Raw genomic sequence first — 57,671 nt, 5'->3', positions numbered from 1 at the left:
AGTAAATATAAAGAAATTCAAGTAGGGCTTCGTAATCAACAGGAAGTACTTAAGGAATTAGGATTTAAACCGATTATTGAAACGAAGACAAATGCAGTACATATATTTATGGAAATTGATAATGAGCGAGTATTGCTTGAAGAGAATCAAGGGAAGTTTATTGGAAAAGATGGAGTGCATTCATTTTCGTATGAAGAATTGATGGAAGAGATGGAAAGAAGTCCAGAACGTTTTAGTAATAATGTTGTAACGCGCCCTCTTATGCAAGAATATGTGTTTCCTACGTTAGCGTTTATTGGCGGTCCAGGGGAGTTAGCTTATTGGAGTGAATTGCAACAAGTGTTTCATACGGCAGGTTTCCAAATGCCACCTGTTGTTCCGCGCCTTACAATTACTTATATGGAGCGAGATATAGCGACAGATTTATATGATTTAGATTTGCAAGAAATTGATCCATTTCTAAATAATATAGATAATCTGCGTGACAATTGGCTTTCTAATCAAATAGAGGAACCGATAGACGAGCGATTTATAGAAGCGAAAAGAGAAATAATGGATATTCATACATCATTACAACAATTCGTGAAAAAAATAGATCCAGGGTTAAATGAGTTTGCTGGGAAAAATGAACTGAAAATTAATGAGCAAATTGAACTGTTAGAAAAAATGTTGAAAAGAAATGTTGAGAAGAAACATGAGGTTCAACTGAATAAATTCCGCCGTTTACAATTTGCGCTTCGTCCATTAGGAGCACCGCAAGAACGTGTGTGGAATGTTTGTTATTATTTAAATCAGTTCGGCCTTGATTTTGTTGACCGGGTAATGGAACAATCTTTTTCGTGGGATGGAAAACATCATGTAATAAAACTATAGAATCTTGCTCTTTTGAGCAGGATTTTATTTTTATTCTGTTGAATTAACTGTGAAGTGAAATATTTCTGAATTATCCATCTTATGTTAATGTAATGAATCGCTATGTATCAGGTATATATATATGACAAAATAGCACAAAATGTAAACGGATTATTATCTTTTTCGACAGGTTTTTGTTTAAATTCCCGCAAAAAATGATAAAATTTAGTATATAATAAAATAAAATAGCGATTTGTATAGCGTACTACCTTGTTGGAAGTTAAATGAGTCGTTCTTTAGTAGCATTTCATCCTCTAGTAGTAAATTGTGTTTGTAGAGTGAGAAATGTATTTAACATAATTAATTGGAAAAAGAGTAGGTGCAGCAATGTTCAAACACGTAACAGTACTTTTGAAAGAAACAGTAGATGGCTTAGATATAAAACCGAGTGGTACATATGTAGATTGTACACTGGGTGGAGGAGGACATAGTTCTTATTTACTATCTCAGCTAACAGATGGTGGAAAGTTAATAGCATTTGATCAAGATGAAATAGCGATTCAAAATGCGAAGGAAAAATTTTCTTCTTATGGTGAACAATTTGTAACAGTGAAGAGCAACTTCCGTTATTTATCTGAAAAACTACATGAATTAGGTATTACAGAAGTAGACGGGATTTTATTCGATTTAGGTGTTTCATCCCCACAATTAGATACACCAGAGCGTGGCTTTAGTTATCATCATGATGCACCGTTAGATATGCGGATGGATCAAGATGCCCCATTAACAGCATATGATGTTGTGAACAGCTGGTCATATGAACAACTCGTAAGAATTTTCTTCCAATACGGAGAAGAAAAATTTTCAAAGCAAATAACAAGGAAAATTGAAGCTTATCGCGAGAATAAGGCTATTGAAACGACAGGAGAATTAGTGGAATTAATTAAAGAAGGTATTCCAGCTCCGGCACGTAGAACAGGTGGACATCCTGCGAAGCGAGTATTTCAAGCGATTCGTATTGCTGTAAATGATGAATTAAAAGTATTTGAAGAAGCGTTGGAATCTGCAATTGATATGGTCAAGCCTGGTGGAAGAGTTAGTGTTATAACATTCCATTCTTTAGAAGATCGTATTTGTAAAACGACGTTTAAGCGAAATAGCACAACGCCGCAATTACCACAGGGACTACCGATTATTCCGGATGAATTTAAGCCGAAATTAAAGCTTATTACAAGGAAACCGATTTTACCTTCTGACATTGAATTAGAAGAAAATAATCGAGCGCGTTCTGCGAAGTTGAGAATCGCTGAAAAACGATAAAAAGGAGAGAGAGGTATGACTAATTTAGCTGTAAAGTATAAACAACAGGCGCAAGAAGAGGTACAAATTCAAGCGCCGCCACAGCAGATGGTTAAGCCAAAAGTTAAAACGAAAATTACAAGAATTGAAAAGCTATTGTACGTAACGTTTATTGGATTTTTATTATATGCCTGTGTAGCTTTTATTGGGAATAAAGCGGGCCTATATCAAGTTAATGTAGAAGCAGCGACGATAGAAGAACAAATTGTAAAAAAACAAAAGGAAAATCAAGAATTGCAGGCTGAAGTAGAGAAGTTAAGTCGTTATGAACGTATCGCTGAAGTTGCAAAAAAACACGGGCTAGAAATTAATGCGAATAACGTGAAAGGCCTAAAGTAAGGCAAATAGGTGTGAAGAAAAGATGAAGAGAAATATGACCAAATTTCATACCAATAAGGGAGCAGGTTATTTTATGATATTTTTCCTCCTGCTCTTTTTGCTGTTATTAGCCCGATTTTTTTACATACAAGTAACAGGAACAGTGGACAATCATGATTTGAAAAAACTTGCTGAGCAGAAACATAGTAAAAAAGGAGTTCTCGAAGCGAATCGAGGAACAATTTATGATCAAAATGGTCATGTACTAGCGCAAGACGCAAATTCTTATAAACTTGTAGCCGAGTTAAAAGGAGCTAACGCCGTTAAGGATAAAGAGGATACTGCAAAGAAAATCGCAGGAGTACTCGGAAAAGATGAAGATAAAATTTTAGCTACTTTAAATAAAGAAGGCAAAAGTCAAGTGGAATTTGGAACATTGGGTAAAGACTTGACGAAAGAAAAGAAAGACCAAATAGAAGCATTGAAATTGCCGGGAATATCTTTTATTACCGAAAATGCGAGAGTTTATCCAAACGGTGATTTTGCATCTTACGTCATAGGTCATGCGAAACCTGATGAAAATGGAATCTCAGTCGGTCAATTTGGCTTAGAAAAGAGTTTGGATAAATATTTAGGTGCTTCTAATGGTGAGGTAGCTTATACAGGTGACCGTAAAGGAGTATCTCTTGACGGTGGGAAAGTGAATGTAAAGGCACCTAAAAATGGAGATAATGTGTATTTAACGCTTGACCAACGTATTCAAAGTTATTTAGAAGACGCAATGAAAGAAGCGAGTAAACATTATGAACCAGAAAATTTAATAGGGATTGTTGCGGATCCGAAGACAGGGAAAATATTAGCGATGTCTAGTAAACCTAGTTATGACCCTAATGATCGTCAAATTAAATATTTCTTCAACGACGCCATTGCAAATGCGTTTGAACCGGGATCAACAATGAAGATTTTCACATTAGCGGCGGCCATTAATGAAGGTGTATACAATGGGCAAGACTTTTATCAGTCTGGTACATATCAAGTTGGTAATCGCAAAATAAAAGATCATAACGGCGGCGCCGGATGGGGTTCTATTACTTTTGATGAAGGGGTAGAGCGATCTTCAAACGTAGCGTTCGCAATTTTAGGGGATCAAAAACTTGGTCCAGAGCGTTTTCGAAAATATATTCACGGTTTTGGATTAGATGAAAAAACAAACATTGATTTATCTGGTGAAGGGTCAAATACAATTTTATTTGATCAACAAATACAACAAGTAACAACGGCATTTGGACAAGGTTCTACAGTTACACCAATTCAACTTGTACAAGCTGCAACAGCAATTGCAAATGATGGTAAAATGATGAAACCTTATACAATTGATAAAATTGTGGATCCAATAACAGGTAAAGTACAGCTAGAGCATAAACCAGAAGAAGTAGGAAAACCTGTTACCAAAGAGACAGCCGCACAAGTAAGGCAATTACTAGAACGTGTTGTTACATCACCGAAAGGAACAGGAACTGCATATAAAGTTGATGGGTATTCAGTCGGGGGGAAAACAGGTACAGCACAAATTCCTGACGGGAAAGGTGGCTATATGACGGGAAGAGAGAATTATATATTCTCATTCTTAGGTATGGCACCGATGGACGATCCGCAACTTGTTGTGTATGTGGCCGTTAAACAACCAAAATTAAAAGATGATGAAAACGGGGCTAAACCTTTAGCTGATATCTTTAAATATGTAACGAAAAATAGCTTAGAGTACTTAAAGATTAAGCCGAATGAAGTAAAAGACCCGAAAAAATATGTGAAAGAACAACAAACTGTCGTTCCAGATGTAACCGGAAAAACGATGGAAGAAGCGAAAAAAACAATTGATAAAGCAAAACTTCGTCCAATCGTATTAGGTGAAGGTAAAGTGCAGCAGCAAGTGCCAAAAGCAACTGAACAAACATTAAAGGGTGATCGAGTCTTCTTAGTAGGAGATAAGCCTACAATGCCAAATATACAGGGATGGGCACTGCGTGATGTTATGAATTTAGCAAAAACATTAAAGCTTAACTTAAAACCTTCTGGTACAGGATATGTAACGGAACAAAGTGTGGCGGAAGGGACATTGTTGCAACCTGGTACAGAATTAGGTGTAACACTCGTACCACCACTTGAACCGCAACAAGAAGCAGAAAAGCCATAATGGTAATAGGGAAGAAGTTCTAATTAAATAAGTACAAGCATATATTGGAACAAGCTAGGCGTAAGGGAGGCTTGTTCCAATATGCGTGTATCAAATGTAACAGTTAGAAAACGACTTATTTTTATACTTATATCGGGTATACTCATTTTCACCATTATCGATATTCGTCTTGGATATGTGCAATTTTTTCTTGGAAATATGTTAACGGATCGTGCGAAGGATTCATGGAGTCGTAATATTACTTTTGAACCAGAGCGAGGGAAAATTTTAGATCGAAATGGTGTGGAGCTTGCTACGAATAAAAGTGCACCGACCGTCTTTGTTGTGCCGAGGCAAATTGAAAAACCAGCAGAGACTGCAGAGAAGTTAGCTGCAGTATTAGGTGTGGAAAAAGATGATGTTTATAAGCGGATTACAAAAAAAGAATCGATTGTAAGGCTTGATAAAGGCGGAAGGAAAATATCGCATGACAAAGCGAAAGAAGTACGTGGATTAAGTTTAAAGGGTGTGTACATCGCAGAGGACTCTATCCGGTACTATCCATTCGGTAATTTTTTATCACACGTATTAGGATTTGCGGGCAGTGATAATCAAGGGCTTATGGGACTAGAGAAATATTATGATAAAGAGCTAAATGGTGATAAAGGTCATGTGCGATTTTTTGCAGACGCGAAAGGACAGAGAATGCCTAACGTTGGAGATGATTTCAAAAAACCAGAAGCCGGCTTGAATTTAGGATTAACAATTGATTCACGCATTACGAGGATTATGGAAAGAGAAATGAATATTGCGGAATCAACGTATAATCCTGACGGTATGATAGCAATTGCAATGAATCCGAAAAATGGTGAAATTTTAGGTATGTCAAGTCGACCAAGTTTTGATCCAGCAGATTTCCAAAGTGTTTCTCCGGAAGTATATAACAGAAACTTACCTGTATGGAGTACGTATGAGCCGGGGTCAACATTTAAGATTATTACATTAGCTGCAGCCTTGAATGAAAATTTAGTAGACTTAGAGAAAGATACATTTTATGATGATGGGGCAGCTGAAGTTGGTGGAGCTAGATTGCGGTGTTGGAAAGCTGGAGGCCATGGTAGCCAAACGTTTTTAGAGGTAGTTCAAAACTCTTGTAACCCAGGATTTATTGAACTCGGTGATCGGCTTGGTAAAGATCGATTGTTTAAATACATTCGCAATTTCGGGTTTGGACAGAAGACCGGAATTGATTTACAAGGTGAAGGTAGCGGGATTTTATTTAATTTAGATAAAGTTGGTCCAGTCGAGCAAGCGACGACTTCATTTGGGCAAGGTGTTTCTGTTACACCGATTCAACAAGTAGCAGCTGTAGCAGCCGCTGTAAATGGTGGAACTTTGTATCAGCCATATATAGCGAAGGAATTTATTGATCCGAAGAATAATCAAGTTGTCAGCAAAAAGACACCTGTTGCGAAAAGGGAAGTTATTTCCAAGGAAACTTCAGAGAAAGTTCGTTACGCATTAGAGAATGTTGTAGCGAAAGGTTCGGGTAAAGGGGCTTATATTGATGGATATCGTGTAGGTGGAAAAACTGGAACTGCTCAAAAGGTGAAAGATGGAAAATATTTAGATAATAACTATATTGTATCATTTATCGGTTTTGCTCCAGCTGACGATCCGCAAATTGTTGTTTATGTAGCAGTGGATAATCCAAAAGGAGTCACTCAATTTGGTGGAGTTGTAGCAGCACCTATTGTTGGGAATATTCTTCGTGACGCACTTCCTGTAATGGGAGTGGAACCGAGAAAAGAGCAAGTTGAGAAAGAATATAAATGGGGCGATACACCAACTGTGGAAGTTCCGAATTTAATTGGTATGAAAAAGAAAGATTTACAAACGCAACTTGTAGACTTGAAGCTTGATATAAGTGGTGATGGTGGGAAAGTAATTAAACAATCACCAGAAGCAGGAGCTAAAGTAAAAGAGGGTTCAAAAGTTAGAATTTACTTCGGGAATTAAAGGTAACTGATTGTGTTTTATGGTACAATTGGTGGAAGTGAGTTCTTTATAGAAAAATTGCTTTATTTGAGACGATAAGTGTCTCATTAATAAATAAATCTATTGATTAGACTATAGTAGCACTTACCTCCTATTTTTATATAACTAGGAGGTAACGTGTTACTTGCTAAAATAAGAGATAAATAAACAATGTAGAGAGGGTTTAGTGAAATGAAGTTGCATACACTTGTATCATGTTTGCATGATTTTCCAGTTGTTCCAACAGAAAATCCAGAAATAACATCTATTGAAGCGGATTCACGTAAAGTGAAAGAGGGAAGCTTATTTATATGTATGAAAGGATATACGGTTGATAGCCATGACTTTGCTAAGCAAGCAGCCGCACAAGGAGCGGCTGCTATTGTTGCGGAAAGACCAATTGATGTTGACGTTCCAGTTGTACTTGTGAAAAATACTTTTCGTTCGCTAGCGGTTTTAGCTGATTATTTTTATGGCCAACCAACACACAAGTTACATTTAATCGGTATTACAGGTACAAATGGAAAGACAACAACATCGCATATTATGGATGAAATTATGCGCGCACATGGTCATAAAACAGGGCTAATTGGAACGATTAATATGAAAATCGGTGATGAAACATTTGAGGTGAAAAATACAACACCAGATGCACTAACACTTCAACAGACATTTTCAAAAATGGTTGAACAAGGTGTGGATAGCACAGTAATGGAAGTTTCGTCTCATGCTTTAGATCTTGGCCGTGTACACGGGTGCGATTATGATGTTGCAGTATTTACGAATTTAACACAAGATCATCTAGACTATCATAAAACGATGGAAGAATATAAACATGCGAAAGGGTTGCTTTTCGCACAGCTTGGCAATAGTTATCATCATAATCGTGAAAAATACGCTATATTAAACAGTGATGATCCAGTAGCAGAAGAGTATATGAGAAGTACAGCAGCTACTGTTGTAACATATGGTATAGATGTTGCAAGCGACATTATGGCACGAGATATCGTAATGACGAGTGGCGGTACAACATTTACACTTGTAACACCGTATGAAACTGTAAATGTTACGATGAAATTAATTGGTAAGTTTAATGTATACAACGTGTTAGCTGCTACAGCAGCAGGTCTTGTTTCAGGAGTGAGCTTACAAACAATTATTGATGTAATTAAAGAGCTTGCTGGCGTTCCTGGACGTTTTGAAGCTGTTGATGGTGGACAAAATTACACAGTTATTGTTGACTATGCGCATACACCTGATAGCTTAGAGAACGTACTAAAAACAGCAAAACAATTTGCAAAAGGCGATGTATATTGTATCGTTGGTTGCGGTGGTGATAGAGATAGAACGAAAAGGCCAATAATGGCAAGTGTCGCAACCGAATATGCAACTCACGCAATTTATACATCAGATAATCCAAGAAGTGAAGATCCGAAGGCTATTTTAGATGATATGGTAAATGATGTAAATAGGGATAATTATGAAGTAATTGTCGATCGAAAAGAAGCGATACGTTCCGCTATCTCGAAAGTAAAAGCAGAAGATATTATTATTATTGCTGGTAAAGGGCATGAAACGTATCAAATTATTGGTAAAGAAGTTCATCATTTTGACGATCGTGAAGTTGCTAAAGAAGCAATCACGGAGCGTTTAAACAACGAAGTGTAACAGCGTGAGAGGAGGACTACATGTGCTTGAACAAGGTTTATTAGTAACGGCTGGGGTAGCATTCTTAATTTCTGTTGCCCTTTCGCCATTATTTATTCCATTTTTAAGAAAGCTAAAGTTCGGACAGAGTATTCGTGACGAAGGACCGAAGTCACACCAAAAGAAATCAGGGACACCAACGATGGGTGGTATTGTCATATATGTATCTATGATGGTGACTACGCTTATTATGGCGATTAAATTTAACAATTTAGGTGCAGAAGTATCATTGTTATTATTAGTTACATTTGGGTACGGATTAATCGGATTTTTAGATGACTACATAAAAGTAGTAAAGAAAAGAAATCTTGGTTTAACATCAAAACAAAAATTGATTGGTCAGCTTGTAATTGCTATTGCGTTCTTTTTAATTGGAAAAGGGCAAGCATTTCACACTTATATCATGATTCCGGGAACTGATGTTAAATTTGAATTAGGTTGGGCGTATTTTGTTCTCGTATTATTTATGCTTATTGGTGGATCAAATGCGGTTAATTTAACAGATGGTTTAGATGGTTTATTATCAGGAACAGCTGCTATTGCATTCGGAGCATTTAGTATTATTGCTGTAGCTCAAGAACAATTTGGGGTAGCGATTTTCTGTATGGCAGTTGTAGGAGCTGTACTTGGATTTTTAGTATTCAATGCGAATCCAGCGAAAGTATTTATGGGGGATACAGGTTCTCTAGCTTTAGGTGGTGCTATCGCAGCTGTAGCGATTTTGTTAAAACAAGAATTGTTACTCGTTATTATTGGCGGTGTATTCGTAGCGGAAACTTTATCTGTTATTATCCAAGTTATTTCGTTCAAAACAACAGGAAAGCGTGTCTTTAAAATGAGTCCATTACATCATCATTATGAATTATGTGGTTGGTCAGAGTGGCGCGTTGTTGTAACGTTTTGGTCTGTAGGATTTTTATTAGCTGTGCTAGGAATTTATATCGGGGTGTGGATGTAATTGAAAACTGTAACTGAATATCAAAATAAAAATGTTCTTGTATTAGGTATTGCTAAAAGTGGTTATGCAGCAGCTACTTTATTAAAAAAATTAGGGGCAAACGTCATTGTAAATGACGGGAAACCATTAGCGGGTAATGTGCTTGCAGCTGAGTTACAAGCGGAAGGAATGGATGTTGTATGTGGTGGGCATCCATTAGAATTGCTGGAGAGAAACATTTCACTTGTCGTAAAAAATCCAGGAATTCCATATTCTAATCCACTCTTAGTGGCGGCGAAAGAAAAACAAATTCCAATTGTAACTGAGGTTGAATTAGCATATTCCATTTCAGTAGCACCGTTTGTTGGGATTACGGGATCTAACGGTAAAACAACAACGACAATGTTAACGTTTGAAATGTTAAAAGAAGGACAAAAGTACCCAGTTATTGCGGGGAATATAGGTACTGTAGCTTGTGAAGTTGCACAATTGGCGAAGGAAAATGAAGTTGTCGTTACGGAACTTTCATCGTTTCAATTGATGGGAGTGGAATCGTTCCAACCAAAAATTGCAGCCTTTTTAAATTTATTTGAAGCGCATTTAGATTATCACGGGACGAAGAAAGAGTATGGTTTGGCGAAAGCGAATATTTTCAAAAACCAAACTGAAACAGATTATAGTATAATTAACGCAGATGATGCAGATGTCATGGCGTTATCGGCATATAGTAAAGGAAAGAAAGTATTATTTTCGGCGACGAAAATAATTGAAGATGGTGCGTATATAAAAGATAACGCTCTTTATTTTAAAGGCGAAAAAGTAGTTAAAGTAAGTGATATTGTTTTACCTGGTAAGCACAATTTAGAAAATATTTTAGCAGCAATGAGTATTGCTAAATTATTAGGTGTTTCTAATGAAGCAATTACTGCTGTGTTAAAAAGTTTTACAGGTGTAAAACATCGCTTAGAATATGTAACAACGATTAATAATCGTAAATTTTATAATGATTCAAAAGCGACGAATATGCTAGCGACAGAAAAAGCATTATCTGCATTTACACAACCGATTGTATTATTGGCTGGTGGACTTGATCGTGGTAATGAATTTGATGATTTAATTCCATACTTTAAACATGTCAAAGCGATTGTGACATTTGGACAAACTGCACCAAAATTAGTAAGAGCGGCAGAAAAAGCAGGATTAGATGTAATTGAAAGTGTCGATACTTTAGATGATGCAGTAGTGAAGGCGTATGCTCATTCTACCGATGGTGATGTTATTCTTCTTTCACCAGCATGTGCAAGCTGGGATCAATTTAAAACATTTGAAGAAAGAGGAGACATTTTTATACAAGCTGTGCATAAACTTATATAAAGTAAATCAAAACATCAGTAGGCTAACACCTACTGATGTTTTGTTACATAGGGCAAAGGTTCTGCCCAAAGAGGTGGTGTTCATGGGTAATGAAGAAAACGCCTGATTTTATTCTCATCATCGTTACACTTGCATTGTTAACAATTGGAATGATTATGGTTTATAGTGCGAGTGCGGTTTGGGCCTCTTATAAAATGGGGGATTCATTCTTTTTTGCAAAAAGGCAATTGTTATTTGCAAGTCTTGGGGTAGTAGCTATGTTTTCTCTCATGAAAATTGATTATTGGGTGTGGCGTACGTATTCAAAAGTAATTTTACTAGTTTGTTTCGTTCTTCTTATTCTCGTTCTTATTCCTGGAGTAGGTCTCGTTCGTGGAGGGGCGCGAAGTTGGATTGGAATCGGAGCATTTTCTATCCAACCGTCAGAGTTTATGAAATTCGCGATGATTATTTTCTTAGCAAAATTTTTAGCGGAACGACAAAAATTAATTACATCTTTTAAACGAGGTTTACTACCGGCTCTTAGTTTTGTATTTCTTGCTTTTGGGATAATTATGTTACAGCCAGATCTTGGTACGGGAACGGTAATGGTTGGGACATGTATTATTATGATATTCATTTCGGGAGCAAGGGTCTTTCACTTTGCAATGTTTGGTTTGCTTGGTGCAGCGGGATTTGTAGGGTTAATCGCATCAGCACCATATCGAATGAAACGCATTACATCATATTTAGATCCGTGGTCGGATCCGCTCGGAAGTGGATTTCAAATTATCCAATCGTTACTCGCAATTGGACCTGGTGGTTTATTTGGGCTTGGACTTGGACAAAGTAGACAAAAATTTCTTTATTTACCTGAACCACAAACAGACTTTATATTTGCGATCTTATCCGAGGAATTAGGTTTTATTGGTGGTTCATTTGTGTTATTATTATTTAGTCTATTATTATGGCGCGGGATTCGTATAGCATTAGGAGCGCCAGATTTATATGGTACGTTTTTAGCAGTAGGTATTGTGGCGATGATTGCGATTCAAGTAATGATTAATGTTGGTGTTGTAACAGGACTGATGCCTGTTACGGGTATTACTTTGCCATTTTTAAGTTATGGTGGATCAAGTTTGACCTTAATGTTAATGGCAGTAGGTGTATTATTGAATATAAGTCGCCATTCTCGCTATTAAACCCTGTTTAAAAGACAGGGTTTTTCGTGTGTGTGTGAAAATGCAATATGTATATAGAAATAAATACGATTGAATAAGAACAGAGAAGTGGAGGAATCAGTAGTGCGAGTATTAGTAAGTGGTGGGGGTACTGGAGGACATATTTATCCAGCTCTTGCTTTAATTAGAGAAATAAAAAAACTAAATCCTGAAGCAAGATTTTTATACATTGGTACAGAGAATGGATTAGAGAGTACCATCGTACCGAAAGCGGGTATTCCGTTCCAGTCTATTGTTATAAGTGGATTTAAACGAAAAATATCTCTTGATAATGTAAAAACAGTGATGCGTTTCCTAAAAGGTGTTCAAGATAGTAAACGATATATTCGTCGTTTTAACCCTGATATTGTGATTGGTACGGGTGGATACGTATGTGGGCCAGTTGTATATGCTGCGGCTAAATTAGGTATTCCGACTATTGTCCATGAACAAAATAGTGTACCTGGTGTAACGAATAAATTTTTAAGTCGTTATGTCGATAAAGTTGCAGTTTGTTTTGAAGCAGCTGCAGAACATTTTCCACAGTCAAAAGTGGTTATGACAGGTAATCCACGTGCATCAGAAGTAATGGACCAAAATGGAATGAAAGGAAAACGTTCGGTAGGACTATCCCTTTCTAAAAAATCCGTGCTTATTTTTGGTGGGAGCCGCGGGGCTAGACCGATTAACGATGCTTTTGTAGAAGCGATTGAACAATTTGGGAATAAAAGTTACGAAGTATTATATGTAACAGGCGAAGTACATTATGATAAAGTTATGGAAGCCGTGAAACAAAAAGGGAATCCGAATAATGTTATTATTAAACCTTTTATTCATAATATGCCAGAGGTACTGACGGGTGTAGATCTTGTTGTTTCAAGGGCAGGGGCTACAACGCTTGCAGAATTAACAGCGTTAGGAAAACCGAGTGTATTAATTCCAAGTCCGTACGTAACAAATAACCATCAAGAAAAAAATGCACGATCAGTTGTTGATAAAGGAGCAGCTAAAATGCTACTTGAAAAAGATTTAACATCTGAAACGCTTATTCGTGACATTGATGAGATTTTATTGGATACACAAACATTACAAAATATGAAACTGGCTACTAAGCAACTTGGTATTCCAGATGCAGCAAATAAGCTATATGAAGTAATGAACAAGCTTATTAAAAAATAACATTAGGTGAACGCCCTGCATATTACTGTAATAAGGAGACTTGATATGGGGGAGATTGTCTATGGAACAATTAGTAAAAGAGCTTTTAGAAGCAAATGTTGGTCGCGTGTTAGTTAATGAACCGTTAGCGCGTTACACGACTATGAAAATAGGCGGACCAGCTGATATTTTAATTGTACCAAAGCATGTTGCTGGTATTGAGAAGACTCTAGAGTTAGTAAAGAAGTACAAGACAGGGTGGACTGCAATTGGTCGTGGTTCAAATCTTCTCGTATCTGATCAAGGTATAGAAGGTGTGGTTATTCGTTTAGGAGAAGGATTAGACCATTTAGAAGTCGAAAAACATAGAGTAAGAGTCGGTGCTGGATATCCCCTTATTAAATTGTCAACTTTACTTAGTCGACAGGGATTAGCGGGCCTGGAATTTGCAAGTGGTATTCCAGGAAGTGTTGGCGGTGCAGTGTATATGAATGCAGGCGCTCATAAGTCCGACATATCGAGTGTATTAACGAAAGCTCGTATTTTGTTTGACAATGGAACAATTAATTGGTTGACGAATACCGAAATGGGCTTTTCTTATCGCACATCTGTATTGCAAATGAAACGCCCTGGTATTGTTTTGGAAGCTGAATTCCAATTGGAGGTAGGCGAACGCGAGGGAATTGTAAGAAGCATGCAAAAGAATAAAGAGTATCGCCGTGAAACGCAGCCTTGGAATCACCCTTGTGCAGGAAGTATATTTCGAAATCCAGTCCCCTATTTTGCAGGAGATTTAATAGAAAAATCAGGGCTTCGTGGTTATACAATAGGTGGAGCTCAAATTTCTGAAATGCATGGGAATTTTATTGTTAATACTGGTGTGGCATCAGCGCAAGATGTATTAGACTTAATCGCATTGGTAAAGCGTACAATTAAAGATAAATTTGGTGTTGATATGCATACAGAAGTAGAAATAATTGGAAGATAACGGTTGTTCGTTCCGCTCATTATCATTTATGTTATAATAAGAAGATAAGAACGGCATGAGGAACATGCCGTTCTTTATGTTACATAGGGGGATCGTACATGAAAAATAGTAAAGTGATTAAACTACAAGATCGTGTACCAAAATTAAAGAATCAAAATAAAAAAAATAAGAAACCTGTTAATCATCGGTTAATTTTATACATATCGATTTTATTTTTATTAGTACTCTTTTTAATTTATTTTCGGTCTCCGCTTAGTAATATAAAAAAGATAAGTGTCTTTGGAAATCATTATATGACAGATGAACAAGTTATGAAGGAATCAGGTGTGACATATGATACGAGTTATTTCCGAGTAACAGCACATAAAGCAGAAGAAAACTTAACGAAACGAAAAGAAATTAAAGAGGTAAATGTAAAAAAACGTTTCCCAAACAAAATTGATGTTCATATCGAAGAATATTTAACAATTGGCTATATAAACAAAGATGGGAAATTACAACCGTTATTAGAAAATGGGAAAACACTCGATGTACTTCCGAACGGAAAGCTTCCAGTTGCAGCACCAATTTTTGAACCATTTAAAGAGGAAAAAATGAAGGAATTAATTGCAGAACTAGAAAAATTAACGCCAACTATTTTAAGGTCTATTTCTGAAATTCGTTATACACCAACGAATGCAAATGAAGATCATCTTACTTTATATATGAATGAAGGATATGAAGTGAGCACCACTATTCAAAATTTCGCAAAGCGAATGGAAGCTTATCCACTTATTTTAAAAACAATTGAACCTGGTAAGAAGGTTTTAATTGACTTAGAAGTGGGTGCATATACGAAGGAACTAGGTGCTGAAGAAAAGAAAGAAAAGAAAGAATAGAATGATAGTTTTTACTGCGTTATTACGTATGAAATGAAACAAACGTTCTTTTATATGGATGCTAATTTGCAAGAATGCTTAATTTGATGAAAAAAATGTAAATTTTCTTAGATTCATACTAGGATTGGTACAAGTTTCACTTTTCTACAAGTACATCTTAGTGTAGACTTATACTTGGCGGTAATCTTTACACTTGAAATATAATTATTTCAAGATAGAGCAGTTATTTACAGGTTACTGCGATATTCTTAAATGAATGTTAAATAAAAATAAGAAAAATATAGGGTTAAAAAAGGGAAACGTATAAAGACGTTGAATATTTTTCTTATAAATAGTAAAGTTGCGATTGTTGTTCCATATATTGAGTTGTATGGTATAAATAAAGAAGGAGGTGCCAAAGAATGAACAGCAATGAAATATATGTTAGTCTTGACATCGGTACATCCAATGTTAAAGTCATCATTGGTGAAATGGTTAATGATAGCTTAAACATTATTGGTGTTGGAAACGTAAAATCAAATGGTTTGAAAAAGGGATCGATAGTTGATATAGATGAAACTGTTCGATCAATTAAAAAAGCAATTGAACAAGCTGAGCGCATGGTGGGTATCCACATTGAGCAAGTTGTAGTAGGTGTCAATGCAAACCAGGTACAGTTGCTCCCGTGTCACGGAGTAGTCGCTGTTTCAAATGAAGATCGTGAAATCGGGAATGAAGATGTCTTACGCGTTCTAGATGCAGCGCAAGTTGTGTCAATTGCTCCTGAACGTGAATTTATTGATGTGGTACCTCGACAGTTCATTGTAGACGGTCTTGACGAGATTAACGATCCACGCGGGATGATTGGTGTAAGATTAGAAATGGAAGGTACACTTATTACAGGCTCGAGAACTTTACTACATAACCTACTTCGTTGTGTAGAAAAAGCAGGTCTTGAAATTGTTGATATTTGTCTGCAACCTTTAGCGGCAGCGACAGTTGCGTTATCTTCGGATGAAAGAAATAGAGGGGTAGCACTTGTTGATATGGGTGGAGGATCTACAACCTTATCTATTTTTAAAGATGGAGAGTTGCAAGCAACGAGCGTATTGCCATTAGGTGGAGATCATATAACGAAGGATATAGCGATTGGGCTGAAAACTTCAACAGAAAATGCAGATCAAATTAAGCTGAAATATGGACATGCTTTTTATGATACAGCATCTGAAGAAGAGATGTTTACGGTTCCTATTATGGGAAGCGATCAAACAGAACAATATTCTCAGTTGGAATTATCGGATATAATAGAGGCTCGTGTAGAGGAAATTTTAATGTTTGTTCAAGATGAAGTGCATAAGTTAGGAGTAAAGCAAGCTGCTTCTGGATATGTACTAACTGGTGGGATAGCTTCTATGCCAGGTGTTCTTGATCTTGCATACGATATTTTACATGAAAATGTTCGTATAGCAACTCCTGATTATATTGGTGTTCGTGAGCCTCAATATACAAGTGGAGTTGGATTAATTAAACATTCTTATCAAAAAGCTAAATTACGTGGGAAAAATGTGCAGGAAAAGCAAGAACATTTTGAACCAGTACCAGCACCAATGCCGGTACAACAGCAACCTGCGAAACAAAAAACTCGTAATCAAAACAATACTAATCAAAATGATGACCGCATGATGTCAAAAGTAAAACGTGCATTCCGTTATTTATGGGATTAAAATTGGACACGAAAAATGAGGTTCTAGGGGGATTTCGACATGTTAGAGTTTGATACTACTCAAGATCAATTAGCGAATATAAAAGTTATCGGTGTCGGCGGTGGCGGAAACAATGCTGTAAACCGTATGATTGAACACGGTGTACAAGGTGTAGACTTTATCGCTGTGAATACTGATGCACAAGCATTAAATCTATCAAAAGCTGAAACGAAAATGCAAATTGGTGGAAAATTAACGCGTGGACTTGGTGCAGGCGCAAACCCTGAAGTAGGGAAAAAAGCTGCAGAAGAAAGTAAAGAACAGATTCAAGAAGCGCTTCGTGGCGCGGATATGGTCTTCGTAACTGCTGGTATGGGCGGCGGAACTGGAACTGGTGCAGCTCCAGTTGTTGCTCAAGTTGCAAAAGAACTAGGCGCGTTAACAGTTGGTGTTGTAACACGTCCATTTACATTTGAAGGGCGTAAACGTGCAACTCAAGCTGCATCTGGTATTGCGTCATTTAAAGAAAATGTAGATACACTTATCGTAATTCCAAATGATCGCTTATTAGAGATTGTTGATAAAAATACGCCAATGTTAGAAGCGTTCCGTGAAGCAGATAACGTATTACGTCAAGGTGTTCAAGGTATTTCTGATTTAATTGCTACACCAGGTCTAATTAACTTAGACTTTGCAGACGTAAAAACAATTATGTCTAATAGAGGTTCTGCTTTAATGGGTATCGGTTCTGGTAATGGTGAAAATCGTGCTGCTGAAGCTGCGAAAAAAGCGATTTCTAGTCCATTACTAGAAACATCTATTGATGGAGCTCAAGGTGTTATTATGAACATTACGGGCGGCGCAAACTTAAGTTTATATGAAGTACAAGAAGCAGCAGACATTGTAGCTTCAGCTTCGGATCCAGAAGTAAATATGATCTTCGGTTCTGTTATTAATGAAGGATTAAAAGATGATATCGTTGTCACTGTAATTGCAACTGGTTTTGATGATAGTGCTTCGACACAACCACCAAAACCAATTATCCGTCCGACTGCGAATCACACGCAACAGCAACAACAGCCAGTAGCTCAACCTTCAAAACAACGTGAAGTTAAGCGTGAAATGAAACGTGAAGAGCCGGTTATGCATGATCGTCATACAGATTCAGATGACATCGATATTCCAGCATTCTTACGTAACCGTCGTAGACGATAAAAGAAAAGGAGCTTTCATGCTCCTTTTTTTTGTTGTCTAAATGGAAAAGATCTGCTAAGCAGATCTTTTTTTATTATTTTGCATATGGAGAGCCCAGTCCTATTTTTAAGCCATAAGCTGTGATAAATAAATTGAAACTTTAATTAATCGGGGGTGTTCATCCGAAAATGATTGTTAGCCCGACTCTCACTTAACTTCTGTACTTTTTTATAGTTGAATTTTGAGGCAGGGTCTTACTGTCCGCAAATAGCAAGATAAACTTTGTATATATATAATTCAATTATTATGTATACAAGTAAGAAATTTATATTATTCTATGAAAAATACATTTTTATTTTTTACCGACAGATTATGTCTAGAAATCACAAAATAACAAAAAAACCCCTCCACCAATTGACACACTTTCCTATTGGATATGCATTATACTAGTCTCAACTCAAAAAAAGAGGTGAATTGTTTGGTTGTTTACGCCGACATTGTTTGGTTGTTAAACGCCTGCATTGATTTTCTTTTACTTTTATTAACAGCCACCGTGTTAAAAAAGAGAATCAAAAGATGGAGGCTTGTGTTAGGGGCATTTATAGGTTCAACTATTGTTATTTTCGCCTTTACGCCTTTTGCTTCTATGATGACACATCCAATTATGAAACTATTGTACTCGTTACTTATTGTGTATACAGCATTTGGGTTTTCGACATTTAGAAATTATACACAAACTGTTTTTACTTTCTATTTTGTAACCTTTATGGTTGGTGGAGGATTAATTGGAACGCATTACTTTTTGCAAACGAACGAAATGGTAAATGGGTTAGTTCAATCTAAATCAGTTTCTTACGGTGATCCAATTAGTTGGTTGTTTGTTATTTTTGGTTTTCCAGTAATTTATTATTTTTCTAAAAAGCGTATAGAAAGCGTAGAGGTCACAAAGATACACTATGATCAAATCGTGAAAGTGAAAATTCAATTAGCTGGAGAGGAACTAGAACTAGCAGGTCTAATTGATAGTGGGAACCAACTTTATGACCCGTTAACGAAAACACCCGTTATGATTATGCATATTTCATCATTAGAACATTGTTTGCCAGCTTGGTTAACAGAACAAATTTATTCCAAAACAGAAATTCCTCAAATACCAGAAAATGATTCTGGGTGGGCGACGAAACTACGTTTAATTCCTTTCCGAGCAGTAGGAGTAGAGAATCAATTTTTATGGGCAATTAAGCCAGATTGTGTGCAAGTTCATCATGAAGGTTTGGTTGTTGTAAACAAAGTACTGATTGGATTAAATACACAACAATTATCTACCAATGGAGAGTATCAATGCATTGTACATCCGAAAATGTTGATTTCGCAAAAGATGGTAATTGCTTAATTATGAGAGGCGGGATAATATGGTGAAATTTAAATTTTATTTGGTATACCTTTGGTATAAAGTATTGCTGAAATTAGGAATTAAGACCGATGAAATTTATTATATTGGTGGAAGTGAAGCGTTGCCACCGCCGTTAACGAAAGAAGAAGAGGCAGTTCTTTTGAATAAATTACCAAATGGAGATCAAGCTGCGAGGTCGATGCTTATTGAACGTAACCTAAGGCTTGTTGTATATATAGCAAGAAAATTTGAAAATACAGGGATCAATATTGAGGATTTGATTAGTATAGGAACAATTGGTCTTATTAAGGCAGTGAATACATTTAATCCAGAAAAGAAAATTAAATTAGCAACATATGCATCTCGTTGTATAGAAAATGAAATTTTAATGCATTTGCGTCGAAATAATAAAAATCGTTCGGAAGTTTCTTTTGATGAACCGCTTAACATTGATTGGGACGGAAATGAACTGTTATTATCAGATGTTTTAGGTACAGATGATGACATTATTACAAAAGATTTAGAAGCTACTGTAGATCGTCATCTTTTAATGAAAGCATTGCATCAATTAAATGATCGTGAAAAACAAATTATGGAGCTTCGGTTTGGACTCGCTGGTGGCGAAGAGAAGACACAAAAAGATGTGGCTGATATGCTTGGGATTTCACAGTCTTATATTTCTCGTTTGGAAAAAAGAATTATAAAAAGATTACGAAAAGAATTTAATAAAATGGTGTGAAGAATAAGACCAGTCGGTATCTAGACTGGTCTTATTCTTTTTTTGTGCATTAGGAAATATGATATTTGTGAAAAATGATGGAAAAACCGTATGCATAAAATCCCCTTCAAAGGAAATACTTTACACTGTACAGCAACTCCCGATAGGAGGGAACACTTTGACGAGAAACAAAGTAGAAATTTGCGGTGTTGATACAGCTAAACTTCCAGTACTAAAAAATGAAGAGATGCGTAAATTATTTCGTGAAATGCAAAGTGGAGAGATAAGCGCCAGAGAGAAATTAGTGAATGGAAACTTACGTCTTGTACTGAGCGTCATCCAAAGATTTAATAACAGAGGAGAATATGTTGATGATTTATTTCAAGTTGGTTGCATTGGACTTATGAAATCCATTGATAACTTTGATTTAGGTCAAAATGTAAAGTTTTCAACGTATGCTGTGCCGATGATTATTGGAGAAATACGCAGATATTTGCGTGATAACAATCCAATTCGTGTATCTCGCTCATTACGAGATATTGCGTATAAAGCGTTGCAAGTAAGAGAAAAATTGATTGCTGAAAATTCAAAAGAACCAACAGCAATGGATATTGCGAAAGTTCTTGAAGTGACACATGAAGAAATTGTTTTTGCGTTAGATGCTATTCAAGACCCAGTTTCATTATTTGAACCGATTTATAACGATGGAGGAGATCCTATCTTTGTTATGGATCAATTAAAGGATGAAAAACAAAAGGACGAGCAGTGGGTTGAAGAACTAGCGTTGAAAGAAGGGATGAAGCGTTTAAATGATCGTGAGAAAATGATTATTCGAAAACGGTTCTTCCAAGGAAAGACACAGATGGAAGTTGCCGAAGAAATTGGGATTTCTCAAGCACAAGTATCACGTTTGGAGAAGTCTGCTATTAAGCAAATGAATAAGACGATTCAAGGATAAGGTCCTCACCAGCTATGGTGAGGCCTTTTTTATATATAATATTTTGCGCTCATAGTAGAGTGGGGAGGTTCATATAATGAAAATAAAATGGATGTTCTATTAGTAGCGGTTATATACTGTTTATCCACTTCAAAATTCGGCTGAAGTAAGAAGAGCCGGAGCTACCCGTAAAAATCCGATTAGCATGGACTAATAATCAGTAGGGATGGGGAAAATCCCACTGATTAAGGTTTCACTTTATTTGAGAGCGTACTTACGATTTATGATATAAGGGAGAGGATGGAACATGATACGAATTTCGGATTTTCAAATGAAGGATGTTGTAAATATTTCAGATGGAAAAAAGCTTGGAAATATTGGAGATATTGATTTTGATATAGACACAGGAAAGATTAGGGCAGTTATTATTTCCAAGCAGACACGTATGCTTGGGCTCTTTGGAAAGGAAGTAGAATTTGTGATTCCTTGGGAGCGAATTATGAAAATTGGGGAAGATGTCATACTTGTTAGAGTAGATAATATTAATTCTGTAACAGAATCAATACAAACACCGACAATTTCATAAAGAATATTACAAATTCCTCTTTTTTTTCAGTTGTCATTATGAAAAAATAAAAGTATGGTAAAATAGACAGGAAGTACCATGCTTTTTTCTGTTATTTTAATTAAAAGGAGTCGCTTTATGAGAGAACCATTTAAATATGCGGACGGTATACTGTATTTACAAGCGTGGAAAGAACTTGGAAACATTACTGTTGGATTTACGACAAAAGATGGTGGAGTAAGTACAGGCTCCTTTCATGCGATGAATTTAGGATTACATGTGAATGATATCGTGGAGAATGTTCATGAAAACAGACGCATTTTAGCGAATAAGTTACAAAAACCATTAGAAAAATGGATTTGCTCTGAACAAGTTCATGACCATCATGTTGAGAAAGTAGGACTGCAAGAAAAAGGGAAAGGCGTTTATTCATATGAAGACGGTATTCCGAAAACGGATGGCATTTATACGACTAACAAAGATGTTCTCTTAACATCTTGTTACGCTGATTGTGTTCCGCTCTATTTTTATGCACCATCACATGATATGATAGGACTTGCGCATGCTGGGTGGAAAGGGACTGTAACAGAGATTGCGAAAGAAATGATTCAAAAGTGGAATGCAGAAGGTGTTTCAAGTGATGAAATTCATGTCGCAATTGGTCCTGCAATCGGATCATGTTGTTATGTTGTTGATGATCGTGTATTAACAGCAGCAAAGCAAGTAGTAAACGGATCTGTTCCTTATAAATTAATTTCTGATGGTCAGTATGCAATTAATTTAAAAGAAGTTAATCGTATATTATGTGTACAAGCAGGCATAAAAGAAGAACATATTGTAATGTCATCTCTTTGTACAAGCTGTGAAGAACAATTATTTTTCTCTCATCGTCGTGATCAAGGTAAGACGGGGAGAATGTTGAGTTTCATAGGTTTTAAGGAGGAGTGAAGTAAGTGACAGTGCAAGGGAATTTAGCAGATGTAAACGAAGTAATTAAAGAATCTTGTGTACGAGCTGGACGTTCGATGAAAGATATTAAGCTCGTTGCAGTTACAAAAACTGTAGGGATTGAAAAAACAAGCGAAGTAATTGAAACAGGAATTATTGATTTAGGTGAAAATAGAAATGAAGGTTTCTTACAAAAATACGAGCATTTCGGTTCAAAAGTGAATTGGCATTTTATTGGATCATTGCAAACGAGAAAAGTAAAAGAAATCATTAATGAGATTGATTATTTACATTCATTAGATCGTCTTTCGCTTGCAAAAGAAATTCAAAAACGTGCTGATAAGAAAGTTAAATGCTTTATTCAAGTGAAAACATCATCTGAAGAATCAAAGCAAGGATTGGCGATAGAAGAAACAATTTCTTTTATTCAAAGTTTGCAAGAATTGGATAAGATTGAAGTGGTAGGATTAATGACAATGGCTCCGTTTACAGGAGAAGAGGAAGAGATTCGTCGCTGCTTTAAGGAATTGCGCATGCTACAGACAGAGGTGCAGGAGCTAGAATTATTACATGCACCATGTAAAGAATTATCAATGGGAATGTCAAATGATTACACGATTGCAATTGAGGAAGGCGCTACATATATTCGTTTGGGAACGGTTTTAGTAGGAAAAGCGTAGGAGGAAGGAGAAAGTTATTATGAGTTGGTCAAAAGTAAAATACTTCTTTTTTGACACACCGGAAGAAAAAGAAGCAGCTCAATATAGTTATGAAAAGGAGCAAACAGACATGAAAAAGCAACAAGATCCCCCAGAACAACAAGATGTTCCGTTTGCGAAAGTGCAACCGAAGCAAAATGTAGTGAGTATTGAAACAGCGAAGCAATCTTCAAAAGTTGTTTTACTAGAACCACGTACATATTCGGAAGCGCAAGGCATTTCGGATCACTTAAAAGGTAGACGAGCTGTTGTAATTAATTTGCAAAGAATGTCTACAGATCAAGCTGTACGTATCGTTGACTTTTTAAGTGGTACTGTATACGCTATAGGCGGGGATATTCAAAAAATAGGCCCGAAAACATTTATGTGTACACCTGAAAATGTTGATATCGTTGGTGCGATTTCAGAGTTATTCGGTGAAGAAGAAGAGACAAATATAAAGAGGTGGTAATACGCCATGACAACAGTTTTAACAGTGTTACTTACTGCTATCGAGATTTACTCGTGGGCACTAATTATTTACATTCTCCTATCATGGTTTCCTGGCGCAAAGGAATCAGCTTTTGGAGATTTTCTTGCGCGTATTTGCGAACCGTATTTAGAGCCGTTTAGGAGGTTTATTCCACCATTTGGTATGATTGATATTTCTCCACTTGTTGCTATTGTTGCCTTGAAACTTGCTAGAGGTGGTTTAGTGAGTTTATTCAACTATTTTTTATAGTGTGAGGTTAAATACATGAGCATCTATGAGCATTTTAGACCTGATGAAGAGGTCTTTGTGGATAAAGTATTAGAGTGGAAACAGGCTGCTGAGTACCATCAAGTCAAGTTAACAGATTTTCTTGATCCAAGACAGCAACAAATTGTTTCTATGGTAATAGGGCAAGGAGATGTAGCTGTACGGTTTGATGGTGCGATGCCTGAAGCCGAACGGAAAAGAGCACTAATTTATCCAGATTATCTAGAATTAAATGAAGAGGAATTTCAAGTAGAAGTATTAGAAATTGACTATCCTTCCAAGTTTTTTACGCTAGAACATAGGCAAATATTAGGTGCATTCATGTCGCTTGGTTTAACAAGGGAAAAATGTGGTGATATTTTGCTTCAAGAAGACCGTGCCCAAATTGCAGTTGCCAAAGAAGTTGTATCGTATATTGAAATGAACTTACAATCAATAGGGAAAATGAAAGTCACACTCTCTCCTATACAAGTAGAGAAAATTTTGCGTGTAGGTGAAAAATGGGGAGAAAAATCTGGGACTGTTTCGTCACTTCGTCTAGATGTTTTATTAGCTGAAATGCTACATATATCTAGGCAGAAGGTACAGCCTCTTATAAAAGGTGGCTTAGTAAAAGTCAATTGGAAAACAGTAGAGCAAACTTCGTATGAATGTTTTCCGGGGGATGTTTTCTCGGTTAGAGGGTATGGACGAAGTAAATTATTTTCTGTAGAAGGTAAAACGAAGCGCGACAAATGGAGAGTTTTGTATGGTATACTAAAATGATTGGTTTTTTAGAAGGAAATTCTCTTATTTTGTCGAAGAAAAGATATAATTGAAAGAGGAAATTTAGATAACTACTTGGAGGTGGCGTTGTGCCGTTAACACCATTAGATATTCATAACAAAGAATTTGGTCGCGGGTTTCGTGGCTACGATGAAGATCAAGTAAATGAGTTTCTTGATCAAATCATCAAAGATTATGAATTAGTCATTCGTGAGAAAAAAGCTTTAGAAGAAAAGGTTGCACAATTAGAAGGAAAGTTAGATCATTTTTCTAATATTGAAGATACGCTGAACAAATCTATCATTGTCGCACAAGAAGCTGCTGAAGAAGTGAAGCGTAATGCACAAAAAGAAGCAAAATTAATTGTACGTGAAGCAGAAAAAAATGCAGATCGTATCATTAATGAAGCGTTAGTGAAATCAAGAAAAGTTGCTTTTGATATTGAAGAGTTGAAGAAACAAGCGAAAGTATTCCGAACTCGTTTCCGTATGTTATTAGAAACACAACTTGAAATGTTAAACAACGATGATTGGGATAAACTAATTGAATTAGAAGACGAAGTGGACGAACTGTTGAAAAAAGAAGAAACAGTGTAAGCTTGACGTTTTTCTCATTATTACATATAATTTTAAACAACATATTTATTAAGAAAAACGAAGATAGGGATAAGTACCTTTTTCATACCTTATATAGCGAACTGAGGATGGTGTAAGCTCAGGATAAGGAGATGATGGGAATATCACCCTGGAGTTCCGCGCTGAACAAATTTAGTAAGCGTAGGCGTATATTCGCGTTAAGAATATAAAGAGGACCTTATGCATTTGTATATGGTCTACTAGGGTGGTACCGCGGGAGACTTTCTCGTCCCTTTTTGGGGATGAGAGGTCTCTTTTTTATTCCCTTTTTTAAGGTCTGTCGTTTATATATTTAAGGAGGAATTGAGCATGGAGTACAAAAATACATTACTAATGCCAAAAACAGAATTCCCGATGCGTGGGAATTTACCGAAACGTGAGCCTGCAATGCAAGAAAAATGGGCTGAAATGAATATTTATGAAAAGGTACAAGAACATACGAAAGGCCGTCCTTTATTTGTACTACATGATGGACCTCCATATGCAAATGGTGACATCCATATGGGACACGCACTAAATAAAGTGTTAAAAGACTTTATTGTTCGTTTTAAATCAATGACTGGATACTGTGCACCATATGTACCAGGTTGGGATACACACGGTTTACCAATTGAGCAAGCTTTAACAAATAAAGGTGTAAAGCGTAAAGAAATGACAGTTGCTGAGTTCCGTAAGTTATGTGCAGAGTATGCATATGAGCAAGTAGAACGTCAACGTGAACAATTTAAGCGTTTAGGTGTACGTGCAGATTGGGATAATCCATATATTACTTTAGAGCCAGCTTATGAAGCACAACAAATTAAAGTGTTTGGTGACATGGCGAAAAAAGGTTATATCTATAAAGGACAGAAACCAGTTTACTGGTCTCCAACGAGTGAATCAGCTTTAGCAGAAGCTGAAATTGAATACCAAGATAAAAAATCAGCATCTATTTACGTAGCATTCCCTGTAAAAGATGGAAAGAACGTATTAGAAGGTGATGAGAAATACATTATTTGGACAACAACGCCTTGGACGTTACCTGCAAACTTAGGTATTTCTGTTCACCCAGAACTTGAATATGCTATTGTGAAAGTAAATGATGAGAAATATATCATCGCTTCTGAACTATTTGAGACAGTTGCAAAAACGTTAGAGTGGGAAAATGCTGAAGTTGTGAAAACGGTAAAAGGTAGCGAACTTGAGTATACAGTTGCAAAACATCCATTCTACGATCGTGACTCATTAGTTATGCTAGGAGAGCACGTAACAACAGATGCAGGTACAGGTTGTGTTCATACAGCACCAGGACACGGGGAAGATGACTTCGTTGTTGGTAAAAAGTATGGCTTAGAAGTACTTTGCCCAGTTGATGATAAAGGTGTGTTAACAAATGAAGCACCTGGATTTGAAGGCTTATTCTATGATAAAGCTAACAAGCCAATTACGGAAAAATTAGAAGAAGTAGGCGCGTTACTGAAACTAACATTCATTACGCATTCATACCCACATGATTGGAGAACGAAAAAACCAATTATTTTCCGTGCGACAGCGCAGTGGTTTGCATCTATTGAAGCGTTCCGTAAAGAATTATTAGAAGCTGTTGCTGAAACAAAATGGGTACCAGCATGGGGAGAAACTCGTCTTCATAATATGGTTCGTGACCGTGGTGACTGGTGTATTTCTCGTCAGCGTGCATGGGGTGTGCCAATTCCTGTATTCTATGCAGAAAATGGTGATCCAATTATTACAGATGAAACAATTAATCATGTAGCAGATTTATTCCGTGAGCACGGTTCTAACGTATGGTTCGAGCGTGAAGCGAAAGATTTATTACCAGAAGGATTTACACATACAGGTAGCCCAAATGGTGAATTCCGTAAAGAAACAGACATCATGGATGTATGGTTCGATTCAGGTTCTTCTCACCAAGCGGTATTAGAAGAGCGCGAAGACTTACAACGTCCAGCTGATTTATATTTAGAAGGATCTGACCAGTATCGTGGTTGGTTTAACTCTTCATTATCAACAGCAGTTGCTGTAACTGGTAAAGCTCCGTATAAAGGCGTACTAAGCCATGGTTTCGTACTAGATGGTGACGGACGTAAAATGAGTAAGTCGATTGGAAACATCGTCGTACCGAAGAAAATTATGGATCAATTAGGCGGAGACATTTTACGCTTATGGGTATCTTCTGTTGACTATCAATCTGATGTACGTATTTCAGATGATATTTTAAAACAAGTAGCAGAAGTGTATCGTAAAATCCGTAACACATTCCGTTTCTTATTAGGAAACTTAGATGATTTTAATCCAAGTGAAAATACAGTAGCGGTAGCTGAACTTCGTGAAGTAGATCGTTACATGTTAGTGAAGTTAAATGACTTAATTACAAAAGTAAAAGATGCATATGAAACATATGACTTTGCTGCTGTATATCATGCAATTCACAACTTCTGTACAATTGATCTAAGTTCATTCTACTTAGACTTTGCAAAAGACATTTTATACATTGAAGGTGCAGATCACGCGGATCGTCGTGCAATTCAAACTGTATTATATGATGTTCTTGTTGCATTAACGAAACTTGTAACGCCAATCTTACCTCATACAGCTGATGAAGTATGGCCATATGTTCCTGGTGCAGAAGAAGAAAGCGTACAGTTAACTAATATGCCAGAAGCTACAGAAGTAGAGGGTTCAGAAGCGTTAAGAGCAAAATGGGATGCATTTATGACATTACGTGATGACGTTTTAAAAGCGTTAGAAGTAGCTCGTAATGAGAAAGTAATTGGTAAGTCATTAAATGCGAGCATTACGCTATATCCGACTGCAGAAATGAAGGCTATGTTAGAGTCTATTAGCGAAGACTTAAAGCAATTATTCATCGTCTCTGAGTATAAACTTGGTGGTACAATTGAAGAAGCGCCAACAGAAGCACCAAAGTATGAGCATACAGCTGTAGTTGTAGCACAGGCGACAGGTGAGACGTGTGAACGTTGTTGGGTTGTTTCAGAAACAATTGGTAAAGATGCAGAACATGAAACATTATGTGAGCGTTGTGCAACGGTTGTTAAAGAAAATTATGTAAAATAATGAAAAAAGCTGACTGCTCATAATAGCAGTCAGTTTTTTGTTGATGATATATCGAAATAACTTTCACTCTCTTTCCTATGAAGGAAAAATGTGTGTGAGGTAAGCGTGGAAATTTCGGACACACTAATTGTACATTGCAGCTGGGAGGAATGTACACGTGAATGAAATTTATATGGAAATAAAAGAAGAATTGCAATTGATGAGAAAAGAGTTGCAAGATAGACTGGCTAAAGAAGCAATGCACACATACTATATGGAATTTGGGCAAGAACTTGGATACGAAATAAAGGAAGAGACAAAGAAAAAATTGCTATTACATGATATAAAAGAGGATTTAAAAGATGTAGAACGTGCATTGTTTAAAATGGAAATAGATATGTACGGTATTTGTGAAGAAACTGGAAGAGCGATTTCTACAAAACAAATGAAAACAATGCCGACTGCTCGTACTATTCATGAATTTTTCTATGAAAAGGTAAATGTATGAATACGCACAACGATATTATGTTACCTTTTTTTAATTTATTTTATTCTTCTACAAAGGTTCATTGTGAAAAGGTAGCAGCTATGCTAAAATTTTGAGGTACACTGTCTTTGTGGGGGAAATGAAAATGATATATTATGTAATAGCGTTATTTGTCATTGCCATCGATCAAATATCGAAGTGGCTAATTGTAAAGAACATGGAATTGGGTACGAGCATTCCGATTATCGATAATGTATTATACATAACATCTCATCGAAATAGAGGAGCTGCCTGGGGTATTTTAGAAAATAAAATGTGGTTTTTCTACATTATTACAGTCATTTTCGTAGGATTTATCGTATTTTATATGAAAAAATATGCGAAAACGGACAAGCTTCTAGGTATTTCATTAGGTCTAATTTTAGGCGGAGCAATTGGCAATTTTATTGATCGTGTATTTAGACAAGAAGTAGTGGATTTTATTCACGTGTATATTTTCTCGTACAACTATCCGGTATTCAATATAGCTGACTCAGCATTATGTATTGGAGTTGTATTAATTATTATTCAAACAGTATTAGAAGGAAAGAAAGCGAAGGAGTAATTGAATGAGTGAAGTAGTACAAGTAACAGTTGCAGAAGAACAAAAAAGCGAGCGAATTGATAAATTCGTTGCAGAAATAAACAGTGAATGGTCACGTTCACAAGTGCAGCAATGGATTAAAGATGCTGTTGTGACAGTAAATGGGAAATCAGTTAAAGGGAATTATAAAGTAAAAGGAAATGATGAAATTACAGTAACAATTCCCGAGCCAGAAGAGTTAGATATTCAACCGGAAGATATGAATTTAGAAGTTTATTATGAAGATGCCGATGTACTAGTTGTAAATAAGCCGCGTGGCATGGTAGTACATCCAGCACCAGGGCATACGAAGGGTACGCTTGTAAACGGACTTATGCATCATTGTACAGACCTATCAGGTATTAACGGTGTAATGCGTCCTGGTATAGTGCACCGTATTGATAAGGATACATCTGGATTATTAATGGTTGCTAAAAATGATGTGGCGCATGAATCACTTGTAAATCAACTTGTAGCAAAAACGGTAACAAGACGCTATAAAGCGATTGTACATGGTGTAATTCCACATGATAAAGGAACAATTGACGCTCCAATTGGTCGTGATAAAAAAGAACGTCAAAGTATGACTGTTGATGAAAATGGTAAGAATGCAGTTACACATTTCCAAGTGTTAGAGCGATTTAAGGATTTCACACTTGTAGAATGCCGCTTAGAAACGGGACGTACACACCAAATTCGTGTTCATATGAAATATATTGGTTATCCACTTGCAGGGGATCCAAAGTATGGTCCGAAGAAAACATTAGATATGAATGGACAAGCACTTCATGCAGGGATTTTAGGTTTCGATCACCCTCGTACTGGTGAATATATTGAGTTTGAGGCACCGATTCCAGAAGTGTTTGAAGAAGCGCTAAATATTTTACGGAAATAGTATTGACAAATCATAAGAAAACTGAGATACTGACAACAGTTAAATAATGATCCTTTAACACAGCCCCGTGAGGTTGAGAAGGTAACGGTTTGAAATACTTAGGGTATGTTGTACCCTTTTTTCAAAAGTCCTCTCGCACACGCTGAGAGGACTTTTTTTATACCATTACTCTCACGCAAGAAAAAAAGCTTGGAGGTGTAGAGCATGCAAGAGAAAGCTGTCGTTTTAGATGACCAAATGATTCGCCGCGCTTTAACACGAATTAGTCATGAAATCGTGGAACGAAATAAAGGTGTCGATAATTGTGTTCTTGTCGGAATAAAAACACGTGGAATTTTTATTGCACAACGTTTGGCAGAACGAATTGGTCAAATTGAAGGAAAAGAGATGGAAGTAGGAGAGTTAGATATTACGTTGTATCGTGATGATTTAACACTACAATCGAAACATAAAGAACCACTTGTAAAAGGTTCTGATATTCCTGTAGATATTACGAAGAAAAAAGTTATCCTTGTGGATGATGTGTTATATACAGGAAGAACAGTTCGAGCAGCAATGGATGCTCTTATGGATTTAGGTAGACCATCACAAATCCAATTGGCTGTTCTTGTTGATAGAGGTCATCGTGAATTACCAATTCGCGCTGATTATGTAGGAAAGAACATTCCAACATCTAGTGAAGAGCGTATCGAAGTTGATTTGCAAGAGACAGATCAACAAGATCGAGTAAGCATATACGATAAGTAAAGCCCTTTTAAATGTAGTCCTGTGAGGCTGCCAAAGGGTCTTGGCTTTCATATGTCAAATTTGGCATACGAAAGTGTAGGACTCTTTGTGCACAGGCACAAAGAGTTTTTTTATTGCAAAGAATTAAACTGAAGGAGGATGTAACAATGGAACAAAAGCCAGTATTAGACGTTAATGAAGTACCGAAACCGGGAAAATGGTTATTTTTAAGTATACAACATTTGTTCGCGATGTTTGGATCAACAGTGCTTGTTCCGTTTTTAACAGGATTGAATCCGTCAGTAGCATTAATATCAAGTGGATTAGGAACGCTAGCGTTTCTTCTTATAACAAAAGGTCAAGTACCTGCCTATCTAGGATCATCATTCGCCTTTATCGCACCGATTATAACAGCGAAAACAGCAGGTGGACCTGGAGCAGCAATGCTCGGTGGTTTGTTTGCAGGACTTGTGTACATCTTAATCTCACTCGGAATTAAGAAGTCAGGATCAGGGTGGATTATGAAATTACTTCCGCCAATCGTAGTTGGTCCAGTCGTAATGGTAATCGGTCTAGCTTTAGCACATACAGCAGTTAATATGGCGATGAACGGTGCGGATGGTAAGTATAGCATTACACACTTTTCAGTAGCATTAGTAACATTAGCAATTACAATCATTTGCTCCATATTCGGGAGAGGATTTTTCAGTATCATACCAGTGCTACTTGGAATCATCGGCGGGTATATATTCGCTTACTTCCAAGGGCTAGTAGATTTAAAGCCAGTAGCTGAGGCAAAATGGTTTGTCATACCAGACTTCACAGTACCGTTTGTAACATACACTCCGGAGTTTTCATGGAAAATTGTACTCTTAATGGTACCAGTTGCACTAGTAACAATTTCAGAACATATCGGACATCAAATTGTACTTGGAAATGTTATTAAAAGAGATTTAATTGAAAAACCAGGCTTACACCGTTCAATATTCGGTGATGGGGTAGCAACATTAATCGCATCACTAATAGGTGGACCACCGAATACAACGTACGGTGAAAACATCGGTGTGCTAGCAATTACGAGAGCATACAGTGTATACTTATTCATCGGTTCAGCAGTGTTCGCAATTATGTTTGGATTTATCGGGAAAATTTCAGCACTGATTCATTCGATTCCAACACCAGTTATGGGTGGTGTATCAATCTTACTATTCGGTGTAATCGCATCAAGCGGTTTACGCATGATGGTAGATGATAAAACAGACTTAAGTGACAAACGAAACTTAATGATTGCATCAGTAATACTAGTAATCGGTATTGGCGGGGCGGTACTGCACGTAGGTGAATCGTTCCAAGTAGAAGGAATGGCGCTAGCAGCAATTGTAGGTGTACTATTAAATCTACTACTACCGGAAACGAAACAAATAAAACAATCTAAGCAGATTGCTTCATAATAATAACCTTTTAATTCAGTCCTGTGAGACCGGAAAGGGTGGCTTCTTTCATGCACCCTAGTCTCACACGACTAGGGTATTTTTATACAGGTATTGTTATAAAAATACAAAAGTGGTAACATAAAAATCAGAAAGATGAGGGATGACGATGAGCCATTTGTTAACGATGAGTGAATTATCGGAAGTAGAAATTTCAGAAATTCTAAAAGACGCAGAAGATTTCGCGAATGGAAAAGAGAGCAAAACGACAGAGCAAACATTTGTTGCGAACTTGTTCTTTGAGAATAGTACGAGGACGAGATTTAGCTTTGAAGTTGCTGAGAAGAGATTAGGACTTGAAGTATTAGACTTTTCCGCAGATGCATCTAGCGTACAAAAAGGAGAAACTTTATACGATACGATAAGAACACTAGAATCAATCGGAACAAAAGCGGTAGTCATCCGCCATGAGCAAGATCGTTACTTCGATGAATTAAAAGATCAGGTGAATATCCCAATCTTGAACGCTGGAGATGGATGTGGAAATCATCCAACGCAATGTCTACTCGATCTTCTAACAATTAAACAAGAGTTTGGAAGATTTGAAGGTTTGAAGATTGCAATAGTTGGGGATGTTCGTCATAGCCGAGTAGCACGTTCTAATGCAGAAGCATTAACGAAACTGGGCGCGACAATTTACTTTGCAAGCCCAGAAGAGTGGAAAGATGAAGAGAACACATTTGGAACGTACAAGAGTTTAGATGAACTTGTTCCAGAAGTGGATGTGATGATGTTACTTCGTGTACAACATGAGCGTCATGACCATTATGAAACAGACATTATGAAAGAGTATCACGAGCAACATGGGTTAACAATTGAAAGAGAAAAACGTATGAAAGAAGGAAGCATTATTATGCATCCAGCCCCTGTAAACCGTGATGTTGAAATTGCAAGTGAACTTGTCGAGTGTGAACGCTCACGCATATTCAAGCAAATGGAAAACGGGGTCTACGTAAGAATGGCTGTACTAAAACGCGCATTACCAAATGTATTAGGAGGAATGAAACATGAATTATTTGTTTAAAAATGGTCGTTATATGAATGAAGAAGGAACAATTGTAGCAACAGATCTTCTCGTACAAGACGGTAAAATTGCGAAGGTAGCAGAAAATATTACGGCAGATAATGCTGAAGTAATCGATGTAAATGGAAAGTTAATCGCACCTGGATTAGTAGATGTACACGTTCATCTTCGTGAACCAGGTGGTGAACATAAAGAAACAATTGAAACAGGAACACTTGCAGCAGCAAAAGGTGGATTTACTACAATTTGCGCAATGCCAAATACACGCCCAGTACCAGATTGTAAAGAACATATGGAAGACCTGCAAAAGCGTATTAAAGAAAAAGCACATGTAAATGTATTACCATATGGAGCAATTACAGTACGTCAAGCAGGTTCTGAAATGACCGATTTTGAAACGTTAAAAGAACTTGGAGCGTTTGCTTTCACTGATGACGGTGTAGGCGTACAAGATGCGAGCATGATGTTAGCGGCTATGAAGCGTGCATCAAAATTAAATATGGCAGTAGTTGCGCACTGTGAAGAGAATACTCTTATTAATAAAGGTTGTGTACATGAAGGGAAGTTTTCTGAGAAACACGGATTAAACGGTATCCCATCAGTATGTGAATCTGTACATATTGCAAGGGATATACTGCTTGCTGAAGCGGCAAATTGTCACTACCACGTATGTCACGTAAGTACGAAAGGATCTGTACGTGTAATCCGTGACGCGAAACGTGCTGGAATTAAGGTGACAGCAGAAGTAACACCTCATCACTTAGTGTTATGTGAAGATGATATCCCATCAGCTGATCCTAACTTTAAAATGAACCCACCGCTTCGTGGAAAAGAAGATCACGCAGCACTAATTGAAGGTTTATTAGATGGAACAATCGATATGATCGCAACTGATCATGCACCGCATACAGCGGAAGAGAAAGCACAAGGAATTGAAAGAGCACCATTCGGAATTACTGGTTTTGAAACAGCATTCCCGCTTCTATACACAAACCTTGTGAAAAAAGGAATTATTACATTAGAGCAGTTAATTCAATTCTTAACAGAAAAGCCAGCTGATACATTCGGCTTAGAAGCAGGTCGCCTGAAAGAAGGTAGAACAGCTGATATTACAATCATTGATTTAGAACAAGAAGAAGAGATTGATCCAACAACATTCTTATCAAAAGGAAAAAATACACCATTCGCAGGTTGGAAATGCCAAGGATGGCCGGTAATGACAATCGTTGGTGGTAAGATCGCATGGCAAAAGGAGAGTGCATTAGTATGAAAAGACAACTTATCTTAGAAGATGGAACAGTATTAATTGGAAAAGGTTTCGGAGGAGAAATTGAAAAGTCAGGTGAGGTTGTATTCACAACAGGAATGACTGGATATCAAGAAACATTATCTGATCCATCATATTGCGGTCAAATCGTAACGTTTACGTACCCATTAATCGGAAACTACGGCATCAACCGTGACGATTTTGAATCGATTCACCCATCTGTAAATGGTTTAATCGTAAATGAAATTTGTGATCACCCATCAAACTTCCGTAATGAAATTTCGTTAAATGATTACTTAAAAGAAAGAAACATCCCAGGATTAGAGGGAATTGATACGAGAAAATTAACAAGAAAAATCCGTCAATATGGAACTTTACGCGGACGTCTTTGCAATATGGATGTGGATGTAGAGGACATCGTTAGCCAATTGAAAGCAACTGTCTTTACAGATCATGTGAAACGCGTATCAACAAAAGATCCATACCCAAGTCCAGGCCGTGGACACCGAGTTGTACTTGTAGACTTCGGAATGAAACATGGTATTTTACGAGAATTAAATAAGCGTGATTGTGATGTAATTGTTGTACCTTACAATACAACAGCAGAAGAAATTTTACGCCTTAGCCCAGATGGAATTATGTTAAGTAATGGACCTGGGGACCCGAAAGATGTACCAGAAGCAATTGAAATGTTAAAAGAAATTATTGGTAAAGTTCCTTTATTCGGGATTTGCCTAGGACATCAATTGTTCGCCCTGGCATCTGGTGCGAATACAAGTAAGTTAAAATTCGGTCACCGTGGTTTAAATCATCCAGTAAAAAATCTTGCAACTGGAAAAGTGGCAATTACATCTCAAAACCATGGTTACGCAGTAGAAGAAGAATCAGTTGGAAATACAGAACTGGAAATTACACATGTTGCTTTAAATGATGGAACAGTAGAAGGTCTTCGTCATACGAAGTTCCCAGCATTTACAGTGCAATACCATCCAGAAGCTTCTGCAGGACCAGAAGATGCAAATGATTTATTCGAAGATTTCTTAGCAATGATTGAAAACTTCAAGAAAGAAGGGGAAGAGTTATGCCAAAACGCCTAGACATTAACACAATTTTAGTAATCGGATCAGGACCAATTGTAATTGGGCAAGCAGCAGAGTTTGATTATTCTGGAACACAAGCTTGTCAATCTCTTAGAGAAGAAGGTTACAAAGTAATCCTTGTTAACTCTAACCCAGCAACAATTATGACAGATACTGCAACAGCAGATAAAGTATATATAGAACCATTAACATTAGAATTCGTAAGCCGTATTATTCGTAAAGAACGCCCAGATGCACTCTTACCAACATTAGGTGGTCAAACAGGCCTAAACATGGCGGTTGAACTTGCGAAATCAGGCATACTTGAAGAGTGCGGAGTTGAAATTTTAGGAACAAAATTATCAGCAATCGAGCAAGCCGAGGATCGTGATTTATTCCGTACATTAATGCAGGAATTAAATGAACCAATTCCATCTAGTACGATTATTCATACGCTGGAAGAAGCACATGAATTTGTAAAAGAAATTGGTTATCCAGTTATTGTTCGCCCAGCATTTACAATGGGGGGAACAGGTGGCGGAATCTGTAATAATGAAGAAGAACTAATTGAAATCGTATCAGGTGGATTAAAACATAGTCCAGTAACACAATGTTTATTAGAAAAGAGTATTGCTGGTTGTAAGGAAATTGAATATGAAGTAATGCGCGATTCGAATGATAACGCGATTGTAGTATGTAACATGGAAAATATCGATCCGGTTGGGGTTCACACAGGTGATTCTATCGTTGTAGCACCGAGCCAAACATTAAGTGACCGTGAGTATCAAATGTTACGAAACACTTCATTAAGAATTATTCGTGCATTAGGAATTGAAGGTGGATGTAACGTTCAGCTTGCACTTGATCCACATAGCTTCCAATACTATGTAATCGAAGTAAACCCGCGTGTGAGTCGTTCGTCTGCACTAGCATCTAAAGCAACTGGATATCCAATTGCAAAGCTAGCGGCGAAAATTGCAGTCGGTTTAACATTAGATGAAATTATAAACCCAGTAACACAAAAAACATACGCTTGCTTCGAGCCAGCATTAGACTATGTTGTTTCAAAAATTCCACGTTGGCCATTTGATAAGTTTGAATCAGCAAACAGAACACTTGGTACACAAATGAAGGCAACTGGTGAAGTTATGTCAATTGGACGTAACTTAGAACAATCATTATTAAAAGCGATCCGTTCTTTAGAGCTTGGCGTTTATCACCTAGAGTTAGACCACTTAAAAGAGCTTGATAAAGAAACGATGAAAAAGCGTATTATAAAAGCTGATGACGAGCGTCTGTTCGTTGTAGCAGAAGCGATCCGTCAAGGTGTAACGAAAGAAGAAATCAACGAATGGTGTGAAATGGACTTCTTCTTCTTACAAAAAGTTGAAAATATCGTAAACATGGAACGCGAAGTAAAAGCGAATGTAGGAAATATGGAAGTGTTACAATCTGCAAAAGAAATGGGCTTCAGTGACCATTACATCGCCAATGCTTGGAACAAAACAGAGCGTGAAATTTACGATATGCGTAAAGAAAGCAATATGACTCCTGTTTATAAGATGGTAGATACTTGTGCGGCAGAGTTTGAATCTGCAACACCATACTACTACAGCACATATGGTGACGAGAATGAATCGATTGTAACAGATCGTAAGAGTGTAGTTGTACTAGGATCTGGTCCAATCCGTATTGGTCAAGGTGTTGAGTTTGATTATGCAACAGTTCACTCTGTATGGGCAATAAAAGAAGCTGGGTATGAGGCAATCATTGTTAATAACAACCCAGAAACAGTTTCAACAGACTTCAGTATTTCTGACAAATTATACTTTGAACCATTAACAATCGAAGATGTAATGCACATTATCGATTTAGAAAAGCCAGAAGGTGTTATCGTCCAATTTGGTGGACAAACGGCAATTAACTTAGCGGCTAAATTAGAAGCACACGGTGTGAAAATCTTAGGAACATCACTTGAAGATTTAGACCGTGCAGAAGATCGTGATAAGTTTGAAGCAGCTTTAACAAAGCTTGGTATCCCGCAACCAGTTGGTAAAACAGCAACGACTGTAGAGCAAGCAGTAGCGATCGCTGACAAAATTGGTTACCCAGTATTAGTAAGACCATCTTACGTACTAGGTGGACGTGCGATGGAAATCGTATATCGTCAAGAAGAATTACTGCACTACATGAAAAATGCGGTTAAAGTTCACGCAGATCACCCAGTATTAATCGACCGTTATATGGTTGGTAAAGAAATTGAAGTAGATGCAATTTCAGACGGTGAGAATGTATTCATTCCAGGTATTATGGAACATATCGAACGCGCTGGAGTTCACTCTGGGGATTCAATTGGAGTATATCCACCACAGAGCTTATCTGAAAAACTAAAAGAACAAATTATTGAACATACAATTGGGCTTGGAAAAGGTTTAAACATTGTTGGATTACTAAACATTCAGTTTGTAGTATTCAAAGATGAAGTGTATGTAATTGAAGTAAATCCACGTGCGAGCCGTACAGTACCATTCTTAAGTAAAATTACAGGCGTACCGATGGCAAATATCGCAACGAAAGTTATTTTAGGTCAAAACCTTGTAGAACAAGGATATGGAACTGGCTATCACCCAGAAGAGAAGGAAGTGTATGTAAAAGCACCGGTATTCTCATTTGCGAAACTACGCTCAGTTGATACAACATTAGGGCCTGAAATGAAATCAACAGGGGAAGTAATGGGTAAAGATTTAACGCTTGAAAAAGCATTATATAAAGGACTTGTTGCTTCAGGAATTAACATTCCAACGCACGGATCAGTAATCATCACTGTAGCGGATAAAGATAAAGAAGAAGCGCTGGAAATTGCAAAACGCTTCCATGAAATCGGCTATAACTTATTAGCAACAGCAGGAACAGCACAATCGCTAACAGAACAAAACATTCCGGTGCAAGTTGTAAACAAAATTGATTCTGAAGACTACAACTTACTTGATATTATTCGTCAAGGGAAAGCACAGTTTGTAATCAATACATTAACAAAAGGCAAACAACCAGCGCGTGATGGTTTCCGCATTCGCCGTGAATCAGTAGAAAATGGTGTGGCTTGCTTAACATCACTTGATACAACGAGAGCAATCTTGGGAGTATTAGAATCTATGACATTCTCAGCTCATTCAATGAAAGAAATTACGCAAACGAAGCGTCACGAGGTGGTACATGCATGATGCAAAAGCAAAATATGATCGTCGTTAACCAAAAAGAAATCGCAAAAAACATTTACGAATTAGTGCTTCAAGGGGATTTAGTGCAGCAAATGAACGATCCAGGGCAGTTTGTACACATTAAGGTAGCAGAGGGCATTACGCCCCTTCTGCGCCGCCCAATTAGTATTTGTAATGTCGATCAAGACAAGAACGAATTTACAATGCTATATCGTGCGGAAGGACAAGGGACAAAAACATTAGCGAAAAGAAAACAAGGTGAACTTGTAGATGTGTTAGGACCACTTGGTCATGGATTTCCTGTAGAAGAAGCGGAATCTGGACAAACGGCTCTATTAGTTGGTGGAGGAATTGGTGTACCACCACTATATGAATTGTCACAGCGTCTTGTAGCAAAAGGAGTACGCGTTATTCACATCTTAGGTTTCCAAACGAAAGATGTTGTCTTCTATGAAGAGAAATTCGCAGAACTTGGTGATACGTATGTTGCAACTGTTGATGGTACACATGGTACAAAAGGGTTTGTAACAGATGTAATCGATAGCTATGGAATTGACTTTGACATTCTCTACTCATGTGGACCTTTAGCGATGCTTCGTGCATTAGAAGGACGCTATAAGGAGAGAAAAGCCTACATTTCATTAGAAGAACGTATGGGCTGTGGTATCGGAGCATGTTTCGCATGTGTATGCCATTTGCAAGCAGATCCGAGTGGACATTCTTACAAGAAGGTGTGTAGCGACGGACCAGTATTTCCAATCGGGGAGGTTGTACTATGAACAGATTGCAAGTTGAATTACCAGGGTTATCATTAAAAAATCCAATCATCCCAGCATCTGGTTGTTTCGGATTTGGTCGTGAGTATGCACAGTTCTATGATTTAAGTGTACTTGGATCAATTATGATTAAAGCGACAACAGAACAACCTCGTTATGGAAACCCAACGCCTCGTGTTGCTGAAACACCAGGCGGAATGCTAAATGCAATCGGGCTTCAAAATCCTGGATTAGAAAAGGTAATGAATTCTGAATTACCTTTTCTCGAGCAATTTGATCTTCCGATTATTGCAAACGTTGCGGGTTCACAAGCTGAGGATTACGTAGCGGTTGCGAAGGCGATTTCAAAGGCACCTAATGTTCATGCGCTAGAATTAAATATTTCTTGTCCAAACGTAAAAACGGGTGGTATCGCTTTTGGTACAAATCCTGAAATTGCTGCTGATTTAACGAAGCGAGTAAAAGAGGTTTCTGAAGTACCGGTATATGTGAAATTGTCACCGAACGTGGCAAACATTGTGGAAATTGCAAAAGCAATTGAAAATGCGGGTGCGGACGGTTTAACGATGATTAATACATTGCTTGGTATGCGTCTAGATTTAAAAACTGCAAAACCAATTTTAGCAAACCGTACGGGCGGACTATCAGGGCCTGCGATTAAGCCAGTAGCAATTCGTATGGTACATGAAGTAAGTCAAGCGGTTAACATTCCGATCATCGGAATGGGTGGTATTGAAACAGCGGAAGATGTAATTGAATTCTTCTATGCTGGCGCAAGCGCGGTTGCAGTTGGAACGGCGAACTTTATCGATCCGTTCGTATGTCCAACAATTATTGAAGAGTTACCTGCATTACTAGATGAATTAGGATTTGATCACATTTCGGAATGTCAAGGAAGGAGCTGGAAGCAAACATGTCACAGTCGCTAATCGTTGCACTGGATTTTCCAGGTAAGAAAGAGGTAGAACAATTCTTACGTCACTTTGAAGGGGAAGAGTTATTTGTCAAAGTTGGTATGGAGTTGTTTTACAAAGAGGGTCCTGCAATTATTACGTACTTAAAAGAAAAAGGACATAAAATCTTTCTAGATTTAAAACTTCATGATATTCCGAATACAGTAAAAAGCGCTATGCGTAGCCTAGCTAGTCTAGATGTAGATATGGTAAATGTTCATGCTGCTGGGGGAAGCAGTATGATGAAAGCTGCGATTGAGGGATTAGAGGAAGGTAAGCAAGAAGGAAAAGAGAGACCGATTTGTATTGCCGTTACACAATTAACAAGTACTTCGGAAGCTATGATGAAAAAAGAGATTGGCATTGAGAAAACGTTAGAAGAAGCGGTTGCTCATTATGCAAAATTAACGAAAGAAAGTGGACTTGATGGCGTTGTTTGTTCAACACTTGAAGTACCAAAATTACGTGAAGTATGCGGAAATGAATTTGTAACAGTAACACCGGGGATTCGTCTTGCAAGCGATGATGTAAATGACCAAGTGCGCGTAGCAACACCGAAACGTGCGAGGGAACTTGGTTCAAGCTACATCGTAGTAGGACGTAGTATTACAAAAGCAGAAAATCCGCTTGAAGCGTATAAAACAGTAAAACAACAGTGGGAAGGTGTAACAGTATGAAAAAAGAAATCGCATCGCATTTATTAGAAATTGGAGCAGTATTTTTACAACCGAATGACCCATTTACTTGGTCTTCTGGTATAAAATCACCAATTTATTGTGATAATCGTTTAACTTTATCTTATCCAAAAGTACGCCAAGCGATTGCAGCTGGATTAGAAGAGTTAATTAAAGAGCACTTCCCAACTGTAGAAGTTATTGCAGGAACAGCAACTGCTGGTATTGCACACGCTGCATGGGTAAGCGATCGTATGGATTTACCAATGTGCTACGTGCGTAGTAAAGCAAAAGGTCACGGTAAAGGGAACCAAATCGAAGGAAAAGCTGAAAAAGGTCAAAAAGTAGTAGTAGTAGAAGACTTAATTTCAACTGGCGGTAGTGCAATTACATGTGTAGAAGCACTTCGCGAAGCTGGCTGTGAAGTATTAGGAATCGTATCAATCTTCACATACGAGCTTGAGTCAGGAAAAGAGAAACTAGAAGCAGCAAACGTAGCATCATATTCTTTAAGTGATTACAGTGCATTAACTGAAGTTGCAGCAGAAAAAGGTATGATCGGACAAGCTGAAACGAAAAAGTTACAAGAGTGGCGTAAAAATCCAGCAAACGAAGCTTGGATTACAGCGTAACACGAAAAAAGACGACCGCGGGGGAACGTGGTCGTCTTTTTTATATCATTGCTAAAATTGTATGTAAAGTTCCATCGATATCAAAGAAAATCATATTACAATCTCCTCACTAATAACTACTTATTGTTTTCTGCAACTTCATATCCTCTCACAAACAATAGAGTCATATAAGAAATAATAAATGAGAAGATACTATACATACCGACCCAAAAGAAAAACTTTGGAGGGAAGGCGATAGCACCTACTATTAAAAAACTAGCAAACGTTACAATTGGCATTACATAGTACGTTCTCGTTCTACGTGTTCCAATAACAGAAACGATAAAGATAAGTAATGGACAAATTAATAAGACAAAAATCAATTCATTCATAGTTATGTCCCCTTTTCTAATTGAAGTAATCTGTTTCTCGTAAACGTTTTGAAATAAATACTCTCTTAATATAATTTCGCTACGTAATAAATAAACCCTTTTGAAGGTTAGTATGTTTCAATATTTAACCTAAAAAGGCGTAAGCAAGTATTATCTTGCTTACGTTACAGGATAAACATCGCAACGATCGTGGTGACGATTAAGCCAATCACAACTGGTAAAAAGTTTCGGCGTGCAAGTTCAAACGGATCTACTTTGCATATGGCAGCGGCAGGAATAAGCGCCCAAGGAATTAAAGTGCCACCGCCGGTCCAGATTGCTGCAATTTGCCCGAGTGCTGTTAATGTAGCTGTTCCATGCCCAAGTGCTGTTCCGAAAAGGTTTGCAATCGAACCAGCAAGTGATATACCGGAAAATCCAGATCCATCTAAGCCTGTTATGACACCAACGATAGTTAATGTTCCCGCCGATACATATTGGTTTAAAGGAACAGTTTGAGATAAGGCGATTCCTAAGTCGTTAATGATTCCATGTGAACCTTTCGGTAAATAGTCCCCGATAATTTTCACAAAGCCGCTATCTCCTAAATAAAAGAGTGCAGCAATTGGGATAACTGGACCAAAGATTTTAAATCCAAATTGGAGCCCTTCTATAAAATAATCGGTCGTTTTATTCAGTCCATTACCTTTGTAGGCGATGAGAGAAATGATGATAATCATAATAACAGTCGTCCCGCCGATAAGTGCAGTGGCGTCGCTTCCTTGTAGTTTAAATTGAATCATGCAAAGAATATCTATGGCATATACGATCGGAATACCAATAGCGAGCCATTTTTTTGTCCGAGAAGATAATGAAGTGAGCGTTTTAGAAGACTCAGTTAATGGAATAGATTCTTGTATAGATAAGCCTGTATGAAATTCTTTTCGTAAGAAGAAAAATGCGACGGAAGTTGTCACAATACCCATAACAATAACGAGGGGAACACTGGCTGAAACAACGCTGGAAACAGGAAGACCAGCAGCGTCTGCAGTTAATTTCGGTGCACCTTGAATTACGAAGTCACCAGATAAGGCGATGCCGTGTCCGAATAAGTTCATAGCGATTGCGACTCCAATTGGCGGAAGGCCGACGCGTACAGCGACTGGTAATAAAATGGCCCCCATTAAGGCGACAGCTGGAGAAGGCCAAAAGAAAAAGGAAATTGTCATCATTAAAAGACCGATAATCCAGTAGGCATGTGCAGGTGTCCGAATCATCTTTGTAAATGGTGAAATCATCGTATCATTTATGCCGGTATGAACGAGTAGATTGCTCATTGATACGATAATGGAGATGATTAATATAGTTGGTAATAGCTCAGTAATGGCGTAAATGAAACTTTGAAAAATACCGCTAATAGCAAGAGGGATAGAACTTGTAGCGGTTAATGCTAATAAAAAGATGAAAACGATACAAATGATCGTCGTATCTTTTCTAAAAATAAAAAAGGTAATAATAGTGAGTAAACAAAGAACATAGAGAGCATGTAAAAGCGTTAATTCAACTCCCATAACATTCACATCCTTTAGGCATTCGTGTAGTTCATTGTATGGAAGCAGTGAAAGTATGTGAGTATAGGACAAAGAAAAAAGTGAAATTTCATGTACTGTAATGGTAAGAACAATAAATGGATGTTACAATACAATTAATCCTAAAAATGGAATTAAAGGAGGGCTTATGCGCAAAGAAATTGGATTTTGGGGATTCGTTATATCTTGTAGTCTATTAATCATTTTAAACCTGTTTACAAACAATGAATGGATCAGTATCATACCTGTTTACAAACAATGAATGGATCAGTATCATACCTGTTTTCGGATTTGTATTTATCCTTTTATATAACTGGGATGATATGAAACAATATAGTAAGAAAAGTATCGGAATTATGATAGGTATCATTGTTGTTTGCTCATTTTTCGTAGGATTTATTTTAATAGAAGGGCAGAAGCAAATGGAGAAAATGTCTATTTTTCAACAATGGATGTCGTCTGCAAAAGGTCTTTATATTGTAATTGTAGTAGTTATTTTTCTGAAATTTGTTATAAGCATAGCGAGTTACATATTAAAGGGGAAGTAGAATGGGGGAGTACGAATGAGAGAGAAAATAGGATATTATGGTGTGCTAGGTTGTTTACTATTATCAGTTATTTCGGGGCAATTTCTTAAAAGTGAATGGGTACCAGTAATATTATGTATAGGAGTATTGATTTTTGCTCCTATGTATCGCTGGGATGAATGGAAAGCATATAGTCGAAAAAAGAAAATTGTTTTCAGCATCGAGTTTGTCATTATAATTAGCACGATTCCGTTTTTGTTATTGAAAGGAAATGAGATAATAGATGGAATTGTAATGTTTCAAGGGTGGTTATTTATTTCGAAATTGCTATATTTAATATGCATTTTAATATCGGTAGCGGTAGTCGCTAAAAAAGTAAACGAAAAGTTATTCGTTAATGAATAAAAGAAAATGCCACCTTATTCGGTGGCATTTTCTTACTTTACTGAATGAGCTTTTTGCATCTTTTTAATTAAACGAATTTGTCCGCGATGGTTGATCTCATCTTCAAATACGTGAAACCACTTAAAGTAGTTATGAAAAAGCTCCTGTTAAAAAGTTCATGATTTTTAACAGGGAATGACAATTAGTTCCCGATTTGCCTTTGTAATAACCTCATAGCCCTCTTTTGTGATGACAATATCATCTTCAATTCTACACCCGCCCCAGTTTGGTATATAAATACCGGGTTCAACTGTAACAACCATACCTTCTTCTAAAGTAGCCTTACTTTCTTGGGATAGACGGAGAGGTTCATGAATTTCTAATCCAAGCCCATGACCAGTAGAGTGGCCGAAATATTGACCGTATCCATGTTCTGTAATGTAATCTCTCGTTATATCATCGATACTTTTCGCAGTTTCTCCAGGTTTAATGGCTGCAGTTCCACGCTTTAATGCTTCTAATACAACATTATATATTTTTTTGAATTCTTCCGATGGTTCGCCAATCGCTACAGTACGTGTTAAATCGGAACAATACCCGTTATAAAGTGCACCGAAATCTAAGGTAACGATATCGCCGTGCTCGATTATTTTATTCGATGCAACGCCATGAGGAAGTGAAGAGCGAACGCCAGAAGCTACAATAATTTGAAATGATGAGGATGTAGCCCCTTTCTTTCGCATGAAAAATTCTAATTCATCTCGGACATCAGTCTCACTTATTCCTGGCTTTAGAAACGTAAGGATGTGGTGAAATGATTCGTCAGCAATATTAGCCGCAATTTTCATTGTTTCTATTTCAGGTGTGTCTTTAATAATGCGAATATCTTCGATGATTTCGCACACTTGCACCATTTCCGCATGTATGTATTTTTGTAAGTTTTTATATTGTTGTAATGTCATGTTATTTTCTTCAATTCCAAGTTTTTGAATGTTTAATTTCGATACTTGATTTGCGATTTCTTTTTCTAGATTTCCTTTATGCATAATAATTTCAGCTTCTTTTATTTGTGATTTCGCTTGATCTACATAGCGAAAATCAGTTATAAAAACCGCTTTATCCGCAGAGATTAAGACGACGCCAGCGCTACCTGTAAAGCCTGTTGCATATTGGCGATTTTCTTTTTTAGTAATAAGTAATCCGTCAATTTCATATTTTTGTAGTTGATTTTGGATTTTAGTAATTCTTAAATTCATGTTAATTTCCCCCTTTTCACAGTATTGAATAAAGCAAATAGCGTGCCAAAAGATAACTTTAGAGAAAGGATAGTGGGGAATATATATAAGGGAAGGTAAAGTAAAGTTCTGTCCGCTATTTGTGGGAAGGACTATTTGAAAACTACGGATTGCTTCAAAATATTAGTGAGCAAATGAAAAGAACATCGAATCGTTTTTTTTACACACTGTAAAATTTTTTATACAAATACGAGAAAATAATGTCAAATTTTTTGGAATATCGAAGTCAGGAAAGAAAAGGATAAGCGATGTTTAGAGTGTATATTTGAAAATAACATTAAATTTATTGTTTATTTTAATATAAAAATTAATATATAAATAAAAAATTATTGATACAATAGGTAATTGTTGGGTTTCTCTCGAAGATAGGGATACGTAACGAATAAATAGGATTAAGGAATGTGAGTATATGAAAAAATTAAGTAAAGTAATGTCATTTTGCTTGGTAGTTAGTATGTTTGTTCTAGCAGGTTGTGAAAAAAGTGAAAACAAAGTTCAAGTAAATGAAAAGATTGAACAGCTTGATGAAGCACCAGAAGTGACAGGAAAAGAAGCGAAAAAGATTGTACGAAAGAGCGTAGATAGGATAGCAAACGCTTTTAGTGAGATGGAAAAAGAAAATGGATGGAGCCGAAATAATCCTGGAGATATGGAGACAGCGAAAAAAGGAGTTAAGGGATTAGTTACAGATAAGTTTGTAGAAAATCAGCTTCCTAAGTCGCTTGACACATTTAATAGGTCTAGAGAGACGGATATGTTGCCATTCCCAATTCATATTGAGCCAGACGTGAGAATAACTTGTTCACAGAAAAATGATGTTTTAAAGATTGAGACGCTTATCCTTGCAAATGATATGGGGAATGAAGCGGAGACGTGGGAATTTGTTTTAGTTTATACTGATGGAAAATGGTTAATGGATAAATGGTCATCAAATACGCCAGTAGATTTAAAGTTAACTAAAGAAGAAGCTAACGAAATTCTTAGAGTTCAAGGTTTCAAGAATGTCTCTTTCGTTAGAGAAGAGAATAGTGGAAATAAGAAATATATTTTTAAAGAAAGTAACGGAGTAGTTGCTGTGGATGCCCAAACATCTGTTATTACTCACAATGTAGATGATGAAGAGCAAGAAAAGGTAACGAAACAAGATTTTATTCAAGAGCAAGAAACAGCTAAGGGAAATGATTCCAGTACGTATACTAGTTCAAAAGAAGAGAAGCAGCCAAAAAAAGAATCTTCTTCAGTATTAGGTAAAACTAAGGCTCTAAATAAGTTAGTTGCTCTAGAAAACGAAGAAAAACATACAAATGTTATGTCAACAAATGACATAGTAAATGAAATAGAAGGAAATTATCAACTATGGGATAATAAACTAAATGAAATTTACAGTACATTAAAAAATACGATGTCAGCTGATGCATTTCAGTCATTAAAAACAAAACAGATTGCATGGGTTAAAGAAAAAGAAAGTAAAGTTACAGCGATTGGTACAGATCCAAATAATGGAACGATGAGACGTATAGAGGCTTCGGAAGAGAAATATAAGATGACAAAAGAAAGATGTTATGAATTAGTGAATGGTTATATGAACTAAGCTGAATACATAGAAAAATGCGTTGCTTGCTAGCAACGCATTTTTAAGTATTTACGCTTTTAATTTCATTACTGTATCAGCATCTGGTGTTACATATAATGTTTGTTGATTGTCATATGTAACAAATCCAAGTTTTGCACCGCTCGGTTTTTTGACATGGCGTATCTTTGTGAAATCTACAGGAACAGAACTAGAATCTTTTGCTTTACTGTAATAAGCAGCGATTTTAGCGGCCTCTTGTAAAGTCTCTTCCGTAGGTTCAAGAGAACGAATGACAACGTGGGACCCAGGTATGTCTTTCGTATGTAACCAAATTTCATCACGACGGGAGAATTTCGTTGTTAAATAATCATTTTGCTTATTGTTTTTACCGACGAAAATTTCTGTGCCATCACTAGCTAAATATTTGTCCAATACTGGTTTTGTCGGTTTTTTCTTTGTGTTTTTCTTCTTACGATTACGTACATAACCTTCTTCGGTCAGTTCTTCACGAATCTCTTCAATATCTTTTGAAGAAGCAACTTCCATTTGTTGAAGTAAGCTATCGAAATAAAGAATTTCTTCATTTGTTTTTACGATTTGTTCTTCTACAATAGCAACTGAATTTTTCGCTTTTTGGTACTTTTGGAAATAGCGTTGTGCATTTTCAGATGGTGTTTTTAAAGGATTTAATGTGATTTTTACAGTCCCACCATTTTCGTCGTAATAGTTAACGACTTCTATCTCTTTATCACCTTTTTTCAAAGCGTACATATTGGCTGTAAGTAGCTCTCCAAATAGTTGATATTTATCTGCTTTTCCGGCATCTTGTAATGTTTTTTCTAGTTTAATTAGCTTCTTTTCGTTTTTTGTTTTTTCATTTTGCATAAAGCGTTCTAAATCGTGAGCTTGTTGTTTTACACGATCGCGCTCTGCTTTACCAAAGAAGAAACGATCTAATAATTCACTAACAGATGAAAATGTTTTTTCGTTTCCTTGTAAGTGAGAAAGAGGGAATAGGTAAAAGAACTCTTTTCCATTTGCTGTTATCATTGCTGGCACGTACTGATGTGTTAGCAAAGGTTTTTGCAAGCTGAAGAAAGCTTCAGATAATGCTTTTTCATTTGCCATACCTGCTTTTTTTACAACTTCTTTTGCAAATAATGGGGAAATTCCCATGAATGCTCCGACAAGTTGTTTGTCCATGTTGCCAGATAAAAAGTCTAGCGGTTTAATAAAATCATCTTCTGTTTCGATAAGAAGCGGATTAACTTTATGTTGTGCCGGTGGGGCAACATATTCAGCTCCAGCATATACAGTACGATGTCGGTTTACCGCTAAAGAAACGTGTTTTAAGCTATCTAAAATAACATTTGTTTTCGTATCTACTAAGATAATATTACTGTGTCGTCCCATTATTTCGATTACTAATGTTTTTACTGATTCGTCACCGATTTCATTGCGACTGCGGACTGTAATTTGAATAATACGTTCTAAGTCAATTTGTTCAATTTTTTCAATAAATCCACCTTCTAAATGTTTGCGAAGAAGCATACAAAACATCGGCGGTAGCGCTGGTGAATTGTAGTTTTGATTTGTTAAGTGCATACGCGCATATGTAGGGTGAGATGAAAGAATTAGCTTTTGGTTTTTTCCGTTTGCTCGAATATGTAATAAAACTTCATATTTTGAGGGTTGATATATTTTTGAAATTCTTCCTGTTTGAAGAGAATTTGCAATTTCATGTGTAATTGCTCTTGTAAATAATCCATCGAATGCCATGAATGAACACTCCTTTCTAACTAAAAGTTAATTATAGCATTTTTTTGGACGAGGCTGAATAAGCTTTCATTAGAGTATGTCTGGAATCAGGAGGTCGATGGCAGGATGAACTGGTATGAAATGCGAGCACATGAAGTGGAGGAAAGAACGAATACGAATGTGGAGGTAGGTCTTACAGAGCAAGAAGCAGAGGGCCGATTAAAGAAATTTGGTACAAATGAATTGCAAGAAGCAAAGCGGCCTTCTGCGCTTATGGTGTTTTTAGCGCAATTTAAAGATTTTATGGTACTTGTTTTATTTGGTGCTACAATTATTTCAGCTTTTTTAGGAGAGTATATTGATTCGATTGCAATTGTTGCAATTGTTATTATTAATGGTGTCCTCGGTTTCTTTCAAGAGAGGAAAGCTGAAAAATCGTTGGAAGCTTTAAAAGAATTGGCAGCTCCTCAAGTTACTGTACTAAGAAATGGGAAGTGGATAAAAGCGCCGTCAAAGGCGCTTGTACTAGGTGATATTATTAAATTTTCTAGTGGTGACCGTATTGGCGCGGATGTTCGCCTTGTGGAATCTTCAAGTTTATATATTGAAGAATCGGCTCTTACAGGAGAGTCATTGCCTGTACAAAAGAAGGTAGAGGCGTTACAAGGTCAAGATGTTTCAATTGGTGATCAAAAAAACATGGCATTTATGGGGACGATGATAACGAGAGGTGCTGGAACAGGGGTAGTCGTAGCAACTGGAATGAATACAGCTATGGGGCAAATTGCAAATATGTTGCAAAATGCTGAGCAAATGGAAACGCCATTACAAAGAAGATTAGAACAGCTTGGAAAAATTTTAATTATTGTTGCTCTTATTTTGACGGCTCTTGTTGTACTAGCTGGTGTATATCAAGGGAATGAAGTGTATCACATGTTTTTGGCTGGGGTTTCGCTTGCTGTTGCAGCTATTCCAGAAGGATTGCCAGCTATCGTTACGGTTGCGCTATCACTTGGCGTACAGCGTATGATTAAAAAGAGGGCAATTGTGCGAAAGTTGCCAGCTGTAGAAACGTTAGGCTGTGCTTCTGTTATTTGCTCAGATAAAACAGGAACAATGACACAAAATAAAATGATGGTAACACATATGTGGTCAGGCGGAGAATTGTGGAAAGTAACAGGTCAAGGCTATGAGCCAACAGGTTCGTTTATGAAAGGTGAAGCAGTAATTGACCCTACTAAGACGAAATCACTGTATCAACTACTTACATTTGGCTGTTTATGTAATAATGCGAATGTTATTCAAAAGAAAAAGACGTATGTGTTAGATGGAGATCCAACAGAGGGAGCTCTCGTTGCTGCTGCAATGAAGGCGGGAATCTCACGTGAAGCTCTTAAAGGAAAGTTTGAAGTCATTCGTGAATTTCCTTTTGATTCAACTAGAAAAATGATGAGCGTTATCGTTCGTGATCGTGAAGGCAAAAAATTTGTTATTACAAAAGGAGCACCAGATGTTCTTTTGCAGATGAGTCAAACAATTTTGTGGGGAAATAAGCAACAGCCTTTAAGTGAAATGTATCGAAAAGAAGTGCAGGCAGCGATTCATAGTTTAGGAAGTCAAGCTTTACGAACGATTGCAGTGGCATTTAAACTGTTAAAAGCTACAGATTCAATTGAACATGAAAGAGAAGTCGAGCAGGATTTTATGCTTGTTGGAATACAAGGAATGATAGATCCGCCAAGACTAGAAGTGGCGCAAGCGGTGAAAGAGTGTAAGGAAGCTGGTATTAGAACGGTAATGATTACGGGAGATCATAAAGTGACGGCAATGGCAATTGCGGAACAGCTAGGGGTTTTACCGGCGGGTGGACGCGTTGTTGAAGGTGTAGAACTTGCGAATATGGATGTAGAGGCATTAGAAGATATTGTAGAAGATACGTATGTATTCGCTCGTGTGTCTCCTGAGCATAAATTGAAAATCGTTAAGGCGCTACAAAATAAGGGACATATAGTAGCTATGACAGGTGATGGAGTGAACGATGCTCCAGCTATTAAAACAGCTGATATAGGGATTGCGATGGGAATTACAGGGACAGATGTTGCAAAAGAAGCTTCGTCACTTGTGTTGTTAGATGATAATTTTGCTACGATTAAATCGGCGATTAAAGAAGGTAGAAACATATATGAAAATATTCGGAAGTTTGTTCGGTATTTGTTAGCATCTAACGTTGGTGAAATTTTGGTTATGTTATTTGCGATGTTACTTGCACTGCCATTGCCGATGGTTCCAATTCAAATTTTATGGGTGAACTTAGTTACTGACGGTTTACCAGCGATGGCATTAGGTTTGGATAAGGCTGAAGGAGATGTGATGAAGAGAACACCACGCCATCCGAAAGAAGGGGTGTTTGCTAGAGGGCTTGCGTGGAAAATTATAAGTCGTGGTTTTCTAATCGGAGCAGTGACATTAGTAGCGTTTATTATTGCATTTAACCAGCATCCGAATGAATTGAAGTATGCACAAACGGTAGCCTTCGCAACATTAGTACTGGCTCAGCTTATTCATGTATTTGATTGTCGTAGTGAACATTCTATATTTCACCGCAACCCGTTTGGAAATATATATTTAGTAGGGGCGGTTATTATTTCTTTACTGTTAATGCTTGTAGTTATATATTATCCACCATTACAGCCGATTTTTAGCACAATGCCGATACAAGCACGAGATTGGTTGTTAATTGGAGGATTATCATCTATTCCGACCTTCTTATTAGTAGGATCCTTATTAACAAGAAAAAAGGAGAAAAAGAAAAAGCCGCTGTTATATAAGAAGGGATTAAACTTGAAATAGTCAATGATATGAAAATATGATATAATTTACAGAAGGTAGTAGAGCCTTGTCTCTATTGCCTTTTTCATTGAGTTATTTCATGGCTTGGATGTGATAAAGATGATTTGTAGTATGACAGGATTTGGAAGATCGAAGGTAGAAAACGATACTTTTCAAATAACAGTAGAAATGAAGTCAGTGAACCATCGTTTTTTAGAAATGAGTATTCGGCTTCCGAAGCAAATGATGGCGTTTGAAGACAAGATTCGTAAAATAATTGCAAAGCAAGTTCGCCGTGGACGTATTGAAGTGTCTATTAGTATAACAGGTGAAGGGCTTGTTGAAAGAAAATTAACTGTGAATTGGGAACTTCTCAAGCAGTACCAATCCATTATGGAAGATATAAAAGGGAAATTTCAATTACAAGATTCTATTACACTCGGGCAACTAATGGGAATGCCAGAAGTAACGGCAGTTGAAGAAATAGAAAATGTAAATGAACAATTTGAAACCGGTTTATATGAAGCTGTTCGCCAAGCTGCTCATATGTTGAAAACGATGAGAGATGGCGAAGGAGAACGATTACATAAAGATATAGCATATCGTTTGCAAGAGATTCATAATTGTGTAAATGCAATTATTCCACATGCACCAATTGTTACACAAAAATATCGTGAACGATTAGAAAATCGCTTAAAGGAATTACATAATCAAGATTTAGATGAACAACGATTGTTGACAGAAGTAGCAATATTTGCAGAGCGTTCAGATATTCACGAAGAATTAGTTCGATTACAAAGTCATTTAGATCAATTTCGTGAAGCACTGCAAATTACAGAGCCTGTTGGAAGGAAAATGGACTTCATCGTGCAAGAGATGCATAGGGAAGTTAATACGATAGGTTCTAAGGCAAATGACTTAACAATTTCAAAATATGTCGTAGAAATGAAAAATAACCTTGAAAAAATTCGTGAACAAGTACAGAATATTGAGTAGCTTTCAAAAAATATATAAAGTTATACGTGGTGGAGAAATCGGATAGACTTACTAGGAGGCGCAAACTATGGCCATGCGGTTTTTAAATATTGGATACGGAAATATTGTATCTGCTCATCGAATTATTGCTATTGTAAGTCCGGAGTCAGCTCCTATTAAACGGACAGTACAGGAAGCGCGTGAACATAATGCTTTGCTTGATGCTACGTATGGGAGAAAAACAAGGGCGGTTATTGTTATGGATGATGGGCATGTAGTATTAAGTCCAATTCAGCCAGAGACGATTGCACATCGTTTGAATAATAAAGAAGATTTAAGTGAGGAAGGGTAGGTTTTACATATTTATGAGAAGTAGAAGAGGATTGCTCATCGTTCTTTCGGGACCTTCTGGTGTCGGGAAAGGAACGGTTCGAAAAGAGCTGTTTAGCCATGAAGACACACGTTTTCAGTACTCTATTTCAGTAACGACACGTAAACCGCGTGAAGGTGAAGTAGATGGTGTGGATTATTTCTTTAAAGAGAGAGAAGAATTTGAAGAAATGATTCGTAATGAAAAGTTACTTGAATGGGCTGAGTTCGTTGGTAATTATTACGGAACACCGATTGATTATGTTGAAAAAACGTTACAAGAAGGAAAAGATGTGTTCTTAGAAATTGAAGTGCAAGGAGCAATTCAAGTTAAGAAAGCCTTCCCAGCAGGTGTATTTATTTTCTTAGCACCTCCAAGTTTATCTGAACTAAAGAACCGAATTGTCGGCCGTGGTACAGAAACTGAAGATGTTATTGAAAATCGTTTAACTGTAGCGAAAGAAGAAATCGAAATGATGGACGCTTATGACTATGTTGTAGAAAACGATCAAGTTGAATTAGCTTGCGACCGAATTAAAGCAATTGTGGTTGGTGAACATTGCCGCCGCGAAAGAGTGGCAAAATACTATAAAGAAATGACGGAGGGTCTATAATTATGTTAAATCCATCAATTGACTCATTATTAACAAAAATCGATTCTAAATATACACTTGTAACAGTAGCTGCAAAGCGTGCACGTGAAATGCAAATTGCTGACAATTGTGTTATTGAAAAGCCTGTTTCTTATAAATGTGTAGGTAAAGCATTAGAAGAAATCGATTTAGAAGTATTAAAATATGTACCAAGCGATGACACAATAATTGATTAAGACATTCTTTTCGACAAATTAAAACATAGACTTTATAATTTTCTATGTAACGGTAACAACCTATTTACAAGTAGGTTGTTATTTTTTTATGATAGGGAAGAAATAATCGTAAAAAGGTGGAACAACATATTGGTACTGACGAGCTGAAAATTCTATTTCAGTAGAATAAGTTTGAAAAAGAAAGAGGACGAGTCATATGCTAAAAGGGAAAAAGATACTTCTATGTGTAACAGGAGGCATTGCAGTTTTTAAAGCAGCTGCGTTAACGAGTAAATTGACACAAGCGGGTGCTACTGTAAAAGTAATGATGAGTGAATCGGCAATGAAGTTTGTTACACCTCTTACATTTCAAGCGCTTTCTCGCCACGATGTATATACGGATACGTTTGATGAAAAAGACTCAGCAGTTATCGCTCACATTGATTTAGCGGATTGGGCAGATGTTGTACTTGTGGCACCTGCTACAGCGAATTGCATTGGAAAGTTAGCTGGCGGTATTGCTGATGATATGATTACAACTACTTTGTTAGCTACTACAGCTCCAGTTTGGATTGCACCTGCTATGAATGTGCATATGTATGAAAATAAAATTGTTCAAAAAAATATGATGACGTTAAAAGCGTTAGGATATACATTTATTGAGCCTGGCGAAGGCTTTTTAGCATGTGGTTATGTAGCTAAGGGAAGACTGGAAGAACCTGAAGTGATTATTAGAAGGTTAGAAGAGGTTTTCTCAGAACAAAAACCATTGCAAGGAAAGCGAATATTAATAACGGCTGGCCCGACACGTGAAAAGATTGACCCAGTCCGTTTTATGACGAATTTTTCTTCTGGAAAGATGGGGTATGCGATCGCAGAAGTTGCAGCAAGCTTAGGTGCTGATGTCATACTTGTTTCAGGACCGACAGCATTAGAGTCACCATTACATGTCACAACAATACAAGTAGAATCTGCACAAGATATGTTAGAGGCAGTCCTTCAGCATTATCAGAGTGTGGATGTTGTTATCAAAACAGCGGCAGTTGCAGATTATCGCCCAAAATATGTTCACGATAATAAAATGAAAAAGCAAAATGGCGATGCTGTAATTGAATTAGAAAGAACAGTGGATATTTTAAAAACGTTAGGTGAGAAGAAGGACCGACAGTTACTTATCGGTTTTGCAGCTGAAACGACAAACATAGAGGAATACGCAACGAGAAAATTACGTGAGAAAAATGCAAATATGATTGTTGCGAATGACGTGAAAGCGCAAGGAGCTGGGTTTGGTACGGATACAAATATTGTGACAATGTATAGAAAAGATGGAGAAATCATTGAGCTGCCACTTTTAACGAAAAAAGAAGTGGCTCGTGAAATATTAAAGCAAATAGAAATGATGTTAGAAGATGATTATGTATGAAGTTTGCAAGTGTAATTGTTGATGTACCTGCACGTCAAACAGATCGACCGTTTGATTATATTATCCCTAAAAAATGGGAAGATATCGTGCAAACAGGAATGCGTGTAGTAGTCCCATTCGGTCCGAGGAAATTGCAAGGTTTTATTATTGGCATAAAGGATTCGGTTGAACTAGAAAGTAAAAAGTTAAAAGCGTTGTATGAAATATTAGATGTCACTCCTGTTTTAAATGATGAATTATTAAAACTTGGGTATTGGCTTACAAGTGAAACGTTATGTTATATGATTTCAGCTTTTCAGGTGATGCTTCCGACGGCGATCAAAGCAACATATAAAAAGCGTCTGCAACTTCGTAACCGAGAAGAAGTAGCACCAGAAATTCTTTCTTTATTTCAAGGGAAGGAAACGATAGATTGGGAAGCTATCGAAGCACAGCCGCACCTATATCGCACTATTCAACAAGAAATTAAAAATGGTACGACTGAAGTGGTTTATCAAGTAAAGGATAAAGTGCAGAAGAAGAAACAAAGAGTAGTTCAACCGGAGTTGCCGGCAGATAAATTGGAATTAGCAGCATTTGAACTGAAAAGTAAAAAACAACAAGATGTACTCTATTATTTTGTAGAAAACTACAAAAGTGTACCGTTAAAAAATTTAACAGAAGAATTACAAATAACAGATGCTCCAATAAAAGCACTTGTTAAAAAGGGTCTAATCTCAGAAAAGTATGTAGAGGTATACCGGAGTCCGTATGACGATGATGATTTTGAACAAACGAAACCATTTCCGCTTACTGAGGAACAAAAACAAGTAATTACACCGATTTTGTCATCAATTACAAATGAAACTTACAATCCATTTTTACTATATGGTGTTACAGGAAGTGGTAAGACTGAAGTGTATTTACAATCTATAGCAGCGGTGCTCGAGAAAGGAAAAGAAGCAATTGTGCTTGTTCCTGAAATTGCGCTAACGCCCCAGATGGTAGATCGCTTTAAAGGTAGGTTCGGTTCGCAAGTTGCAGTTCTTCACAGTGCGCTTTCTGTTGGCGAGAAATATGATGAATGGCGAAAGATATTAAGAAAAGAAGTGAAAGTTGTAGTTGGTGCGCGTTCAGCTATTTTTGCTCCATTCGAAAATTTAGGAATCATTATTATTGATGAAGAGCATGAATCAAGTTATAAGCAAGAGGATAACCCAAAGTATCATGCAAGAGATGTAGCAGTGTGGAGAGGACAATACCATAAGTGTCCAATCGTTCTCGGAAGTGCAACGCCGACACTTGAATCGTTTGCTAGAGCGAAAAAAGGTGTCTATGGGTTGCTTACAATGGAAAAACGTATGAACAAACAAGCTTTGCCGACTGTAGAAATTGTTGATATGCGTGAAGAGCTTCGTGATGGAAATCGCTCAATGTTTTCAAAGGCACTGCATGAAAAAATAGCAGATCGATTAGAAAAGAAAGAACAAATGGTTCTCTTTTTAAATAGAAGGGGTCATTCTACGTTTGTGATGTGCCGTGATTGTGGGTATGTCGTACAATGTCCGCATTGTGATATTTCGTTGACATATCACAAAATGAACCATCGTTTAAAATGTCATTATTGTAGTCATGAGGAA

General features: G+C 37.0%; 51 protein-coding genes, 1 pseudogene and 1 other annotated feature (2 of these 53 cut by a window edge). Of the genes and pseudogenes, 48 read left to right on the top strand and 4 right to left on the bottom strand.

Going from position 1 to position 57,671, the window contains the following annotated elements; genetic code table 11:
• From bshC to pyrE, 38 genes are all read left to right on the top strand, one after another.
• Positions 1-873, top strand: the 3' portion of a protein-coding gene (gene bshC, locus I6L50_RS25420) for a bacillithiol biosynthesis cysteine-adding enzyme BshC (protein ID WP_219303439.1). It extends 744 nt beyond the left edge of the window; only the last 873 of its 1,617 coding nucleotides appear in the window; its start codon lies off the left edge, out of view; the stop codon is at positions 871-873.
• Between the two features lie 366 nt (positions 874-1,239).
• On the top strand, positions 1,240-2,172 hold the full coding sequence (rsmH, locus tag I6L50_RS25415; RefSeq protein ID WP_002014746.1) for a 16S rRNA (cytosine(1402)-N(4))-methyltransferase RsmH: 933 nt from the start codon (positions 1,240-1,242) through the stop codon (positions 2,170-2,172).
• Between the two features lie 15 nt (positions 2,173-2,187).
• Entirely contained in the window at positions 2,188-2,550 is a 363-nt protein-coding gene (gene ftsL / locus I6L50_RS25410; RefSeq protein WP_002014745.1) for a cell division protein FtsL, read from the top strand.
• 22 nt (positions 2,551-2,572) lie between these two features.
• Positions 2,573-4,723, top strand: a complete 2,151-nt coding sequence (locus I6L50_RS25405) for a penicillin-binding protein (RefSeq protein WP_444992219.1) — start codon at positions 2,573-2,575, stop codon at positions 4,721-4,723.
• A gap of 81 nt (positions 4,724-4,804) precedes the next feature.
• The gene (locus I6L50_RS25400) at positions 4,805-6,721 is read left to right on the top strand and encodes a stage V sporulation protein D (RefSeq protein WP_002014741.1); all 1,917 of its coding nucleotides are present in this window, start codon (positions 4,805-4,807) and stop codon (positions 6,719-6,721) included.
• Positions 6,722-6,931: 210 nt separating this feature from the next.
• The gene (locus tag I6L50_RS25395) at positions 6,932-8,407 is read left to right on the top strand and encodes a UDP-N-acetylmuramoyl-L-alanyl-D-glutamate--2,6-diaminopimelate ligase (protein ID WP_219303438.1); all 1,476 of its coding nucleotides are present in this window, start codon (positions 6,932-6,934) and stop codon (positions 8,405-8,407) included.
• A gap of 22 nt (positions 8,408-8,429) precedes the next feature.
• Positions 8,430-9,404, top strand: coding sequence for a phospho-N-acetylmuramoyl-pentapeptide-transferase (gene mraY / locus I6L50_RS25390; RefSeq protein ID WP_002014738.1), 975 nt, complete (start codon positions 8,430-8,432; stop codon positions 9,402-9,404).
• Positions 9,405-10,757 carry a UDP-N-acetylmuramoyl-L-alanine--D-glutamate ligase gene (murD, locus tag I6L50_RS25385; RefSeq protein WP_219303437.1) on the top strand — a complete coding sequence of 451 codons (1,353 nt, stop codon included), beginning with the start codon at positions 9,405-9,407 and terminating at the stop codon, positions 10,755-10,757.
• 89 nt (positions 10,758-10,846) lie between these two features.
• Entirely contained in the window at positions 10,847-11,938 is a 1,092-nt protein-coding gene (spoVE, locus tag I6L50_RS25380; RefSeq protein WP_002066872.1) for a stage V sporulation protein E, read from the top strand.
• Between the two features lie 102 nt (positions 11,939-12,040).
• Complete coding sequence (gene murG, locus I6L50_RS25375; RefSeq protein ID WP_002088269.1) at positions 12,041-13,135, top strand: undecaprenyldiphospho-muramoylpentapeptide beta-N-acetylglucosaminyltransferase; 1,095 nt, start codon at positions 12,041-12,043, stop codon at positions 13,133-13,135.
• A 61-nt stretch (positions 13,136-13,196) separates the two neighbouring features.
• Positions 13,197-14,102, top strand: a complete 906-nt coding sequence (gene murB, locus I6L50_RS25370; RefSeq protein ID WP_002014734.1) for a UDP-N-acetylmuramate dehydrogenase — start codon at positions 13,197-13,199, stop codon at positions 14,100-14,102.
• Between the two features lie 98 nt (positions 14,103-14,200).
• On the top strand, positions 14,201-14,980 hold the full coding sequence (divIB, locus tag I6L50_RS25365) for a cell division protein DivIB (protein ID WP_219303436.1): 780 nt from the start codon (positions 14,201-14,203) through the stop codon (positions 14,978-14,980).
• A gap of 401 nt (positions 14,981-15,381) precedes the next feature.
• Entirely contained in the window at positions 15,382-16,683 is a 1,302-nt protein-coding gene (gene ftsA, locus I6L50_RS25360; RefSeq protein WP_002014731.1) for a cell division protein FtsA, read from the top strand.
• A gap of 39 nt (positions 16,684-16,722) precedes the next feature.
• On the top strand, positions 16,723-17,877 hold the full coding sequence (gene ftsZ, locus I6L50_RS25355) for a cell division protein FtsZ (protein WP_002066873.1): 1,155 nt from the start codon (positions 16,723-16,725) through the stop codon (positions 17,875-17,877).
• 457 nt (positions 17,878-18,334) lie between these two features.
• Positions 18,335-19,249, top strand: coding sequence for a sigma-E processing peptidase SpoIIGA (gene spoIIGA / locus I6L50_RS25350; RefSeq protein WP_033707128.1), 915 nt, complete (start codon positions 18,335-18,337; stop codon positions 19,247-19,249).
• 19 nt (positions 19,250-19,268) lie between these two features.
• Positions 19,269-19,988: an RNA polymerase sporulation sigma factor SigE gene (sigE, locus tag I6L50_RS25345; RefSeq protein ID WP_002128857.1), complete on the top strand. Its 720-nt coding sequence runs from the start codon at positions 19,269-19,271 to the stop codon at positions 19,986-19,988.
• Between the two features lie 157 nt (positions 19,989-20,145).
• The gene (gene sigG, locus I6L50_RS25340) at positions 20,146-20,925 is read left to right on the top strand and encodes an RNA polymerase sporulation sigma factor SigG (RefSeq protein ID WP_002014725.1); all 780 of its coding nucleotides are present in this window, start codon (positions 20,146-20,148) and stop codon (positions 20,923-20,925) included.
• Between the two features lie 286 nt (positions 20,926-21,211).
• Entirely contained in the window at positions 21,212-21,490 is a 279-nt protein-coding gene (locus I6L50_RS25335) for a YlmC/YmxH family sporulation protein (RefSeq protein ID WP_219303435.1), read from the top strand.
• Between the two features lie 117 nt (positions 21,491-21,607).
• A complete protein-coding gene (gene pgeF / locus I6L50_RS25330) occupies positions 21,608-22,417 on the top strand; it encodes a peptidoglycan editing factor PgeF (RefSeq protein ID WP_033707129.1) in 810 nt (269 codons plus the stop codon).
• A 5-nt stretch (positions 22,418-22,422) separates the two neighbouring features.
• The gene (locus tag I6L50_RS25325) at positions 22,423-23,097 is read left to right on the top strand and encodes a YggS family pyridoxal phosphate-dependent enzyme (RefSeq protein ID WP_002033757.1); all 675 of its coding nucleotides are present in this window, start codon (positions 22,423-22,425) and stop codon (positions 23,095-23,097) included.
• A 19-nt stretch (positions 23,098-23,116) separates the two neighbouring features.
• Entirely contained in the window at positions 23,117-23,587 is a 471-nt protein-coding gene (locus I6L50_RS25320; RefSeq protein WP_002014721.1) for a cell division protein SepF, read from the top strand.
• Between the two features lie 6 nt (positions 23,588-23,593).
• The gene (locus tag I6L50_RS25315) at positions 23,594-23,857 is read left to right on the top strand and encodes a YggT family protein (RefSeq protein WP_002014720.1); all 264 of its coding nucleotides are present in this window, start codon (positions 23,594-23,596) and stop codon (positions 23,855-23,857) included.
• A 15-nt stretch (positions 23,858-23,872) separates the two neighbouring features.
• Positions 23,873-24,640 (top strand): YlmH family RNA-binding protein, encoded by a 768-nt coding sequence (locus I6L50_RS25310; RefSeq protein WP_002033759.1) that lies wholly within the window; start codon positions 23,873-23,875, stop codon positions 24,638-24,640.
• Positions 24,641-24,729: 89 nt separating this feature from the next.
• Positions 24,730-25,236: a septum site-determining protein DivIVA gene (divIVA, locus tag I6L50_RS25305; protein ID WP_001131609.1), complete on the top strand. Its 507-nt coding sequence runs from the start codon at positions 24,730-24,732 to the stop codon at positions 25,234-25,236.
• Positions 25,237-25,287: 51 nt separating this feature from the next.
• Positions 25,288-25,512 (top strand) — a binding site (T-box leader).
• A 72-nt stretch (positions 25,513-25,584) separates the two neighbouring features.
• Positions 25,585-28,350, top strand: coding sequence for an isoleucine--tRNA ligase (gene ileS2 / locus I6L50_RS25300; RefSeq protein ID WP_002066877.1), 2,766 nt, complete (start codon positions 25,585-25,587; stop codon positions 28,348-28,350).
• 157 nt (positions 28,351-28,507) lie between these two features.
• On the top strand, positions 28,508-28,837 hold the full coding sequence (locus tag I6L50_RS25295; protein WP_033707130.1) for a TraR/DksA C4-type zinc finger protein: 330 nt from the start codon (positions 28,508-28,510) through the stop codon (positions 28,835-28,837).
• A gap of 124 nt (positions 28,838-28,961) precedes the next feature.
• Positions 28,962-29,420, top strand: coding sequence for a lipoprotein signal peptidase LspA (gene lspA / locus I6L50_RS25290; RefSeq protein ID WP_219303434.1), 459 nt, complete (start codon positions 28,962-28,964; stop codon positions 29,418-29,420).
• A 4-nt stretch (positions 29,421-29,424) separates the two neighbouring features.
• Positions 29,425-30,333: an RluA family pseudouridine synthase gene (locus I6L50_RS25285; RefSeq protein WP_002111420.1), complete on the top strand. Its 909-nt coding sequence runs from the start codon at positions 29,425-29,427 to the stop codon at positions 30,331-30,333.
• Positions 30,334-30,537: 204 nt separating this feature from the next.
• Entirely contained in the window at positions 30,538-31,080 is a 543-nt protein-coding gene (pyrR, locus tag I6L50_RS25280; RefSeq protein WP_001156489.1) for a bifunctional pyrimidine operon transcriptional regulator/uracil phosphoribosyltransferase, read from the top strand.
• A gap of 146 nt (positions 31,081-31,226) precedes the next feature.
• Entirely contained in the window at positions 31,227-32,510 is a 1,284-nt protein-coding gene (gene uraA / locus I6L50_RS25275; RefSeq protein ID WP_113937197.1) for a uracil permease, read from the top strand.
• A 148-nt stretch (positions 32,511-32,658) separates the two neighbouring features.
• The gene (gene pyrB, locus I6L50_RS25270) at positions 32,659-33,573 is read left to right on the top strand and encodes an aspartate carbamoyltransferase (protein ID WP_219303433.1); all 915 of its coding nucleotides are present in this window, start codon (positions 32,659-32,661) and stop codon (positions 33,571-33,573) included.
• Complete coding sequence (pyrC, locus tag I6L50_RS25265) at positions 33,557-34,843, top strand: dihydroorotase (RefSeq protein ID WP_219303432.1); 1,287 nt, start codon at positions 33,557-33,559, stop codon at positions 34,841-34,843. Before pyrB ends, pyrC begins: the two co-directional genes overlap by 17 nt.
• Positions 34,840-35,937: a carbamoyl phosphate synthase small subunit gene (locus I6L50_RS25260; protein ID WP_219303431.1), complete on the top strand. Its 1,098-nt coding sequence runs from the start codon at positions 34,840-34,842 to the stop codon at positions 35,935-35,937. Before pyrC ends, I6L50_RS25260 begins: the two co-directional genes overlap by 4 nt.
• Positions 35,922-39,140 carry a carbamoyl-phosphate synthase large subunit gene (gene carB, locus I6L50_RS25255; protein WP_219303430.1) on the top strand — a complete coding sequence of 1,073 codons (3,219 nt, stop codon included), beginning with the start codon at positions 35,922-35,924 and terminating at the stop codon, positions 39,138-39,140. The genes I6L50_RS25260 and carB overlap by 16 nt, the downstream gene beginning before the upstream one ends.
• Positions 39,137-39,916 (top strand): dihydroorotate oxidase B electron transfer subunit, encoded by a 780-nt coding sequence (gene pyrK / locus I6L50_RS25250; protein ID WP_002088239.1) that lies wholly within the window; start codon positions 39,137-39,139, stop codon positions 39,914-39,916. Before carB ends, pyrK begins: the two co-directional genes overlap by 4 nt.
• On the top strand, positions 39,913-40,842 hold the full coding sequence (gene pyrD, locus I6L50_RS25245) for a dihydroorotate oxidase B catalytic subunit (RefSeq protein WP_002088238.1): 930 nt from the start codon (positions 39,913-39,915) through the stop codon (positions 40,840-40,842). The genes pyrK and pyrD overlap by 4 nt, the downstream gene beginning before the upstream one ends.
• Entirely contained in the window at positions 40,827-41,543 is a 717-nt protein-coding gene (pyrF, locus tag I6L50_RS25240) for an orotidine-5'-phosphate decarboxylase (protein ID WP_219303429.1), read from the top strand. Before pyrD ends, pyrF begins: the two co-directional genes overlap by 16 nt.
• Positions 41,540-42,172, top strand: coding sequence for an orotate phosphoribosyltransferase (gene pyrE, locus I6L50_RS25235; protein ID WP_002137968.1), 633 nt, complete (start codon positions 41,540-41,542; stop codon positions 42,170-42,172). Before pyrF ends, pyrE begins: the two co-directional genes overlap by 4 nt.
• A 116-nt stretch (positions 42,173-42,288) precedes the next feature.
• Here pyrE and I6L50_RS25230 read toward each other — a convergent pair whose 3' ends face one another.
• The gene (locus I6L50_RS25230) at positions 42,289-42,543 is read right to left on the bottom strand and encodes a YbeF family protein (protein WP_002033769.1); all 255 of its coding nucleotides are present in this window, start codon (positions 42,541-42,543) and stop codon (positions 42,289-42,291) included.
• A gap of 164 nt (positions 42,544-42,707) precedes the next feature.
• On the bottom strand, positions 42,708-44,093 hold the full coding sequence (locus I6L50_RS25225) for a hypothetical protein (protein WP_219303428.1): 1,386 nt from the start codon (positions 44,091-44,093) through the stop codon (positions 42,708-42,710).
• A gap of 166 nt (positions 44,094-44,259) precedes the next feature.
• Between I6L50_RS25225 and I6L50_RS25220 the strand changes: the two are divergent.
• Positions 44,260-44,659, top strand: a pseudogene (locus I6L50_RS25220) (YoqO family protein).
• 15 nt (positions 44,660-44,674) lie between these two features.
• Positions 44,675-45,043: a YoqO family protein gene (locus I6L50_RS25215; protein WP_219303427.1), complete on the top strand. Its 369-nt coding sequence runs from the start codon at positions 44,675-44,677 to the stop codon at positions 45,041-45,043.
• 164 nt (positions 45,044-45,207) lie between these two features.
• Here I6L50_RS25215 and I6L50_RS25210 read toward each other — a convergent pair whose 3' ends face one another.
• Positions 45,208-46,278, bottom strand: a complete 1,071-nt coding sequence (locus I6L50_RS25210; RefSeq protein WP_078206263.1) for a M24 family metallopeptidase — start codon at positions 46,276-46,278, stop codon at positions 45,208-45,210.
• Positions 46,279-46,726: 448 nt separating this feature from the next.
• On the opposite strand from I6L50_RS25210, the gene I6L50_RS25205 reads away from it, so the two are divergent.
• The gene (locus I6L50_RS25205; RefSeq protein ID WP_219303426.1) at positions 46,727-47,908 is read left to right on the top strand and encodes a lysozyme inhibitor LprI family protein; all 1,182 of its coding nucleotides are present in this window, start codon (positions 46,727-46,729) and stop codon (positions 47,906-47,908) included.
• Positions 47,909-47,959: 51 nt separating this feature from the next.
• Here the strand turns inward: I6L50_RS25205 and I6L50_RS25200 are convergent, their stop codons facing one another.
• Complete coding sequence (locus tag I6L50_RS25200) at positions 47,960-49,669, bottom strand: Rqc2 family fibronectin-binding protein (RefSeq protein WP_219303425.1); 1,710 nt, start codon at positions 49,667-49,669, stop codon at positions 47,960-47,962.
• A gap of 105 nt (positions 49,670-49,774) precedes the next feature.
• On the opposite strand from I6L50_RS25200, the gene I6L50_RS25195 reads away from it, so the two are divergent.
• From I6L50_RS25195 to priA, 7 genes are all read left to right on the top strand, one after another.
• A complete protein-coding gene (locus I6L50_RS25195) occupies positions 49,775-52,498 on the top strand; it encodes a calcium-translocating P-type ATPase, SERCA-type (protein ID WP_219303424.1) in 2,724 nt (907 codons plus the stop codon).
• A gap of 99 nt (positions 52,499-52,597) precedes the next feature.
• Complete coding sequence (locus I6L50_RS25190; RefSeq protein ID WP_002088227.1) at positions 52,598-53,473, top strand: YicC/YloC family endoribonuclease; 876 nt, start codon at positions 52,598-52,600, stop codon at positions 53,471-53,473.
• Between the two features lie 67 nt (positions 53,474-53,540).
• Positions 53,541-53,804 carry an extracellular matrix/biofilm regulator RemA gene (gene remA / locus I6L50_RS25185; protein WP_001251456.1) on the top strand — a complete coding sequence of 88 codons (264 nt, stop codon included), beginning with the start codon at positions 53,541-53,543 and terminating at the stop codon, positions 53,802-53,804.
• A gap of 13 nt (positions 53,805-53,817) precedes the next feature.
• On the top strand, positions 53,818-54,435 hold the full coding sequence (gene gmk, locus I6L50_RS25180) for a guanylate kinase (RefSeq protein WP_002014492.1): 618 nt from the start codon (positions 53,818-53,820) through the stop codon (positions 54,433-54,435).
• Between the two features lie 2 nt (positions 54,436-54,437).
• Entirely contained in the window at positions 54,438-54,650 is a 213-nt protein-coding gene (rpoZ, locus tag I6L50_RS25175; protein WP_002014493.1) for a DNA-directed RNA polymerase subunit omega, read from the top strand.
• 196 nt (positions 54,651-54,846) lie between these two features.
• On the top strand, positions 54,847-56,052 hold the full coding sequence (gene coaBC / locus I6L50_RS25170; protein ID WP_219303423.1) for a bifunctional phosphopantothenoylcysteine decarboxylase/phosphopantothenate--cysteine ligase CoaBC: 1,206 nt from the start codon (positions 54,847-54,849) through the stop codon (positions 56,050-56,052).
• Positions 56,049-57,671 carry the 5' portion of a primosomal protein N' gene (priA, locus tag I6L50_RS25165; protein ID WP_219303422.1) on the top strand. Its footprint extends 783 nt past the window's final position, so the window shows 1,623 of its 2,406 coding nt (coding positions 1-1,623); it begins with the start codon at positions 56,049-56,051; its stop codon lies beyond the right edge, outside the window. The genes coaBC and priA overlap by 4 nt, the downstream gene beginning before the upstream one ends.

Source organism: Bacillus sp. FDAARGOS_1420, from assembly GCF_019344915.1.
Classification (GTDB): Bacteria; Bacillota; Bacilli; order Bacillales; family Bacillaceae_G; genus Bacillus_A; species Bacillus_A mycoides.
The sequence above is the reverse complement of the archived record's forward strand: the minus strand, read 5'-3'. Positions and strand labels throughout refer to the sequence as shown.

Coding starts and splice junctions, on each gene's coding strand:
- sigE (WP_002128857.1), top strand. CDS start 19,269: ATGGTGAAATTTAAATTTTATTTGGTATACCTTTGGTATAAAGTATTG.
- I6L50_RS25315 (WP_002014720.1), top strand. CDS start 23,594: ATGACAACAGTTTTAACAGTGTTACTTACTGCTATCGAGATTTACTCG.
- I6L50_RS25225 (WP_219303428.1), bottom strand. CDS start 44,093: ATGGGAGTTGAATTAACGCTTTTACATGCTCTCTATGTTCTTTGTTTA.
- pgeF (WP_033707129.1), top strand. CDS start 21,608: ATGAGAGAACCATTTAAATATGCGGACGGTATACTGTATTTACAAGCG.
- ftsZ (WP_002066873.1), top strand. CDS start 16,723: ATGTTAGAGTTTGATACTACTCAAGATCAATTAGCGAATATAAAAGTT.
- pyrF (WP_219303429.1), top strand. CDS start 40,827: ATGTCACAGTCGCTAATCGTTGCACTGGATTTTCCAGGTAAGAAAGAG.
- pyrC (WP_219303432.1), top strand. CDS start 33,557: ATGAATTATTTGTTTAAAAATGGTCGTTATATGAATGAAGAAGGAACA.
- I6L50_RS25260 (WP_219303431.1), top strand. CDS start 34,840: ATGAAAAGACAACTTATCTTAGAAGATGGAACAGTATTAATTGGAAAA.
- carB (WP_219303430.1), top strand. CDS start 35,922: ATGCCAAAACGCCTAGACATTAACACAATTTTAGTAATCGGATCAGGA.
- I6L50_RS25405 (WP_444992219.1), top strand. CDS start 2,573: ATGAAGAGAAATATGACCAAATTTCATACCAATAAGGGAGCAGGTTAT.
- rsmH (WP_002014746.1), top strand. CDS start 1,240: ATGTTCAAACACGTAACAGTACTTTTGAAAGAAACAGTAGATGGCTTA.
- I6L50_RS25320 (WP_002014721.1), top strand. CDS start 23,117: ATGAGTTGGTCAAAAGTAAAATACTTCTTTTTTGACACACCGGAAGAA.
- rpoZ (WP_002014493.1), top strand. CDS start 54,438: ATGTTAAATCCATCAATTGACTCATTATTAACAAAAATCGATTCTAAA.
- spoVE (WP_002066872.1), top strand. CDS start 10,847: ATGAAGAAAACGCCTGATTTTATTCTCATCATCGTTACACTTGCATTG.
- I6L50_RS25210 (WP_078206263.1), bottom strand. CDS start 46,278: ATGAATTTAAGAATTACTAAAATCCAAAATCAACTACAAAAATATGAA.
- I6L50_RS25205 (WP_219303426.1), top strand. CDS start 46,727: ATGAAAAAATTAAGTAAAGTAATGTCATTTTGCTTGGTAGTTAGTATG.
- lspA (WP_219303434.1), top strand. CDS start 28,962: ATGATATATTATGTAATAGCGTTATTTGTCATTGCCATCGATCAAATA.
- I6L50_RS25200 (WP_219303425.1), bottom strand. CDS start 49,669: ATGGCATTCGATGGATTATTTACAAGAGCAATTACACATGAAATTGCA.
- ftsL (WP_002014745.1), top strand. CDS start 2,188: ATGACTAATTTAGCTGTAAAGTATAAACAACAGGCGCAAGAAGAGGTA.
- I6L50_RS25335 (WP_219303435.1), top strand. CDS start 21,212: ATGATACGAATTTCGGATTTTCAAATGAAGGATGTTGTAAATATTTCA.
- I6L50_RS25195 (WP_219303424.1), top strand. CDS start 49,775: ATGAACTGGTATGAAATGCGAGCACATGAAGTGGAGGAAAGAACGAAT.
- uraA (WP_113937197.1), top strand. CDS start 31,227: ATGGAACAAAAGCCAGTATTAGACGTTAATGAAGTACCGAAACCGGGA.
- divIB (WP_219303436.1), top strand. CDS start 14,201: ATGAAAAATAGTAAAGTGATTAAACTACAAGATCGTGTACCAAAATTA.
- pyrE (WP_002137968.1), top strand. CDS start 41,540: ATGAAAAAAGAAATCGCATCGCATTTATTAGAAATTGGAGCAGTATTT.
- remA (WP_001251456.1), top strand. CDS start 53,541: ATGGCCATGCGGTTTTTAAATATTGGATACGGAAATATTGTATCTGCT.
- coaBC (WP_219303423.1), top strand. CDS start 54,847: ATGCTAAAAGGGAAAAAGATACTTCTATGTGTAACAGGAGGCATTGCA.
- pyrB (WP_219303433.1), top strand. CDS start 32,659: ATGAGCCATTTGTTAACGATGAGTGAATTATCGGAAGTAGAAATTTCA.
- gmk (WP_002014492.1), top strand. CDS start 53,818: ATGAGAAGTAGAAGAGGATTGCTCATCGTTCTTTCGGGACCTTCTGGT.
- I6L50_RS25400 (WP_002014741.1), top strand. CDS start 4,805: ATGCGTGTATCAAATGTAACAGTTAGAAAACGACTTATTTTTATACTT.
- murB (WP_002014734.1), top strand. CDS start 13,197: ATGGAACAATTAGTAAAAGAGCTTTTAGAAGCAAATGTTGGTCGCGTG.
- I6L50_RS25395 (WP_219303438.1), top strand. CDS start 6,932: ATGAAGTTGCATACACTTGTATCATGTTTGCATGATTTTCCAGTTGTT.
- pyrK (WP_002088239.1), top strand. CDS start 39,137: ATGATGCAAAAGCAAAATATGATCGTCGTTAACCAAAAAGAAATCGCA.
- I6L50_RS25310 (WP_002033759.1), top strand. CDS start 23,873: ATGAGCATCTATGAGCATTTTAGACCTGATGAAGAGGTCTTTGTGGAT.
- I6L50_RS25190 (WP_002088227.1), top strand. CDS start 52,598: ATGATTTGTAGTATGACAGGATTTGGAAGATCGAAGGTAGAAAACGAT.
- I6L50_RS25215 (WP_219303427.1), top strand. CDS start 44,675: ATGAGAGAGAAAATAGGATATTATGGTGTGCTAGGTTGTTTACTATTA.
- ftsA (WP_002014731.1), top strand. CDS start 15,382: ATGAACAGCAATGAAATATATGTTAGTCTTGACATCGGTACATCCAAT.
- pyrR (WP_001156489.1), top strand. CDS start 30,538: ATGCAAGAGAAAGCTGTCGTTTTAGATGACCAAATGATTCGCCGCGCT.
- I6L50_RS25230 (WP_002033769.1), bottom strand. CDS start 42,543: ATGAATGAATTGATTTTTGTCTTATTAATTTGTCCATTACTTATCTTT.
- I6L50_RS25285 (WP_002111420.1), top strand. CDS start 29,425: ATGAGTGAAGTAGTACAAGTAACAGTTGCAGAAGAACAAAAAAGCGAG.
- pyrD (WP_002088238.1), top strand. CDS start 39,913: ATGAACAGATTGCAAGTTGAATTACCAGGGTTATCATTAAAAAATCCA.
- ileS2 (WP_002066877.1), top strand. CDS start 25,585: ATGGAGTACAAAAATACATTACTAATGCCAAAAACAGAATTCCCGATG.